We start from the raw sequence: 53,831 nt of genomic DNA, 5'->3' as shown, positions 1-53,831 counted from the left end.
TCAGCACGGTCGGCAAGCTGCCGAGGCGCAGGATCGAGACGCGGGTCGGCGCGTCTACCAGGGACACGAACCAATCGGGCACGCCGACGCTGTCGCGACGCTTGGGCGTCGGCTTGCCGAGTGAAGCCACATCCGCATTCGCGAGTATTTTGATGTCGACATGGCGAAGCGCGCCGAGACTTTCATAGAAACGGCGCATCGCCGGCGCTGGATCGGCGGTTTCCTGAAGGCTGACCAGAGCCGTCGCGAGCAATTCATGCGTCAAGCGCAGCATGGTCTCGTCTTCCGTCCGAATGCGCGGTCCGGCGTGCAGAACGAGAACCGCGACATTGACCAGAAGCGTCGCCGATAGAACGAGGCCGACGAGCCAGCTCAATCCCGCCCGGAGCGAGAGACGACCAATGGGGCGACGCAGCATGGCGGACTCCGTCCCGACGAACAGCGGCGACGAGAAGCGAGCCTTTCGTCGATCATGAGACGGTGGCACAGCGCTCTGCCGAAGGTCTACGGAAATCCCCCCGATAAATATTTCCGATTTTTCCCGATTTGGTCAGCGCCGCACGCCGCACATTCGCACAGGATCGCTCGTGAGCCGATCGCGATCACAAATCGACATCCGCCCAGATCGCCGCATGGTCGGAGGCCGCCTCCGAGGCTTTGGTGATCTCGGGGTAATGCGGAAAGAGCGTGCCGTTCTTGCCGCCCCACACGCCCTCGCGGAAAATGCCGCCGCCTTTCGCCGCTGCGAAAAGCGCTGGCGAGAGAAGAATATAGTCGATCTTGTTGGACGCTGCGCCCGAGCCGAAAGTGCCTGGACGTCCGCCATCGTCGAAGCGCGCGTGCTCGCTTATGTCCTTCAAATCGGTCTGACGCAGCAGCGGGGCCAGCGGCGCGCTGTCCGGCGTGTCGTTGAAATCGCCGATGACCGCGACATGATCCTCGCTCTCGCGCAGCGCGTCGTAAATCTCCTTCACCCGCGCCGCCTGCCGCTCGCGCTTGGCGTTGGAGGTCGTCTGCGAGCCGAAGCCTTTGCTCTTGAAGTGATTGATCAAGAGATGCAGCAAATTGCCCTTGGGCGTGCGGATTTCGTAATGCGCGCAGTCGCGGCTGAAGATGCGCCCGGTGTTGTCGGCGTCGTCGACATGGCTGTGAATGGCGACGATCTCATAGCCCGCGCGCGCATAGAGCCCGACGTCTATGCCGCGATCGTCATTGCCGTCGATGAGCATGGCGTGGGCGTAGGGCTTTCCGCCCTCCCCCTTGATCACATTGTCGTTGAAGCGCACCAGCGCCGGCCGGCTCTCCGCCTCGATGACGCCGAGCACATCGGCGTCGATATCATTGATGACGCGCGCCGTGTTGCGCGTCGCCTCCTCGTTCACCTCCTCGCGCTTCAGCTCGACCCAGCCGATCCAATCATTGCGGCCGCCGGCGACGACCTCGATTCCAGTCTTGGCGCGCTTGACGAGATGGCCGCGATTTTGGCGCAGGATCGCGAAAGGCCCGCCGTCGTCGGATTTCTCGAGCTTCAATTCGCCGAGCAGCTTGACGATCTTCTTCTTGTCGGCGGCGGTGTAGACCGGCTTGCCGAGAATGGCGGAGAGCTCTGCCTGCGTCTCCAGCGCCTTCTTGCCCTCGGACCAGCTTTCGCCATTGAGCGCATGGACGCGCAGAAAGAGGTTTTCGAGATTATAAGATGCGAGCTTCATGGGAGCGCCCGGAAGGTAGCGAAAAGCCGTTTCACACAATGGCCGGCAGCGCCGGCGTCATGAAGTATAATCACTGCGCGGCGTTTGTTTCAATAATGCGTCGGCGCTTCATAGAGACAAGTCGGAGGCGACATGCCCGCTGAGCGAATTTTGATCGTCGGGACCATTCGCATTTCGCCCGGCTCGCTGGAGCGCGCGCGGCCGGCGATGGCGGCGATGATCCATGCGAGCCGTAAAGAGCCGGGCTGCCTCGCCTATTCCTATGCTGAAGACGTGATCGAGCCGGGCCTCGTCCGCGTGACGGAAATATGGGAGAGCCGCGCGGCGTTGAGCGCGCATTTCGCATCCGACCATCTGCGCCAATGGCGCGAGTCGTGGGAGACGATCGGCGTTCGCGACCGCCGCCTGCACGCTTATGCGATCGGCGAAGCGGAGGAGACGTGAATGAGCGAGCAGAGGACGTCCCGCCCCGACGCGTCGGAGAAGCCTGCGAGCATGTCGCTCGGCGAGGCGATCGTTTGGACGGCCATCGTGGCCTATCTGGGCCTAGTGGCGATTTTCGCCTGGAATCCGACGCCGCTCGCGCAAGGGCTGGCGGCAATCGGATTTGCGAGCGCTTTCGTCCATTGCGCGCTGACCTATGGCGTGAGAAACGCTCTGGCCCTGCTCGCGATCTGCTTCGCCGTGAGCTTTGCGACCGAAAATTTCGGCGTCGCGACCGGCCTTCTGTTCGGGCGCTATCACTTCGAGGTCGGCGCGGCGCTTCCCCGGGTCGGCGAGGTTTCGGCCATCGTCGGCGGCGTCTGGTTCGGAATGGGCTATTTCGCCTGGATCGTCGCGAGCACGATTTTGGACCGCGCGGATCGCCGGCTGAAAGAGGATGGAAACATCGTCCTTCTGCCCATCGTCGCCGCTTTCGTCATGACGCAATGGGATTACGTCATGGACGCGCCTTCCGCCACGATCTCGAAAGCCTGGATATGGCATGACGGCGGCGCCGTTTTCGGCGTGCCGCTGAGCAATTATCTGGGCTGGCTGCTCACCTCGTGGCTCTTCTATCACGGCTTCGCGCTCTATCTCGCGACGCGGGAGGCGTCGCCCGCGCATCCTCGCGAGCGGAGCTTTCGCCTCGTCGCCATTCTCTTCTACGCCGTCTCCGGCCTCGCCCATGTGACGCCATGGCTCGGCGGCGAAGCGGGCGAGATCGCCGACGCCGCCGGACATGTCTGGCGCATAGAAGATATAAGGGAAGCGACCGTCGGGGCGATGCTGTTCACAATGTTCTTCACATCGCTGCTCGCGGCGATGCGGCTGGCGCTGCGGCGCTGAAACCGCGCCTCTCTCGCTCAGGCGGCGACAGGCGCCGGATCGCGGCGCATGACCCGCGAGAGGATCGCAGTCGAAGTCGAGACGAGACGTCGACGGATCAGCCGCAGACCGGCGCGTCGCATTTGCGGCTGGCGGCGACCATGCGCGCCATCGATTTGGGCCCGGGATAGCCGAGCACGCCGATCGAGCTCAGCGCAAAGGACGGCGAGGCGGCGAAGCCGAGATCGGCCGCGAGCTGGACATGGCGTTTCACCACGCCGCCGATCAGCTCCGAATTCGCCGATTCCTCGATCTTGGCGGCGTCGAGTCCCATCGCTTTGGCGAGCGCGAGAGCGGAGATCCCGTCGATAGCGCCGCGATGCGCGAATAATTGCTTGTGGAACTGATAGGCCTTCTCCGGGCCGTAGAGGCGCAGCGCCGCCTGCTTCACCCGCGCCGCCAGAAAGGAGCCGAGGCCGAGCACGGCGTTGTCGGCGAGGCCGAGCCGCAGATCCTTGTCCTTGGCGACGAGCGCGTCGAGATCGCCCGCGGCCTTGCGACAATAGGGGCAATTATAATCGAAGAATTCGAACATCACTACATCCGCCGTCGCCGGTCCATGCCAGAGCAGGCCGGGCAGATCGGCGGGCGAGAGTTCCGAGGGCAGACGATAATTGGCGATCGGCGCGCCGTCGTCGGCCATGATCGGAAAGAGATTGTTCTCCTGCGCCCGCGCGGGGCGCGCCGCGCTCGCCGCCGTCATCGCGGCGAGCGAGCCGAGCAAGGCGCGGCGGCTGAAAAGGCGGGCGAGCGGCGAAAGCACTTCATATTCGGCCATGAGAATGCGCTCCTGAATCGAGATCGCATCCCGGCTAGCACAGAAAGAAGCGTTTTTGCGGAGCCCTGCGCGGCGATGCTCAGCCGCACCAGCCGCCGCCGCAGATCACCGAATGGACCGCCCCGGCGCCAATGGGCGCAGAGGCGACGGCGGCCTCGGCGTCGAAGAGCGAGAAAGCGGCGCCGATAATGATCGCGGCCAGGAGAGCGGCGAAGAGCTGGGCGAATTCGGTCATGGCGGCTTCTTTCGAGGACGGCCGCGACGGCCGCGGCGACTGCTGCGATATTTAGCGCCGGCAGCCGCCCGAAGAGGTGTGGATGCGCACAATCCGCGCCTCCCCCAGTCTCGCGCCGAGACATGCGTCGGGGCGAGATTGCAATGGGCTCGAACGTAGCTATCCTCACGCTGTCCGCGAAGCGGCGAGAGGAGGGAATGGTGCGCAGACCCGTGATTTTCGCGGCTTTTGTCGGCCAGCTTCTGACGGCGGCGGCGCCTTCGGCCGCGTCGGCGCAGGAAGCGGCGAATATCCGCTCCGCCTATGCCGGCAAGACCCGCATGACCTATAGCTCCGGGCATGGAACGCAGGTCGAATATGTGGCGCCCGACGGCCGCAGCTTCCTCTGGTATCCCGGCAATAGGACTGTGCTTCCCGGGCGCTGGAAGCTCGATATCGACGCCGACGATCCAGACGATATATCGCTCTGCCAGCTCTATCCGTCGTCGAGCTACAATCCGGTGACCCACACATACGGCGGATCATGGGAGTGCGAGGACGCGCGGCGCTCGCTGTCGCGCACGAAGGAGACGCTGAACGGCGATCCTTTCGGCCTCGCGCGCCGGCGGGAGCCGCCTTTCGTCCTCTCCCGCGAGCAGACGAGCTTCGCCGAGCTGTTGCGCCGCGCTGGAAAATAGCGGCGCAGGCGCGTCAAAAATGACTGTCCGGCTCCTCGCCCCCCTCTTCCTTCTGCTCGTGACGCATCATCAGCGGGATTTGCGCGAAGGCGAACAGCAAGGTCAGCGGCAATATGCCGAAGACCTTGAAATTCACCCAGACGTCTGTCGCCACGCTGCGCCGCACCAATTCATTGAGCAGGGCCAGAAAGAAGAAGAAGAACGCCCAGCGCCAGGTGAGCTTGCGCCAGCCGGCGTCGTCCAGTCGAAACGCGGATTCGAACACCGCCGGCAGCAAGAGCTTGTCGAACCACAGCGCGCCGAGCAGCGCCGAGCCGAACAGCGCATAGAGGATCGTCACCTTCAGCTTGATGAAATTCTCGTCCTGCAAGAAGAAGGTGAGCGAGCCGAAGACGAGCACGAAGATCGCCGTGACCATGGGCATGGTCGGCAGATGGCGGGTGATGGAATAGGAGACGGCGAGCGTCGCCAGCACGGCGACCATCAGCGCCGCCGTCGCCTGGAAGATGCCGAACTTCTGATTGACGATGAAGAACAGGACCAGCGGCCCCATCTCCAGCGCGAATTTCAATCCCGGGTGAAGGCGCCTCTTGGCGGGCGCTGCGGTCTCTTGGGTCATGCGTTTTGTTCGTCCGCTTCGGCGTCGGAGTCGAGCCCGGCGATGGCGCGGGCGAAATCGCGCGCGGTGAAGGGCTCGAGATCGTCCGAGCCTTCGCCGACGCCGATGAAGTGAATGGGCAGGCCGTATTTCTCGGCGATAGCCACGAGAATGCCGCCGCGCGCGGTGCCGTCGAGCTTGGTCATGACGAGGCCGGTGACGCCCGCGGTCCGCTCGAAGGCGTCGACCTGGGCGATGGCGTTCTGGCCGACGGTCGCGTCCAGCACCAGAAGGACGGCGTGCGGCGCATCCGGCTCGGCCTTTTTCATTACGCGCACGATCTTGGCGAGTTCGGCCATCAGCTCCGTGCGATTTTGCAGGCGGCCGGCCGTATCCATCAGCAGAATGTCGGAGCCGCGCTTGCGCGCGGATTTGATGGCGTCGAAGGCGAGGCCTGCGGCGTCGGCGCCCTCCGGCGCATAACATACGGGCGCGTCGAGCCTTTCGCCCCAGATGCGGAGCTGTTCCACAGCGGCGGCGCGGAAAGTGTCGCCGGCGGCGAGCATCACCTTCTTGCCCTCGCCGGTCCATTTGGCGGCGAGCTTGGCGATGGTCGTCGTCTTGCCGGAGCCATTGACGCCGACGACGAGCACGATGAACGGCTTTTTCGTCTCGTCGATCTCGAAGGGGCGCGCGACCGGCTCCAGCACGCTTTCCACTTCCTCGGCGAGAATGGCGCGCACCTCGTCCGGGCCGATGGTCTTCTCATAGCGCGCGGCGCCGACCTTGCCGGCGATGCGCTGCGCCGCGGCGACGCCGAGATCGGCGCGGATCAGCACATCCTCGAGCTCCTCGAGGGTCAGCGCGTCGAGCTTGCGCTTGCTGAAGAGATCGGAAATGCCCTGGACAATGGCCTGCGAGGAGCGCGAAAGGCCCCCGGTCAGCCGCTCCCACCAGGAGCGCTTTTTCGGACGATCTGCGCCGGCTTCTGCGGCGGGCGTTCCTCCACGGCCGAACAGCCGCGCGAAGAGTCCCTTTTTTTCTTCGGCTTCGCTCATGATCCCTCACGGTCGCGGCCGATTGCTACACCAGCCGGCCGCGAAGGGCCAGCGGCGCGTTTCGCCGCCGCAGGGTTGAATCGCGCCGCCCGCGGCTCGATATGACCGCTAGGGGGCTGGCTTGCTCGTGAGTCTCGCAAGTGACAGCCGGCGCAGCCTGGATCGATGTCGCCGAGAAGCGATCCGGGCAACTTTTCCTCGGAGACAGCGAAACCGCTGCGGCCATCGCCGCCGCCAATTGGGCGAGATCGCCGCTCGGCCCGCCGCTGACCTGGCCGAAGCGCTTGCGCATCGCGCTGGAAATCTGTCTCAACAGCGCCTTCCCCATCGCCATCTTCTGGGGAAGCGAGCTCTGCCTTCTCTATAATGACGCCTATCACAGCCTGCTGGCCGACAAGCATCCGCGCGCGCTCGGCCGGCCGGCGCGCGAGGTGTGGCCGGAAATCTGGGACGTGATCGGCCCCATGCTGCAGGGCGCGCTCGTCGACGGACTACCGACCCGCTCGGAAGATCTGCAGCTGCACATGATGCGCAACGGCCGCCGCGACGAGGGCTATTTCACCTTCTCCTACAGTCCGATCCACGACGACGACGGCGGCATGGGCGGCGTCTTCTGCCCGGTGGTGGAGACAACCGACCGGGTGATCGGCGAGCGCCGGCTGCGCACTTTGCGCGATCTCGCCGCGCTGAGCCGCGCCGAGGACGAGGGCGAGGCCTGCCGCCTCGCCGCCAGCGTGCTCGCCATGAATGGCTATGACCTGCCCTTCTCGGCCATTTATCGCTTCGACCACGACCGCGGCGAGGCGGAGCTGATGGCGGCGACAGGCGTGCGTCCTGGCGGGCGCGTCGCGCCGCTGCGCATCGGACTCGGCGATCCCGATCCTGTCCGCGGCGATATTTGGGGCCTCGCCGAGGTCGCGCGACTCACGCCCGGCCGCGTCGCCATTCGCGCGGTCGATGGGCGCTTCGGCGAGGAAACGCCCTACGGCCCCTGGTCCGCCGCTGCGGACGAGGCCGTGCTGTTTCCCATCGTGCTGCTCGGCCAGGACCGCGCCGCGGCGGCGCTGATCGCCGCCGTCAATCCGTTCAAGCGGCTCGACGCAGCCTATGCCTATTTCCTCGATCGCGTCGCCGCGAAAATCGCCTCCTCGATGACCGACGCCCGCGCCTATGCGGCCGAGCGGGAGCGCGCCGAGGAAATCCGCGTGCGCGAGCTGGCGCTGCAGCGAACCGAGGCCGAGCTGCGCGAGGCGCAGAGGCTCGGCCGCATCGGCAGCTGGCGCTGGAGCGGACGCCATGACGATCGCGGCGGCGCCTCGCCTTATATCGCGCGCATCTTCGGCCTCGACCCCGATGCGCCGCCGCCGAGCTTTGCAGAGCAGAAGGGCCTGCTCTACGCCCCCGCTGATTGGGAGCGGCTCGACGCCGCGACCAGCGAGACCTTGCGCACCGGCGAAGGCTTCGAGCTCGACCTGCCCGCGCATCGCGCCGACGGCGTCGCCATTCATGTCACCATTCGCGGCGAGGCGGTGCGCGACGAGCGCGACGCCATCGTCGGATTGCGCAGCACGATTCAGGACATCACCGAGCGCAAGCACGCGCAGGAGCGCGTCGAGCTGCTGCTGCGCGAGGTCACGCATCGCGCCAAGAATCTCCTCACCGTCGTGCGCGCCGTGGCGCGGCAGACCGCGCGGCGCGATTCTCCGCACGCCTTCGCGCAGCATTTCGACCAGCGCATAGCGGCGCTCGGCGCGAGCCATGATCTTCTGGTGCAGAACGAATGGCGCGGCGTCGAGCTGCGCGCGCTGACGCGTTCGCAGCTCGCGCATTTCCGCGATCTGTTCGGCTCGCGCATTCGCATCGAAGGGCCGGATACGGTGGTGAAGCCGGCGGCGAGCCAGGCGATCGGCATGGCGCTGCACGAGCTCGCCACCAACGCCGGCAAATATGGCGCGCTCTCCAACGACAAAGGCGTGGTCGGCATCGCCTTCGGCGTGAGCAGCGAGGGCGGCGCGCCGCATTTCGAGATGGAATGGCGCGAGAGCGGCGGGCCGACGGTCGTCGCGCCCAAGCGCCACGGCTTCGGCCATATGGTGATTCTGCAAATGGCCAAACATGCGCTCGGCGGCCGGGTGACGCTCGATTATGCGCCGAGCGGCGTCGTCTGGAAGGTGAGCGCGCCGCTCGACAATGTGATCGAGCCCGCGCAAGGAGAGGATTAGATGAGCGGCAACGAACCCATCCGCATTCTCGTCGTCGAAGACGAGCCGGCGATCGCGGCCGATCTCTGCTTCGTCGTCGAGGAGGTCGGTTATGAGATCGGCGGCACCGCGAGCTCGGTCGACGAAGCGTTGAAGCTGATCGAGCACGAGGAGATAGACGGCGTGATCCTCGACGCCAATCTGCGCGGCTCCAGCAGCGCCAGCGTCGCCGACGCGCTGCGCGCCAAAAAGCTGCCCTTCTTCGTTTTGTCGGGCTATCTGCAACGGCAATTGCCGGAGCCGCTCTGCGGCGCGCCCTTCCTCGCCAAGCCCTATGACCAGGACGAGCTGACCTCGCGCATATTGGCGCTGGCGCGGCAGTAGCGAAGCGTGATGAACGCCGACGCCGAGCGGCGCGAAAATGCGCGCGGCCCGGCGTCGCCCATCGTCAACGGTGGTGATGATGGTGGTGATGGTGGTGGTGGTGATGATGATGGTGGTGCCGATGGGGCCGCGGATGGGCCGAGGCGGCCAGCGGAGCCAGGGCGACGGCGAGGCCGAGAGCCAAAGTCGCGATCAACTTTTTGGTCATGATCTATCCTCTACATGCGAGGCGTCGGGGCGACGCGCTCGAACAATGCCGCGGCCAAGATGAATAAATGCCGAATGAGCCGCCGCGGCGCCCAACATAGCGGCGCCGAAGCCCGAAACCAAAGCTTGTCGTCATGCCGGCCCCCGGCCCAAAATACGCAGGCCGAGCCCCTATCGCGCGGATTTGCGAGCCTCTATGAATTGGCCGACGCTCTACGCCGCGCGCCCGAAGGACAAGTCGATGCCGATCTGGAAGCCAGATTTCGATCGCCAGAATAACGCCATTCTCACCCGCTTCGCGCGATCCACCGAAGCGACGAAGCCCTTCGCCGAAAGCTTCGACTATGACGGACTCTACCGCTGGAGCCTCGCGAGCGCGCCGCAATTCTGGTCGACGATCTGGGACTTCTGCGGCGTTATCGGCGAGAAGGGCGAGCGCATTCTCATCGACGCCGACAAAATGCCCGGCGCGCGCTGGTTTCCCGACGCCCGGCTGAATTTCGCCGAAAATCTGCTGCGCCCGCGCCCGGCCGAGACCGAGGCCATCGTCTTCCGGGGCGAGGACAAGGTCGAGCGCCGGCTCTCCTTCGGCGAGATCGTCGCTGAGGCCGGCGCGCTCGCCGCTTATTTCCGCGCGCAGGGCGTCGCGCCCGGCGACCGCATCGCCGCCTATATCCACAATGGGCCGGAGGCGATCATCGGCATGTTGGCGGCCGCATCGCTCGGCGCCGTCTGGTCCTCCTGCGCGCCGGAATTCGGCGTGCAGAGCGTGCTCGATCGCTTCGGCCAGATCGCGCCGCGCATTCTCATCGCGGTGGACGGCTATTTCTACAAGGGCAAGACGCTCGACCGCGCCGATAATATTCGCGAGATCGCCGGCAAGCTGCCGAGCGTGCAGAAGATCCTCGTCGTTCCCTATACGAGCGCGTCGCCGTCGCTCGACGGCCTCGTCGATGCGCAGCTCTGGCCGCAGGCGATCGCCGCGCATGAGGGCGCGGCGCTGCGCTATGAGCGCCTGCCTTTCGACCATCCGCTCTACATCATGTTCTCCTCCGGCACGACGGGCGCGCCCAAATGCATCGTGCATGGCGCCGGCGGCACGCTGCTGCAGCATTTGAAGGAGCATCGCCTGCAAAGCGACATCAAGCCGGGCGACCGCTTCTTCTATGCGACCTCCACCGGCTGGATGATGTGGAACTGGCTGGCGAGCGGCCTCGCCAGCGAGGCGACGCTGCTGCTCTATGACGGCTTCTTCAACGCCGGCGAGAATGGCGCGATCCTTCTCGACTTCGCCGCCGAGGAGAAGGCGACCTTCTTCGGCACCTCGGCCGGCTATCTGAAGCAGATCGAGAAGCAAGGGCTGAAGCCGCGCGAGAGCCATGATCTCTCCGCCGTGCGCAGCATCGCCTCCACCGGCTCGCCGCTGCTGCCCGACAGCTTCGATTATGTCTATCGCGACTTCAAGGAAGATGTGCAGCTCGCCTCGATCAGCGGCGGCACCGACATCGTCTCCTGCTTCGTCGGCGGCAATCCGTGGAGCCCGGTCTATCGCGGCGAGATTCAATGCGCGGGCCTCGGCATGGCCGTGCAAGTGTGGGACGAGGAGGGCAAGCGCGTCACCGGCCATGAGGGCGAGCTCGTCTGCACGCAGCCCTTCCCCTCCATGCCGATCTATTTCTGGAACGACGCCGACGGCGAGAAATATCGCAAGGCTTATTTCTCGGAACATCCGGACATCTGGCGCCATGGCGATTTCGCCACAGAGACGGAGCACAAGGGATTCCTCATCCATGGCCGCTCGGACGCGACGCTCAATCCGCAAGGCGTGCGCATCGGCACGGCGGATATCTACAATATCGTCGAGCGCCTGCCGGAGATTCTCGAATCGCTCGCCATCGATCAAGAGTGGGAAGGCACGACGCGCATCGTGCTGTTCGTGAAGACGCGCGAAAGCGCCGAGCTGGACGACGCGCTCGCCGCGCGGATCAAGCGCGAATTGTTCGAGAAGGCGTCGCCGCGCCATGTGCCGTCGGTCATCATCGCGGCGCCCGATCTGCCGCATACGCGCTCCGGCAAGCTCGTCGAGCTCGCGGTGAAGGAGATCGTGCATGGGCGGCCGGTGAAGAATATCGGCGCGCTCTCCAATCCCGAATCGCTCGACTTTTTCGCAAATCTTCCGCAGCTCGCGGACAAAGGCCGATAGGACCATGATGCAGACTTTGGGGCGCATCGTCATTCTGGTGAACGACTATGACGAGGCCGCCGATTTCTATCGGGAGAAGCTCGGCCTCGTCACGCTCTTCGACGCCGGCGAAGGCGCTCGGCGTTTCTTGCATCTCGGTTTCGGTCAGGGCGGCGTCTGGCTGCTTCTCGCCGACAGCGCCGAAGCGCGCGCGCGAGTCGGAAACCAGACCGGAGGTCAGCCCGTCGGGGTGGTCTATACCGACGACATTCATGGCGATTTCGCACGTCTTGCCGACAAGGGCGTGAAGGTCGCGGAAACGGTCCAGAGCGACGAAGGATCGTTCCATTTTCGTTTCCAAGACCTCTACGGCAACCAATGGGTGCTCGTGCAATTGAATGCTTCGGCGCGCTGATCGACGGCGCGCGAGCGTCGGATCGTCACGAAAGCGCGCTATCTATTCGCCTCGTTGCCTGACTATGTTCGATAGGGAGCCGCGAAGATGAAGATCGACGAGGTGCGCAAGACGGCATTTGCGATGCCGCTGACCAACCCCGCCTATCCGCGCGGACCCTATCGTTTCTATGATCGCGAATTCATCGTCATCGCCTATCGCACCGACATCGACGCGCTGCGCGCGGTCGTGCCGGAGCCGCTCGAGGTGGACGAGCCAATCGTCAAATATGAGTTCATCCGAATGCCGGATTCGACCGGCTTCGGCGACTATACCGAGAGCGGCCAAGTGATCCCGGTGCGTTTCGACGGGCTGAAGGGCGCTTATGTCCACGCCATGTATCTCGACGATGACGCGCCCATCGCCGGCGGCCGCGAGCTGTGGGGCTTTCCCAAAAAGCTGGCTTCGCCCAAGATCGAGCATGACGGCGACGTCATTCTCTGCACGCTGAAATATGGCCCGGCGCTCTGCGTCGAAGCGTCGATCGGCTACAAGCATCGCATATTGGAGACGGCGCCCGTCGCCGAGGCGCTCCAGCAGCCGAATTTTCTTTTGAAGATCATTCCCCATGTCGACGGCTCGCCGCGCGTCTTGGAGCTGGTGCGCTACCATATGACGGATGTCGTCGTGAAAGGCGCCTGGGCTTCGCCGGCGGCGCTCGCGCTGCATCCGCATGTCGCCTGCGACGTCGCCCGCCTTCCGGTGCGGGAAATCATCTCGGCGACGCATTTCACCGCCGATCTCACGCTCGCTCTCGGCGAGGTCGTGTTCGATTATCTGGATCAGAAATAGCGCCGCTCACGCATCCTTCCGCTTCGGCGCGCGCGCCAGCAGAATTTTGTACCGAATGTCGAAATAATCGGGGACCGCGCAGCGGACCGCTTTGTCGCCGCGCATGAGGATCGCCGGAATGAAGGCGGCGCCGAGGCCGGCCTCCACCTGCGCCAGCAGAGCTTCGGCCGAGGCGCTCTCGCAGACGGGCGGATCGCGCAGGCGAACGCCATGCGCGGCGAGCATGGCTCCGATGCGCGCCCCATAATGCGTGCCCGGCGCATAGACCATGAGGCGCCCGATCAGCATATCGTCCTCGAGCGCGGCGAGACGCGCGCCGCGACGCTGCGCGAGGATCAGCCGATCCTCGCCGATCGTCTCGAGCTCGAGCCCGGCGAGATGTTCGGCGTCGCCGAAATCGGGAATCATGGCGAGATCGGCGTGGCCGCGCTTGACCGCCTCTATGCAGCCGGAGACGGAGGCGACGACGACCGAGTAATTGCGCAATTCACGCTTCGTCAACCATGGCGACAGAAAGGTCGCGGCGAGCGTGTTGGTCGCATAGATGCGCAGCGCCTTTTCCAAATGGCTCGACACGGAGAGAACCGCGCGGCGCGCATCATAGATGTCGTCGCGCAGCCGATGCGCGCGCGAGAGGAACTCTTCGCCGGCGGGCGTCAAAGTCACCGGGCGCCGCTCGCGATCGAACAGCGACGCGCCGAGCCATTCCTCCAGCCGCTGCATTCGGCGGCTATAGGCGGATTGCGTCGTGCAGCGCGCCTGCGCCGCGCGCGTGAAATTGCGCGTCTGGCAGAGCGCCAGGAAATCGTCGATCCATTGCAGTTCCATGATGCGAGAAATGCATCGTCCTATCGCAAATGACAATTGGATCGAGCCGCAACGCCGCGCCATATGCGTCGCTGTGACGATTTCTCGGAGTTGAGCGAATGGATCCGCTGACGATATTCGAGAAGGACGATGGCGCGGGCTTCGCGCTTCTGCCGCGCTGCGTGCGGCTGCTGACCGCGCCGGCCGAGCCGCTCGCTTTCTGCGAATTCGAGGTGGTGAGCGGAAACGCGGCCTATCGGGCGGGCGAGCGCTTTTATCTGACACAGGCGAAAGCCCGCCGCGCCTATCCTGCGGCGCAGCTTCTGCCGGCGACGGCTGGGGACGCGCCCCGCGACAATTAGCGCCCGCGATAGCGCCCGGCGCAACTGGAAAGTCGCCATTCAAATTACAATTATCTTGGTCGATGAGACATTTTCACCGTCCCCGGCGCGCTCCATGACGAGCTTTCGCTTCACGCTGCAAGCCCAATTGGCGCTGTTCATCGGCGCTTTTCTGGCGATCGTCCTCGGCTTGGCGCTGCTCTCGACGCAGAGCCTGCGCGTCGTCGAGGGCAAGACCGAAGCGCTCGCGTCGAAATGGATCGACGGAACGCGCATTCTCGGCGAATTGACCGATCGTATTTCCGAATTCCGAATCGCGGAGACCTATCGCGTTCTGGCGGAAACGGACGAAGAGCGGATCACTGCGGAACAGCGCGCAGCCGAACATCGCGTCGTCATCGAAGAGCTGCGACACGACTATGAGCTGCTGTTCGACGCCGAGCGGCGCCTGGACCTCGCCGAATTTCGCGATGCGCTCGCCGCCTATTTCGCCGCCCATGACGCCTGGATCGCGCGGGAGCCGGACGTCGCGGCGATCCGGGCCGGCCATGGGGTGAACGCTCTGCACGGGCTCTACCGGGCGACGGATGAGGCTGCGGACGCCGCGATAGATCGGCTCGAGTGGTCGGCGCGCGCCGAGGCCGAAACGGCGGCGCGCGTCACCGAAGGCGCGCTGAAAACCACTCTGCTCGCATCGGCGCTGGCGGTCGCATTGGCGATCTGGCTGCTCTTTCGCGCCCGGGACCGGATCACGCGGCCGCTCGCCGCGATCACCGCCGCGCTCGCCGAGCTCGCGGCCGGCAACCGCTATGTCGAGGTTCCCGAGATGGAGCGCGACGACGAGATCGGCGCTATGGCGAAAGCTCTCGACGTCTTCCGCGCCAATGCGCAGGCGCTGGAGCGCGCGCATGAGGCGACGCGCGCGGCGCAGGAACATGCGCAGATTCTCGCGCGTCAGGATTCGCTCACCGGCCTCCCCAATCGGCGTATGCTGGTCGCCGATCTGCACGCGGCGATCGAGCGTGTCGAGGACGGCGCCGCCGCCTGCGCTCTACTGATCGTCGACCTCGACCGTTTCAAGCCGATCAATGATCTCGAAGGGCATCGCTTCGGCGACGCCGTGCTCTGCGAAGTGGCGCGCCGCTTGCGCGAGGTCTCGCGCAAGAGCGATATCGTCGCACGCCTCGGCGGCGACGAATTCGCGATTTTGATCGAGATGACTCCCGGCGCCCATATGGATCAGGCGACCAGCGTCGCCGGCCGGGCGCTCGCCGCCATCGCCGAGCCGATCGAGATCGGCGATCGGCGCGTCGAGCTCAGCGCCAGCGTCGGCGTGTCGCTCTGCCCCGAGGATGGTCTCGACGTCAGCACACTGCTGCGCGCGGCGGATATAGCGATGTATCACGCCAAGCGCGACGGCCGCGGCTTGTTCCGCTTCTTCGAGCAGAGCATGGACGAAGAGCTGCGTCGACGCGCCGAGCTCGAATCTGCGTTGAAAAAGGCCGTGGCCGTTGGCGACATTCGCCCCTTCTATCAGCCGCTCGTCGATCTGCGCGACAATCGCATCTATGGCTTCGAAGTGCTGTCGCGCTGGACGCATGAGAAGCTCGGCGCCATTCCGCCGGACGTCTTCATTCCACTCGCGGAACAGATCGGCGTCATCGCCGATCTCACCTGGTCGGTGGTGCGACGCGCCTGTCGCGAGACGCTGCAATGGGGCGCGCAAGTGCGCCTGTCCGTCAATGTGTCGCCGATGCAGCTCAAGGATCCGCTGCTCGCCTCACGCCTGCTGTCGACGCTGGAGGAGGAGAAATTCCCGCCCGCGCGTCTCGACGTCGAGATCACGGAGAGCGCGCTCGTCGACGATGTCGACACCGCCCGCGCGACGCTCGCGGCGTTGCAGGCCGAAGGCGTGTGCATTTCACTCGACGATTTCGGCGCGGGCTATTCGAGCCTCTATCATTTGCGCGCCTTCCATTTCGACAAGGTGAAAATCGACCGCTCCTTCGTGCTCGCCATGCAGCACGATGAGGAGAGCGGCAGAATCGTCGACGCCATTTTGAGCCTGCTGAAGCATCTCGGCGTGACGACGGTCGCCGAAGGGATCGAGACGGCGCAGGCGCTGCGTCGGCTCGCCGAAAATGGCTGCGAGATCGGCCAGGGCTTTTATTTCGGCAAGGCGATGCCCATCGCCGAAGCCTCCAAGCTGCTGCGCCGCCGACGCGCCGATCGCCGCGTGGCCTAGAGTCTTGCCGGGTTTCATTGAAACAAAGCCACGCGGCCTGTTCGTCCGACATCAGGGAATGACGCCCGTCGCCATGCGGCCGAGATCGCCGACCGCGCCGGTGACGGAATCGACCGCGCGCTGCATGAAGCCCGGCTGCTCGGCGGGAGCGGGCGGCGGCGGCGGCGCGGCCGGAGCCACGGCGACAGGAGCGGGCGGCGGCGCGACAGGAGCGGCGGCCGTCGGCGCCGGAACGGGCTTGGGCTTGGCCGGCTTCGCCTGCTGCGCCGTCGGCTTGGCGGGCGCGGTCTGGGCGGGCGCCACCGGCTTGACCGGCTGCGGCTTCTCGGCGGCGGTCGTCGTCTTGGGCTTGGCGGCGTGCGGCGCCTTGGCCGCGGGCGGAGGCGCGGCGACGACCGGCTCGGGCGCCGGGGCGATCTCGACCGGCGGAGGCGCGGCGGCGACGGGTTCGGCCGGCGGCGCCTTGGGCGTCGGAATAATGCGGATGGGCGCGGCCGTGGGCGTGGTCAACGGCGCGGCCTCGGCGTCGGGCGGACTCAACGCGCCCGCCGGCAGCGGGGATGGCGTTTCGACGGCGACAGGAGCCTCCTTGGCGACAGCGGCGGGCGCTTCGCCTTCGGGCGCGGCGGCGGCGACCGGCTCCTCGGCGGCAGGGGCGGACTCGGCGGCCATTGCGTCACGGCCGACGGCCTCCGCATTCTCCGCGGCTGCGGCGTTGGCGGCGGGATCGATGGTCTCGCGCTGCAGCGCCGAGGCGACGGGCTCCTCCTCCTCGGCAGGCAGGAACATGGTCGCCATGGCGCCTGCGCCGACGGCCAGAACGACCACGGCCGCGACGATCAGCCATCCGCGCCCACGCCGGCGGCGAGGCTCGACGCGCGCGGACCGCGATTCGTCCGGCTTCGGCTTGCGCCGCGCGCGCAGCTGCCGGTCGACCTCGCTCGGCGCGCGCACGGCCTCGGCGGCCCGCCGCGGCTCGGCGAAGGCTTCGCGCTGCGCGTCGCCATGGGCCGGCCGGGCGAGAGACTCGTCGCTTTCCTGCGGCGGGTCGGCGTGACGCAACAGCTCCTTGAACTCCTCGAACTCGGCGATGAGCTTCTTGTCGGCGGGGGCGTTCATCTTCCAGTCCTCCGATTGCGTCGGCGCGCCGGCCGAAACTCCGACGCCCGCCGCCATCATTCGCGATTTTCGCCGATCCCGGCCTCCGCGAATATTCGCGAAACACCTCTGTCGGCGGGCCATTTCTCGGGCGGCCTCCGCCACTCTCTGCAGCAATAGAGAGAAATGTGGCCGATCTTTGCTGCGGCGCCTTCCCTTTGGAGCCTCATCCGATCCAATCGGATCAGAAAGCGCCGCGCGCCCGGCTCGCTCAGACCAGCTGCTCCTTCAATTGCAGCGTTCCCGCGACGCCGATCGCGTCATAATGCTCGTCGAGAAAAGCCTTGCCCGCCTCGTGGCCGATGTCGAACAGAGAGCGCAGGAAACCATAATCGGCGTCGAGCTTGGTGTCCGCGCCGAAGCGCTGCATCGCCGCGCCGCCTTCGACGAGATGCAGCAGCACCTTCTTATAATGCGTGCCTTTCAACCGTCCGGCGTCGATGAGGCGCGCGACGAAGTCGATGGCGCGAAACTCGTGCAGGAGGGAGGCGTTGAAGGTGATCTCGTTCAGCCGATCCATTATGTCCTGCGCGGTGCGCGGGATTTCGTCGCGCTCGACGGGATTGATCTGCACCAGAATAATGTCGCGGCAATCGGTCTCGGTATAGAGCGGGAACAGCGCCGGATTGCCCATATAGCCGCCGTCCCAATAGGCCTCGCCCTCGACCTCGACGGCCTGGAACAGAGTCGGCAGGCAGGCGGAAGCCATCAGCATGTCGATCGTCATCTCCGGCCGGCGGAAGATGCGCACCTTGCCGGTGCGCACATTGGTGGCCGAGACGAACAGCTTCAGATCATCGGTGGCGCGCAGCGCCCGAAAGTCGATGAGGCTGTCGATGAGATCGCGCAGCGGGTTGATGTCGAGCGGATTGAACTCATAGGGCGAGAAATAACTGGCCGCATTATGGGTGAAGGATTTGCGTAGCTTCAACGGGTCCCAGAAGCCGAACACCATGTCGCAGAGATCGCGCTGCGCCTTGCTGAGATCGCCGTCGACGCTCACCGTGCGCCAGAACTCCTGAAGTTGCGCACGGGCGCGCGCCGGGCCGCCCTCGCGCAATCCATCCGCATAGACGACAGCGTTCATCGCGCCGGCGCTGGCGCCGCTGACGCCGACGACATCGAGCCGCCCATCCTCGAGAAAAGCGTCGAGCACGCCCCAGGTGAAGGCGCCGTGTGCGCCCCCGCCCTGCAAGGCCAGAGTGACCTTCTTCTTTTGGTCCGTCATCCCGCGGTCCAGCCGCCGTCGATGGAAATATTCGAGCCGGTGATCTGCGCCGCGGCGTCCGAGCACAGGAACAGGACCAGCGCTGCGATCTGATCGACGGTCACGAATTCCTTGGTCGGCTGCGCCTGCAGCAGCACGTCGTCGATGACCTGCTCGCGGGTGAGATTGCGGGCCTTCATCGTGTCGGGAATCTGCTTCTCGACCAGCGGCGTCCACACATAGCCGGGCGAGATGCAATTCGCCGTGACGCCGAAAGTGGCGAGCTCCAGCGCCACCACCTTGTTGAGCCCGGCTATGCCGTGCTTGGCGGCGACATAGGCGGCCTTGAAGGGCGAGGCGACCAGCGAATGGGCCGAGGCGGTGTTGACGATGCGGCCCCAGCGCCGCTTCTTCATGCCCGGAGTCGCCGCGCGAATGGTGTGAAAGGCCGAGGAGAGATCGATCGCAATGATCTGATTCCATTTTTCGATCGGGAAATCCTCGATCGGCGAGACGAATTGGATCCCGGCATTGTTGACGAGAATGTCGACCGAGCCGAGCTTCGCCTCGGCATTGTGGATCATGGCCTCGATTTCTTCCGGCCTAGTCATGTCGGCGCCGTCGTAAATGGCGGTGACGCCGAACTCGGTCTCTATGGCGGCGCGCTCCTTCTCGATTTCGGCGGCGTCGCCGAAACCGTTGAGGACAACATTGGCTCCCTCCTTGGCGAGAGCGCGGACGACGGCGAGCCCGATGCCGCTGGTCGAGCCGGTGACGACGGCGTTGCGTTTGGCGAGAGACATTCGCGCTCCTCTGATGCTGGAGGATGAGCGCCAGCGGCTCATCCTGTCGAATGGCAATCTAGCGTATCTCGACCGCGTGAAAATAACGACGGGATATTCCGCGTCGCTCGGCTCCGCGGCGAAGGAGCCTAGTCGTTCATCATGACAAAACCCACGCCATGCGCCGACATGAATAACGCGAGCATCGACACGGAAACGCGAATGTCGACATCGAATTTCCGATAGAGCGACACGGCGACGATCGCGGCGGGCAAGATCGCGTTGCCGACGCCACATGCCAAATATGTCGGCATATCCGCGTAGCATACTCCCCATTCGACACGACGCCGATCTGCGATCGATCGCTCGATCTCTCGGTAGTCATAAACCTCGCCGATAATGAGCGAGAGGAGATATACGGCCATCAGCATGAATATTGTGGCGCACACATATTTATTCATGAAGTTCGCCTTTCGAGGAGTCACGCTGGCGTTTCCAGCCGAAGTGGGACACCGGTTCGGTTGGAAACGCGTGAATGACTCCAGGCGTGCGCAAATTTCGCTACTGGCTCGCCCAGAGGATGCGGGCGATCCAGCTCACCTCCTCCTTGGGCAGCACGCGGTCGGGATAAGCGGGATTGAAGGATTTCAACTCCACCGTGCGCGCCGTCTGGCGCTTCAGCTCCTTGGCGAGAACCTCGCCGGCGGTGGTTTTCACGACCACCCGGTCGCCGCGCCGCACCGGGGCGGCCGGCGAGACGATCACGATGTCGCCGTCGCGATAGAGCGGGGCCATGGAGTCGCCGGAAATCTCGAGCGCGTAAGAGTGCTCGTCGGCGTCGGCGAAGACGTCGATCTCGTCCCAGCCCGTGCCGGTGGCGAAGCCGGCGTCGTCGAAAAAGCCGCCGACCCCGGCCTGGGCGAGGCCGATGAGCGGACGTCCGCCGCGCGGCGGCCGCTGCCCCTTGGCCATGACCAGGGTCATGAAATCATCGAGGCTCGCCCCCGTCGCCTGCAGAACCTTGGCGATCGATTCGGTCGAGGGCCAGCGCAGCCGCCCATCGGCGGTCTGCCGCTTGGAACGGTTGAACGTGGTCGGATCCAGCCCGGCCTTGCGGGCGAGGCCGGACGCGGTGAGCCCATAGCGCTCGCCGAGCGCGTCCAGCGCCGCCCAGATTTGCGAATGCGTCAGGATATCAGCCATTGGCGGACCTCATTCCTAGCGCTAGGAATAGAACAGTCGCCTCCGCTTCGCAATTCGAGATTTGCCCGCCGCCCGAATTGCGGGCGCGCCCCGCCATTGGTCTTTTTTTGGACCGAAAACGGCGTATTTTCAGCAAATTCCGAAAATCGGCCCAGGAGGCTCCATTGACCATGTCGGCCGGGCCGCCTATCTTCGACCGATCGTGACCCAGCAGAATGAAAAATCCTGGCAGTATGGACAGACGGCGGCGACGATGCTCGTCGCCTATCTGCTCGTCCTGCAGGGTCTCGCCGCGGGGATCGTCGTCGGCGCGCGCGCTGGACAGACCGTCCTCGGCAGCACGATCTGCGTCACCGCTAGACCGGCCTCTGTCGACGACGGCTCGCAAGGGCCGCGCGCCCCCGCCCATGGCATGGACGCCTGCTGCGTCCAGCATTGCACGGGGCTCGATGGCGGAGTCCTCGGCGGATTCGCCGAGCTCGACGCGCCGCCTTCGCCGAAGGCGAGCGTTCTCCAGCCGCTGCATGAATCCGGCGGCCATAAACGTCTCGCGCAACTTCCCGTCGGAGCGCGCGCTCCGCCCGTCCTCGTCGTCTGACCGCAGCCCGAAGGCTGCGCCGCTGGCGCGCTTTTCCGCTCCGTCCCGGCGGAGGAAAGGCGCATCTCCCAGAAGACAAAGCGAATTCGCAAATCGATTCCGCAAGCAGCAGCGCTCGGGGATCGATTCGAAAATCGCCCGAGAGGCCGAGTCGAGACAATGGATTATGATATTCCCCCCCGAGAAGGGCGGCGTTCCGCGCGAAGCGCGGCTGCGCCGGCTCGCGATCAGTCGATCATGCCGACGCGCCGGCGCGTCGAGGTGCTGGAGACCTATTTCGGGGCCGACGGCCGTCCGGTGAAGCGCAAGAGCATTGGCGCGGCGCGCGTCGCCCGTCACTATGACGAGCGCGGCAACAAGGTCGAAGAGGCCTATTTCAACGCCGACGGCAAGCCGACCCTGCGCAAGGGCCTCGGCGTCGCCAAAATCGCTTGGCGCTATGACGAGAGGGGTCGGCAGATCGACGCCTCCTTCTTCGACGCAGCCGGCGAGCCGGTCCAGAAAGGCGCCGCAGCCCGCGTCCGGGCGCTCGCCGACGCCTGACAGCCCCTTTTGCGACGCCGGGCGGCCGCGAGCCGCCCGGGCTCTCAGAGCGCTATCTGATCGAATCGGATAGCGCTCTCGCTTTTTTCGAGGACGATTTCCAATTTCCGATCGCGGAGACGGAGAGCCATAGAGCGAGCGTTGACAGCCGCAACCCCGCAATTTAGCGTTGAAATAATAATTTTATTTCGCTGCGGATTGTGGACATGACGACATATACGCTCTCCTTCGCCAATCTGGCTGTTCCGGGGACCGGCTCCAACGCCGGCAATACCGACACTGTTTCCGGTCAATTCACGATCGACTTCACAAACAATAAGCTATTGGCGTCGTCGCTGACGATCGACGGCGTGGACGCTCTGAGCGCTGTCGGCGGCAGCGGCGGGAACATCGGCACTTTCAGCGACAATGAAGACGGCGCCTACAATGTCGGCATGACGAACCTTGGTTCCGACTATAATTTCGTCATGTATTTCACGGGCCAGAACCCCACCGCCCTCGGCCGCATCATCTACCAGTCGGCCAATGGCCGCAGTTTCGACACCGGAACGACCTCCAGCAATTATTACGCTCCGAACAATGACTTGCCGGCCGCTTCTGCGGTCGCCTGCTTTTGCTCCGGCACGCATATCCTCACGACGCGCGGCAATATCCCTGTCGAGGCGCTCGTCGTCGGCGATCTCGTCGTCACCGCATCCGGCGCGACCAAGCCCATCCGCTGGCTCCGCCATCGCGAGATCGACTGCCGGAACGCTTCCGCCAAGATTCGCCCTGTGCGCATTTCCGCCTACGCCCTCGGCCCTGACCGGCCGGCGCGAGACCTCCTCGTCTCCCCCGACCACGCGCTCTGCTTCGATATTCTGGGCGACGCGCTCGTCCCGGCCGGCGCTCTCGTCAATGGCGCGACGATCACCCAGCCCGAGAGGGACCGCGTCTCCTACTGGCATGTGGAGCTCGAGGGGCACGACATTCTCCTCGCGGAGAACCAGCCGGCCGAAAGCTATATCGACACGGGCAACCGCGCTTTCTTCGTCGAGAGCGACGTCGTGTCGTTCGACGCAGAGGCCGTCGCACGCGCCCATGCCGGCTTCTGCCGCCCGTTCCACGCCAGCGGCCCCCTCGTCGAGGCGCTGCGGGCGCAGCTCCGCGCGCGCGCGGAAGCGCTCGGCTGGACGCTGGACGAGACGCCGGCGCTCGACCTGCATCTCCTCGTCGACGGCGTGCGGATCGAGCCGATCGTGCGCGGCCCGGCCTGCCGCTTCCAGATTCCGGCGGGAGCGCGGGAGGCTCGCCTCTCCTCCTCCATCGCGCGGCCGGTGGACGTGGGCCAGAGCGACGCCCGCGAGCTCGGCGTCTGCGTCTCCAGCCTGACGCTCTGCGACGGCTTCGGCGCGGATCGACAGATCGATCTCTCCGATCCGCGGCTCGATCACTGCGGCTTTCATGCGCTCGAGGAGGGAGCCCGGCGCTGGACGTCGGCGCAGACGATCCTGCCGGCCGAATATCTGAGGGATTGTCCCGACGGGACCTTCCTCCGCGTGGAACTGTGCGGTCCGCCCGTGGCGCGATGGATCGCCCCGGCGAGCCGAGAAACGCTCCCGCGTCAGCCGTTCACGATCGCGATGGCGAAGCCGTCCCAGCCTTTGGAGCCGACCGTCTGAATGGCGGTCGCCGTCACCCGAGGCTCGGCGGCGATCGCCTCGAATAAAGCGCGCGCGCCGGCGGCGTGGGCGTCCGTCCCCGCTAGCACCGAGCCCTCCCTCACCACATTATCGACAATGATGAGGCTCCCCGGCCGCGCGAGCATCAGCGCCCAGGCGAAGTAATTGGCGTTATTGGGCTTGTCGGCGTCGATGAAGGCGAGGTCGAAGGGACCGGCCGCCTCCGCCGCGAGCTTGGGCAGAGTGTCCAGCGCCGCGCCGACGCGAATCTCGACACGGCTCGCGAGACCGGCGCGGGCGAGATTGGCGGCTGCGACATCGGCGTGCTTCTGCTCGAGCTCCAACGTGACCAGCCGGCCGCCCTCGGGCAGAGCGCGCGCCAGCCATATGGTGCTATAGCCGCCGAGCGCGCCCACCTCGAGAATCCGCTTCGCCCCAATGGAGCGCGCCAGCAGATGCAGCAGCTTGCCCTGCGGCGGCGAGACGTCGATCGCCGGCAGGCCGGCCGCCGCGTTGGCGGCGAGGGCCGCATCGAGATCGGCGTCGGCGCCGATCAGCCGATCGGCGATATAGGCGTCGACCTCGCCCCAGGCGCTCGAAGCTTCCGATGACATGGGCCCACTCCTCTCGCGCGCCGACCAGTGCGAGAGGCTCGGCGATCAGACGCCGAGCTTCTTCTGCAGATTGGTCGAGGACGTCGTGTATTGGAACAGCAGCTTCTTGTCCGGGAAGATGTAGCGATGCGCCTTCTGCGCGGCCAGCGCCGCCTCGTGGAAGCCGCACAGAATGAGCTTCAGCTTGCCCGGATAGGTGTTGATGTCGCCGATGGCGAAAATGCCGGGGTGATTGGTCTCGAACTTCTCCGTGTCCACGGGAACGAGATTCTCGTGCAGGTTGAGTCCCCAATCCGCCACCGGGCCGAGCTTCATCGTCAGGCCGAAGAAGGGCATCATGCGATGCGCCGACACCACCGTGTCGACATTGTCATTGCCGCGGATCGTCACCGAGGAGAGTTCGCCGTCCACGCCCTCGATCGCCGTGACCTGGCCGAGACGGAAGTCGACCCGCTTGGCGGCGATATGCTCCTGCAGCGCATTGACCGAATGCGGCGCGGCGCGGAACTGGTCGCGGCGATGGACGAGCGTCAGGCTCTTGGCGATGGGCTGCAGATTGAGCGTCCAGTCCAGCGCCGAATCGCCGCCGCCGACGATGACGACGTCGCGGTCGCGGAAATCCTCCATGCGGCGCACCGCATAGAAGACGGATTTGTTCTCATAAGCCTCTATGCCGGCGATCGGCGGCTTTTTCGGCTGGAAGGAGCCGCCGCCCGCCGCGACGAAGACCACCTTCGCCTTGAACTTCGTTCCGGCGTCGGTCGTCACCTCGAAAGAGGGCTGCTCGGGCGTGCCGGTGGGCGTCAGCGTCTCGACCATCTCATTGAAATGGAAGGTCGGATTGAAGGGCTTGATCTGCTCCAGCAGATTGTCGGTGAGGCCCTGGCCGGTGACGAGCGGATGGCCGGGAATGTCGTAGATCGGCTTCTCCGGATAGAGCTCGGAGCATTGGCCGCCGGCGCGCGGCAGAATATCGATGACATGAGCCCGAATATCGAGAAGGCCCAATTCGAAAACCGCGAACAGACCGGCCGGGCCGGCCCCGACGATCAGCGCGTCGGTCTCGATTGTCTCACTCATTGTCCATCCTTCGCCGCGTTCGAAACGAAATTTCGCGAGGGCGGGGCGACTCGCGTCGGACCGAAATGCGCCGAGCGCGCTTCGATCGACCATGGCCGCCGCCGTCGAAACGGGCCGGCCGGCGCGGCCAGCCCCGGTCGAAACCCGATCCCTTCACGGCCATGGTCTATAGCATCCGCGCCGTCATGCAAATGTCTTCGGGACATCGAAACGGACGCGAAAAAAAACGCCGCGCGGGGCGGCGTTTTGTCCGTCGAATATCGGCGGCTTCGGAGCCCTCAGCCCTGCTGGGAGGGCGTCGTCACCACGAGGCCGTCGAGCTCCGGCCGCACAGTGATCTGGCAGCTGAGGCGCGAATTGGGCTTCACGTCGAAGGCGAAGTCGAGCATGTCCTCTTCCATCTGCGAGGGCTTGCCGACCTTCTCGACCCAAGCCTCGTCGACATAGACATGGCAGGTGGCGCAGGCGCAGGCGCCGCCGCATTCGGCCGGAATCTCGGGGATATCGTTGCGGCGCGCCGTCTCCATGACCGTGGAGCCCGTCTCGCCCTCGACCGTGCGGGCCTGACCGTGCGAATCGACGAAAGTGATCTTCGCCTTGGTCGGAGCGCCGCCGCCGGGCTCGGCGCCATAGCGGTTCGCTTGGTCGTAGAGGCTGGTCTTCACCATGGTGCTCTGTCTCTTCCGTTGACGTGTCGGCGCGCCTGCCGCTGGCGCAAAATTCGGCGGGCCGCCGAAGTCCCTCGCCCGAAGCTTCGGCCCGACGCTCGTCCTATCGCGCGATCAGTTATCATCGGCCGGGCGGACGCGCTAGTCTTTCCTCGAGCCTGCGACGGCGTCATGTCGCGGGCGCCTGCTCAGACTTGCGCCGCGGTCCAACGCACGATCTGGCCGACGGTCGCGGTCAGCGCCTCGTCCAGCGCCTGCGTCGCCGCCGCGCCGGTGGAATGGGGCGCCGGCGCGCGGCTCGAGAAGACGCGTCCCTGCCCCACCGGCGCGCCACGCGAATCGAGCATTCTGGCGGCGATCTCGACCACCGCTTCGGAGGTCGTCACATCGATCTCGAAGCGGCGAATCTCGGTCGAGAGCACATGGTCCGCGATCATTCCGGCGCGCACGACGGAGCCGGCGCGGCGGCCGATGTCGAAGCCGGCGATGAGCCGCGCCTGCACGAGCCGCGGCAGCCGGTCCACCCATTGCGCCTCGGCGAGATTGGCGACCTCGTTCGGCCCGGTGCGCACGACGATGCGGTCGGAGTCGATGGGTTGCACGGCCTGCGGCTCGGCGACGGCGAGCGTGCCGCGCAAGGGCCGCGCCAGCGCGCGCCCTGCCTCGCCGGGGCCGCCGAGATCGAAGCTCTCGCGCTGCGGCGCGCCGCCGCAAGCCGCGAGCGCCAGAGCGGCGAGCAGAATGAGGGAGAGCGACGCTCTCGACGGCGTCATGGACCGATCCTTCCCGCTGATCGCGCGCGACGCCGCGGCGCTTTCCCTGGTATCTTTTTCGACGCGTTCCAACGCCGAACCGGCGTCCACTTCAGCTGGAACGCTGTAGTGATTCCAAGCTTACTCGAACGTCGCCGGCCATCAAAGCCGCGCGAGAACGGCTGAACGAAGCTTTCCTCATCCTGAGGAGCCGGCGAAGCCGGCGTCTCGAAGGACGAGGAAAGCGTCACGCGCCGCCTTCTGGAGCTCGCCCTCGTGCTTCGAGACGGCTCCTGCGGAGCCTCCTCGGCATGAGGGCGAGGATCGCGGCGTCTCACGCGAGCGGCCCGGTCACTTGCCGCGATATTCGGGCAGAGACGGGCTCGCGCCGAAGATCACCTGTTGCGGATTCTTCTCCAGCGAGCGCACGGCGCGCTCCACCGTCTCCAGCGTCTTGCGGGCGTCGACGGCGAGCTGCTCATATTGCTTCAAGCCGCCCCCGGAAAAGCTCCGCAGATTGGCCGAGGCGCCGGCGATGTCGGTCGCGATGCTGTTCAGCTTCTTGGGATCGATCGCCGCGAGAAGCTTGTCGATGCGCGCCGGCAGCGGCTTCATCGAAGCGCTGATCTGCGACATGTCGTGAATGAAAGAATCGATCCCGCCCGAATTATCGGCCAGCGCCTTGGTGAATTTCTCGGTGTTCCGCAGCGTGTCCGAAATGGTCTGCGAATTATCGTCGAGCAATTTGCCCACTTTCTCGAGAACGTCTGTGGCGGTCGACGACAGCTTCTGCACATTCTCGAGAATATTCTGAAACTCGGAGCGCTCGCCCTCTATGATCGGATAGGCGTCGCCCTGCTTGGCGCGCAGCTCCTCCGCGCCCGGCGTGCCGCCGGTGAGCGAGACATAGCCGACGCCGGTGAAGCCGGTCTGCTCGAGGCGCGCGCGCGTGTTGGTCTTGACCGGCGTCTTGCGGTCTATGCTGATGAGCACGTCCACCCGGCTCGGGTCCTGATCGGAGATGGCGAGCTGCGTCACCTCGCCGACTTTCAGGCCGTTGAAGCGCACGTCATTGCCGCGCAGCAGCCCGCTGACCGAGCCGGAGAAATGCACCTCGAATGTCTTGTATTGCGCTGTCTGGCTCGCCCCGGAGAACCAGAAGACGAAGCCGAAGGCCGCGAACACCACGGCGAGGGCGAAAGCGCCGATGAGGGCGAAATTGGCGCGGGTTTCCATGGGCTCTACTCTCGTCCTCGCATATCGTTCGGTTTGCGCGCGCCGGCGAGGCGCGCGCCCCGCACGCCATGGAAATAGGCCTGCAGCCAGGGATGCTCGCAAGCGAGCATTTCCTCCATCGTCCCCGTGGCGATCACCTTGCCCTCGGCGAGGGCGGCGATGCGGTCGCAGATGGAATAGAGGCTGTCGAGATCATGCGTGACCATGAAGACGGTCAATCCGAGCGTGTGTTGCAGCGTCGCGATCAGCTCGTCGAATTCCGCCGCGCCGATAGGATCGAGGCCGGAGGTCGGCTCGTCGAGGAAGACGAGCTCCGGGTCGAGCGCGAGCGCGCGGGCGAGCGCCGCGCGCTTGATCATGCCGCCCGATAATTCAGCCGGAAATTTGTCCGCCGCGCTCGCGGGCAGGCCGACCAGCTCGAGCTTCAGCATCGCCAGCTCGTCCATCAGCCGCGCCGAAATATGCCGGGCCTCGCGCATCGGCATTTGAATATTCTGCCGCACGGTGAGACTGGAAAACAGCGCGCCATTCTGAAACAGCACGCCCCAACGCCGCTCGACGCGCCGGCGCTCGGCCGAAGAGAGCCTGTCGCGATCCTGCCCGAACAGCTCGATGAGGCCGGAGCGCTTCTCGACGAGGCCGAGAATCGTGCGCATCAGCACCGATTTGCCTTGCCCGGAGCCGCCGACGAAGCCCAGCACCTCGCCGCGATAGACATCGAGATCGAGGCCGCGCATCACCAGCGTCTGCCCGAAGGCGACGACGAGATCGCGCACGCGAATGACCGTCTCGCGCGCCGCGCTCGGCTGTGGCTTTTCGATCGTCTGCGAGGCGAGATCTGTCATTGCGCTAATATTTGATCGCGGCGAAGAAGATGGCGAAGAAGCCGTCGACGACGATGACCATGAAGATCGCCTTCACCACGGAAGCCGTGACATGCCGACCGAGCGATTCGGCCGAGCCCCGGGTCGCCATTCCCTCCATGGCGGCGACGAGGCCGATGATGAGCGCCATGAAAGGGGCCTTGATGAGGCCGACGAAGAATGTGTTGCGGCCGATCGCCGCCTGCAGCAGCGAGAGATAGCCAGCCGGGCTGATGCCCTCATAGACCCAGCAGACGAGAAGCCCGCCGAACAGCGCCGACATATCGGCGACGAAGGTGAGCAGCGGCAGCGACAGAACCAGCGCCAATATGCGCGGCGTCACCAGCACCTCGATCGGCGAGAGGCCCATGACGCGCAGCGCGTCGACCTCCTCGCGCATCTTCATCGAGCCGAGCTCCGCGGTGATGGCCGAGCCCGAGCGGCCGGCGATCATGATGGAGGTGAGCAGCACGCCGAGCTCGCGCAGCACGAGAATTCCGATGAGATCGACGGCATAAGAGCCGGCGCCGAAGCGGCGTAGCTGGAAAATGCCCTGCTGCGCCACGATCGCGCCGACGAGAAGATTGATCAGCGCGATGATCGGCAGGCTGCGAAAGCCGAAGCTCTCCATATGATAGACGAGCGAGGTGAGGCGGAAGCGTCCCGCCGCCAGGAGAGCCGCGCCCGCGGCGGCGACGAACTCGCCGAGAAAGCCGATTCCATTATAGGCGTCCCGCGCCGCTGAGACGACGGAGCCGCCGAGATCGGCGAGGATATCGATGACGAGCAGGCGACGGCAGCGCGACGGCGCCTCGAAGGGACGAAACTTCGTCTCCCGCAGCAAGATGACATGCTCCGGCCGCGCGCCCTCCAGCGAGACGGAGACCCCGGCATGGGCGAGCTCGTCCATGGCGCGGCCGATGATCCAGGCGCCGGCGGTGTCCAGCCGGACGATTTGCGCGAGATCGACAATGGCGCGAGCGGAGCCGCGGGCGGCGGCGGCCATGCCGGCGGCGTCCTTCTCCAGGGCGGCCGAATCGGCGAGCACCCATTCGCCGCCGAGCGCGAAACGCGCGGTCTCGCCCTCTCGTCGCGACGAGAGGCGGGCCGTATGGTCGAGGTCAGTGGCCATGCCTATTTTCGGCCCTATGGGCCGGCGGCTCCCTTTCTCCGCGCCCCGCAGCGTCTTAACTTCCGCCGCAGCCAGAGTCGAGCGCGAGCCTGGCCGCGGCGCCCGCAGGCATTACTGTTTCAACTGGAAAAATCGCTATGGGCGTCCAACTGACCATTTCCGTCGAGCGCTTTCCCATCGCGGGGCGATTCGTCATCTCGCGCGGCGCCAAGACCGAGGCCGTCGTGGTCGCAGCGCGGCTCGCCGACGACGACGCCATCGGCCGCGGCGAATGCGTGCCCTACGCCCGCTATGGCGAGAGCGTGGAGAGCGTCGTCGATCAGCTGGAGAGCGTGCGCGATCTCCTCGAGGCCGGCGCCGATCGCAACGCGCTCGCCGCTCTGCTGCCGCCCGGCGCGGCCCGCAACGCCGCCGATTGCGCGCTCTGGGATTTGGAGGCCAAGCGCACCGGCGTTTCCGCCTATCGGCTCGCCGGGCTCGAGCGAATGGAGCCGCTCGTCACCGCCTATACGATCTCGGTCGGAACGCCGGAGGAAATGCGCGAGGCTGCGGCCAAGGCCGCGCATCGCCCGCTGCTGAAGGTGAAGCTCGCCGGCGATGGCGACGCCGAGCGCATTGCGGCGGTGCGCGCCGGCGCGAGCGATTCGGCGCTGATCGTGGACGCCAACGAGGCGTGGCGCGAAGAAAATTTCGTCGCCAATAGTGAAGCTTGCGCAAAGGCGGGGGTAAAGCTGATCGAGCAGCCGCTGCCGGCGGGCGCCGATGAAGCGCTCACGCGCCTCCCCCGCCCCGTGCCGATCTGCGCCGATGAGAGCGTGCACGACCGCATCGGCCTCGCCGCTCTCGTCGGGCGCTATGACGCCGTGAACATAAAGCTGGACAAGACCGGCGGCCTCACCGAGGCGCTGGCGCTCGCCGCCGAGGCGCGGCGGCTCGGCTTCTCGATCATGGCCGGCTGCATGGTCGGCACCTCGCTGGCCATGGCCCCGGCGCTGATCGTCGCGCAGGGGGCGGAGTTCGTCGATCTCGACGGGCCGCTGCTGCTGGCGAAGGACCGCGAGCCGGGGCTGCGGTATGAGGGGTCTCTGGTGTATCCTCCCGAACCGGAACTTTGGGGATGAATCGATGGACTTTCATATTTTCAGAGGCCCTGGGCGCGTTTTCGGCGTCACAAGCGACGCCGACGGCTCCAATCTGCCCGAGCGCTTCGCTCCTTGGAGCGCTGTCAAAACGGTCCCGCTGACCCGCGGCGCGCCGACCCCTGGTCTGAACGTCGATGAATGTCTCGACGACATAGAGCGATATGGATTTCACATCACCGATGCGCATGTCCGCATCACCGAGACGGTGATCTAGCTCACGCCACCTTCGGCGCGAGTCGAGCAATGGAAACGCTCGCCCGCGCCCGCGCCCGCGCGAGATCATAGGCGATCTGCATCCGCATCCAGGCGTCGGCCGATCCGCCGAAAGCCTGCTCGAGCCGCAGCGCCATTTCCGGCGTGAGCCCGTGATGACCGTTGATCAGTCGATAGAGCTGCTGCCGCGTCACGCCGAGCCCCTTCGCCGCCTCGGCGACGCTCAGGCCCAGCGCCTCGATATTGTCTCGGATGAGCCCACCGGGATGGGCAGGATTTTTCATCATCGCCCGCGCCTTCATCAGTGATAGTCGATGAAATCGACATCTTCGGCTGCGCCGTCCCGGAAACGGAAGACGATCCGCCAGTTCGCCCGCACCGTCCCCGCCCAAAAACCTTTCAGCTCTCCTTTGAAAGTGTGGAGACGGAAGGTCGGCTGATCCATGTCCTCCGCCCGATCCGCGGCGTCCAGAAAGGACAGAATGCGACGAATGCGCTCGATCAAATCGGGTGGCAATCTGCTCCCGTCGTCACTTTCGAACAACCGCCGCAATCCCTTGTGCCGAAAGCTCGCGATCATGACGATTTGTAACTTGTAACGCGACAGGTGTCAAACTCGAGCAGGCCGCACCTTCGACCCGATCCTCGAAACATGCTATTGGAAACCGCCTCCGCCCGAGGCGAGCCCCCACCCTTCGAAAAAACCCGAGGCCATCCCCATGCCCACCAAGGCCTATGCGGTCCAATCCGCCACGGCGCCTTTTGCGCCCTTCTCCATCGAGCGCCGCGCGCCGGGACCGAAGGATGTCGCGATCGACATTCTCTTTTGCGGCGTCTGCCATTCCGATCTGCACACCGCGCGCAGCGAATGGCCGGGCACGCGCTACCCTTGCGTGCCGGGCCATGAGATCGTCGGCCGCGTGACCGCCGTCGGCGCGGAGGCAACACGGTTCAAAGTGGGAGACATCGCCGCCGTCGGCTGCATGGTCGACAGCTGCCGCCGCTGCTTCTCCTGCGACGACGGGCTCGAGCAATATTGCGAGCATGGCTTTGTCGCCACCTACAATGGCGCGCTCGACGGCTCCGGCGAGAACACTTACGGCGGCTATTCGTCGGCCATCGTCGTCGATGAGCATTTCGTGCTCGCCATTCGCCATGACGAGGCGCAGCTCGCCGCTGTGGCGCCGCTACTTTGCGCCGGAATCACCACCTGGTCGCCGCTGAAACATTGGGGCGCCGGGCCGGGCAAGAAAGTGGGCGTCGTCGGCATTGGCGGGCTCGGCCATATGGGCGTCAAGCTCGCCCATGCGCTGGGCGCGCATGTCGTCGCCTTCACCACCTCGCCGTCAAAGCGCGAGGCCGCTCTCGCGCTCGGCGCCGATGAGGTCGTCGTCTCCAAGGATGCGGAGGCCATGGCGGCGCGCGCGGGCAGCCTCGATTTCATCCTCGACACGGTCGCCGTCTCTCACGATCTCGACGCCTATGTGAATCTGCTGAAGCGCGACGGCGTGCTGACTCTGGTGGGCGTGCCGGAGACGCCGCATCCCTCGCCATCGGCGGGCGGGCTGATCTTCAAGCGGCGGCAGATCGCCGGCTCGCTGATCGGTGGCATAAAGGAAACGCAGGAAATGCTCGATTTCTGCGCCGAGAAGGGCATTGTCGCCGATATTGAGACGATCGCCATGCAGGAGATCGAGACCGCCTATGCGCGCATGGTGAAGAGCGATGTGAAATATCGCTTCGTCATCGACATGGCGTCGCTGAAAGCCGCGTGAGCGCAGGCTCGCATCGGCACGAGGGCTCGCCTGCTCAACGAAAATCGAGCAGCGAGCCCTTGTCGATCTTGAACAGATTGGCGTCCGGCGCGCTGCTGCGGTCGATATTGAACAGCGACACCAAGGTCTCATAGCCCTGCGGGTCGGAGACCTGCCACTGCTTCAAGTCGAAGGTCTTGGAATCGAAGATCAGCTTGATTTTCGAAGTGCCGCCGAAGGTCGCCTTGTCCTCGATGGAGATGGAGGCGCCCGCGTCGTCGATCACGACATCGACGAGCTTCACGTCCTTTTGCAGATCGACTTTTTCGTTGAGCAGGAATTTGAGCGGCGTCTGATTGATGAAATAGAGATCCTGCGTGTTGAGCTTGCGATCGCGCACGGCGACCTGCACGCCGTCGGAGACGACCTCCATCGTGGCCGGCTGCGCATATTCGAAGCGCATGCGCCCGACCTTATGCACATAGAGCTTGCCCTCGGCCCTGCGGCCGTCGCCGCCGATCTGCACGAAATCGGCGATCATGACGGGAGAGGAATTGAGCGAAGCCTCGGCGCGCTTGATCGCCTCGTCACGGGTGAGCGGGACCGGCGGCTGGGCCGCGACCGCGACGGCGGCCGCCGCTCCGCCCACGGCGGCGGCGCCTACGGCCGCTTTGGCGGGGTCCGGAACCGCAGGCGCGGCGGCCGCGGCCGGCGGCTTGGCGGCGGGCGAGACGGCTTTCGGATCGGCCGGCTTGACCTGCGCAGTTTTGGGGTCGGCGGGCTTCGGCTTCGCTTTGGCGTCGGCGGCCGGCTTGCCCTTGGCCGCCGGCTTTCCCGCCTGAGCCTTGGCGGCCGGCGCCGGATGCGGCTTTTTCTTCGGCTCCACGGACTGAGCGCCGGAGGCGGCGAGAAGGGCGAGAACCAGCGCGGCGGCGAGAGGCGATTTCACGGGAATTGGTGCTCCGGACGATTTCGGCGCGGCTGATCGGGAGCCGTCCGCCGTCCTCACTAGGACGGCGATATGGCTAATGTTGGATCATATTCGACGAGAACGATTGCGTCGCCCTGACGTCTGGCGACATCCCGGCCGAGGGCGGTTCATGACCGAATTAGACGGTCAGTCGGCGAGATCGGAAGGAAGGATGGTTCTCTCGTCGACGATCGCCCGAGCGATCTGCGCCTTGGTGAGATTGCGTGCGCCCGTGAGATCCGCTCCCTTCAGAACGGTTCCGTCCAAAATCGCGTCCTTCATATTCGCGCCACGGAAAATTGCATTGGCGCAATCGGCCCGGCTCAGATCGGCGCCCTCCAAATTGGCGTTGCTGAGGTCCGTTCGGCGAATGAACGCGCCGGCGAGGTCGATTTTAAATTGGCCCTTTCCGTATCTGGCCGCCTGCGTCATGTCTCGCGTCCTCCCCGATCCCGCACCAGTCGGATGATCTCGCGGACATCCGCCGGGGGCTCGGCGTCTCCATAATCTACCCGGTTCTCCTTCAAATATATAGTCAGCAACTGAAGGACGGGGCCGGAGAGGTCGATGAAATCCCGGCAAATCTGCTCGAGAGTGAAAATCGCGCCGAGCCGAACCTCGAGCTTCTCGTCCTGCAATTGACCCACGGCTCTGTTGAAGAGTTCAGCGACATGATCGCGGCGCGTCAACTCGGTCTGACGCATTTGAGCTTCGGCCTGCCGGTTAGCGACCGTCACTCGGTTCCAGCCCAGATAGACGCCAATGGCTCCCCCGACGAGCAACCCCAGATTGCGGATGATCTCGGATAACGTCAGCCACCACTGCATCGAGGTCTCCAGCCGGGGACGGCCGCTCACGCCGCGTCTATATCGAACGCCCCGCGGTCTATCCCGCCGCCCACCAGAATCTCGCGCTTGCCGGCGTGATTGGCCTGGCCCACCACGCCCTCGCGCTCCATCTGCTCCACCAGCGACGCGGCTTTGTTGTAGCCGATCGACAAACGCCGCTGAATATAGCTCGTCGAGCATTTGCGGTCGCGCAGCACGATCGCCACGGCGCGGTCGTAGAGATCGGCGCCTTCTTCCGCATCCATGGAGCCGGGCGCGGCGCTCTCCGCGGCCTCCTCGGAGGGCTCGTCCTCCGTGGTGATAGCGTCGAGATATTGCGGCTGGCCTTGCGTCTTCAAGTGCGCGACGATCTTCTCGACCTCATTGTCCGAGACGAAAGGCCCGTGCACGCGCGAGATGCGGCCGCCGCCGGCCATATAGAGCATGTCGCCCTGACCCAAGAGCTGCTCGGCGCCCTGCTCGCCCAAAATCGTGCGGCTGTCGATTTTCGACGTCACCTGGAAGGAGATGCGCGTCGGGAAATTGGCCTTGATCGTGCCGGTGATGACATCCACCGAGGGACGCTGCGTCGCCATGATGAGATGAATGCCCGCGGCGCGCGCCATTTGCGCGAGGCGCTGAATCGCGCCTTCGATATCCTTGCCGGCGACGAGCATCAGATCCGCCATCTCATCGACGATGACGACGATGAAGGGCAGCGGATGCAGCTCCATCTCCTCGCGCTCGAAAATCGCCTCGCCGGTCTCACGATCGAAGCCGGTCTGCACCGTGCGGGTGATGATCTCGCCCTTGGCCTGGGCCTCGACGACGCGCTGATTGAAGCCTTCGATATTGCGCACGCCGAGCTTGGACATTTTCTTGTAGCGGTCCTCCATCTCGCGCACCGCCCATTTGAGGGCCACCACCGCCTTTTTGGGATCGGTGACGACGGGCGTCAGCAGATGGGGAATGTTGTCGTAGACCGAAAGCTCCAGCATTTTCGGATCGACCATGATGAGGCGGCACTCTTCCGGCTTCATCCGGTAGAGCAGCGACAGGATCATGGTGTTGATAGCGACCGATTTGCCGGAGCCGGTGGTGCCGGCGACGAGAAGATGCGGCATGCGCGCGAGATCGACGATGACCGGCTCGCCGCCGATCGTCTTGCCGAGCGCGATGGCGAGACGATGCTTGGTCTTCTCGAAATCCTCGCAGGCGAGCAATTCGCGCAGGAAGACGGTCTCGCGGCGATGGTTGGGCAGCTCTATGCCGATGGCGTTGCGGCCGGAGACCACGGCGACGCGCGCCGAGACCGCCGACATGGAGCGCGCGATATCGTCGGCGAGGCCTATCACGCGAGACGATTTGATCCCCGGCGCGGGCTCCAGCTCATAGAGCGTGACCACTGGGCCGGGACGCACATTGATGATCTCGCCCTTGACGCCGAAATCCTCGAGCACGCCTTCCAGCAGGCGCGCGTTCTGCTCCAGCGCATCCTGCGAGATTTTGGCGGCCGCGGCCTGCTTCTTGGGCTCGCTCAGCAGCAGCAGCGGCGGCAGCTCGTAGCGATGCTGCTCATTGCGGCTCTCGAACAGAGTGGGCTGGCGCTCGCGCATCACGCGCTTGCCCTGCTTCAGCGGACCGACGGGCTCCATCACGCGGGCGGAGGCCGGCGGCGGCTCGTCGTAATCCTCCTCGCGCGGCGCAGCGGCGGCCGAGGCGGCGCGCGCGGGCGCCGGCGGCGGGACGAAGGAGAAAGCGTCGAAGACCGGCTCGCGGCGGGCCGAGAGCAAAGGCGGCCCGGACGGCTCCTCGATCTCGACCGGCTTACTACGGCGCGCCAGCAGCGCGGCGAAACGACGCGTGACCAGCGTCTTTATCGTGAGGCCGGCGTGAATGAGCGCGCCCAGCGAGACGATGGCGACGCCGGGCTCGTCATCCTCCTCTTCGTCGATTCGATGGTCGGCGGGCTCGTCCTCGGCATGGGCGGATGCGGCGGCCTCGAAGCCGAAGCCGGCGGCGCCGGTGAGGGCGAGAATGGCGGTTCCGGCGCCGACCAGCGCCACCAGCGCCATGGCCGCCGCCGATTCGCCGAAGAAGCGGCGCGGCAACGCCAGCACGGCGTCGCCGAGCACGCCGCCGAGCCCGGTGGGCAGCGGCCAACGATCGGTGACGGGCAGGAGCGAGACCACCGCCGCCGCCGCGAGCGCGCCGATGATCCACAAGCCGAAGCGCAGCAGCGGCCGATGCAGCGCGCGCTGGGTGACGAGCCGCAGGCCCTGCGCGGCGATCGGCAATATCGCCGCGATCGCCGCGAGGCCGAGCAGCTGCATCAATATATCGGCGGCGACCGCGCCGCCGGAGCCGAGCAGATTGCGCACCCGCCCGGCGGTCGCATGATTGAAGGAGGGATCGCGCGCCGACCAGGAGACCAGCGCCAGAGCCGCCGCGACAGAGGCCGCTATCAGCGCCGCGCCGGCGAGCTCCGCGGCTCGGCGCGCCGTGAATTCGCGCACCGGCTCGGAAACGTGACGGAATGCGTTGCTGCGCATCATGACGAATGAGCCCACTCGCGACGATCGAAAAAACAGCGAAGCGCCCTCAGGGGCTCATCGGCTGACGTGACGGCCGAGGGTAGGCAGGCGGGGTTAAGGGGCGATTAACCCTGACGCCTCCCGCGCTGCGGCGCGCCATTCGCGCGACAGGCTCGCGCAAGGCGCGAGGCTAGACTGCGTGAGTGGCGCGCCCCGATTCGCCGAGGAGCGCCCTCGCATTCTCGAGGAGACCGCGCGTGAAGGCCGTAATATTCGCAGGCGGTCTCGGCACGCGCCTCAGCGAGGAGACCGACAATCGCCCCAAGCCCATGATCGAGATCGGCGGCAAGCCGATCCTGTGGCACATAATGAAGATCTACTCGCAGCATGGGGTCAACGAGTTCATCGTCTGCCTCGGCTATAAAGGCTATTTCATCAAGGACTATTTCACCAACTACTTCCTGCATATGAGCGACGTCACCTTCGACCTCGCCGAGAACAAGACCATCGTCCACAACAAAATGGCCGAGCCCTGGCGGATCACGCTGGTCGACACCGGCATAGAGACGATGACCGGCGGGCGCCTGAAGCGCATCGCCGATTATCTCCCCGATAACGAGCCCTTCTGCCTCACCTATGGCGATGGCGTCGCCGATGTCGATATAGCCGGCGAGATCGACTATCACCTCGCCCATGGCCGGCTCGCGACCATGACGGTGGTGCGTCCGCCCGGCCGCTTCGGCGCCGTCACCATGGATGGCGACGACATTCGCTCTTTCGATGAAAAGCCGCGCGGCGACGGCGGCTGGATCAACGGCGGCTTCTTCGTGATGTGGAAGAAGGCGCTCGATTATATCGACGGCGATTCGACCGCGCTCGAGCAGCAGCCGTTGACCCGCATCGCCGCCGATGGGCAGCTGCGCGCCTATCGCCACGACGGCTTCTGGCAATGCATGGACACGCTGCGCGACAAGCGTTTCCTCGAGCAATTGTGGAGCGGCGGCGAGGCGCCCTGGAAGGTCTGGGCGTGAACGCCTCCTTCTGGGCCGGCAAGCGCGTCCTCGTCACCGGACACACCGGCTTCAAGGGCGGCTGGCTCTCCTTATGGCTCACGCGCCTCGGCGCGAATGTGGCGGGCTATGCGCTGGCGCCGCCGACCGAGCCCAGCCTTTTCGCGCTCGCGCGCCTCGACCAGAAGATGACGAGCGTCATCGGCGATATTCGCGACGCCGAGCGGCTGGCGCGCGCCGTGCGGGAGTTCGCGCCGCAGATCGTCTTCCATCTCGCGGCGCAGCCGCTCGTGCGCTACTCCTACGCCAATCCGATCGAGACCTTCGAGGTCAACGCGCTCGGCACGGCGCATCTGCTCGAGGCGCTGCGCTGGGCGCCCTCGGCGCGCGCCATCGTCATCGTCACCAGCGACAAATGCTATGAGAATCGCGAATGGCCCTGGGCCTATCGCGAGAACGAGGCGATGGGCGGCTTCGATCCCTATAGCGCCAGCAAAGGCTGCGCGGAGCTCGTCGCCGCCTCCTTCCGCAATTCCTATTTCGCAATAGCCGATCACCCCATGCGCGGCGCCGCATTGGCCACGGCCCGCGCCGGAAATGTCATCGGCGGCGGCGATTGGGCGGCGGATCGCCTCGTGCCCGATATTTTGCGCGCGTTGGAGCGCGGCGAGACGGCGCAAATACGTTTTCCGCGCGCAGTGCGTCCCTGGCAGCATGTGCTGGAGCCGCTCGCCGGCTATCTGACGCTCGCCGAGCGTCTGTGGAGCGATGGCGCGCCCTTCGCGGAAGCCTGGAATTTCGGCCCCGATCCCTCCGGCGAGCGCACGGTCGCGGAGATCGCCGACGCGCTCTGCCGCGCCTATGGCGAGGGCGCCGGCTGGACGAAAAGCGGCGGCGACGAGCCGCATGAGGCGCATTTGCTGAAGCTCGATTCCGCCAAGGCGCGCAGCCGGCTCGGCTGGCGCCCGCAATGGTCGATCTTCGAGGCGCTGGAGGCGATCGTCGATTGGGAATCGCGCCGCCGCCGCGGCGAGGATGTGGCGACCACATCGCTCGCCCAGATCGACGCCTATGAGAGACGCATGGACGCCGCGCAGCGCGGCGCGCGCACGCCCGGAGCAATGATATGACCCCGCCCGCAGCCGCCGCCCTGCACGCCCCCGCCGACACAGCGGATGAGAAAGAAGCGCTGCGCGCAGAGATTTTGGCGCTCGTCGGCCGCTACGCCGAGATCGCCCATGCGACGCCGGAGTTTCGTCCCGGCGCCTCCGCCGTTCCGGTCTCCGGCAAGGTCTATGGCGCAAGCGAGATGCAGACGCTCGTCGATTCGGCGCTGGATTTCTGGCTCACCACCGGGCGCTTCAATGCGGCTTTCGAAAAGGCTCTGGAGGAGTTCATCGGCGTCCGACATGCGTTGACCGCCAATTCCGGCTCCTCGGCCAATCTTCTGGCGCTCACCGCGCTGACCTCGTCGCTGCTCAAAGAGCGCGCGCTTCAGCCCGGCGACGAGGTCATCACCGTAGCCGCCGGCTTTCCGACGACGCTCAATCCCATTTTGCAGAATGGGATGACGCCGGTCTTCGTCGATGTCGAGCTTCCGACCTACAATATCCGCGCCGATCTCATAGAGGCGGCGATCTCGCCGCGCACGCGCGCCATAATGATCGCCCATACGCTCGGCAATCCGTTCGATCTCGCCGAGGTCACGCGCATCGCCGAAAAATATGGCCTGTGGCTGGTCGAGGATTGCTGCGACGCACTCGGCTCGCTCTATGACGGGCGCCAGGTCGGCACATTCGGCGACATAGGCACACTGAGCTTCTACCCGGCGCATCACATCACCATGGGCGAAGGCGGCGCGGTGTTCACCTCGCGCTCCGTGCTGCGCCGCAGCGTCGAATCCTTCCGCGACTGGGGCCGCGACTGCTGGTGCGCGCCTGGCAAAGACGACACCTGCAAGAAGCGCTATGAATGGCAATCGGGCGATCTGCCCTTCGGCTATGATCACAAATATGTCTATCAGCATCTGGGCTATAATCTGAAGATCACCGATATGCAGGCCGCCGTGGCGCTGGCGCAGATGGAACGCCTGCCGGGCTTCATCGAGGCCCGCAAGCGCAACTTCGCGCTGCTGAAAGAGGCGCTGCGCCCGCATGAGGATATCTTCCTGCTGCCCGACGCGACGCCGCGCAGCGATCCGTCCTGGTTCGGATTCGCGATGACCTTGCGCGAGGATGCGCCTTTTGGGCGCGAGTCGCTGCTGCAGCATCTCGCCGAGAAGCGCATCGGATCGCGGCTGCTGTTCGGCGGCAATCTCTTGCGCCAGCCTTATATGAAGGACCGCCCGCATCGCGTCGCCGGCGCGCTTTCCGCCACCGATGTCATCATGCGCCGCACTTTCTGGGTCGGCGTCTATCCGGGCCTCAGCGAGGCGCATATCGCCTATATCGCCGAGTCGATCGGCGAGTTCGTCGCCGATTCCGGACGCTGGCGCGCCGCCTGACGCACGTCGCGTTGCGCATTTTCATCGAGCCGGCGCCAGCTTCGGCGGGATTGTCGCAGCGGCGACGCAATTCGATTGTAGTTTGTAAATATCATAACACGCGTATTGATTGCGTACGGGTGGCGCCGATGTTATATCCTCTTTTCATGCAGTGGATGTTCGGCCGATCATTCGTGACTCGCCGCATTTCGGGAAGCCTCGCGCTCCTGCTCTGCGTCATCATCCTTCAATCCCTGCCCTATCTCGGCGCTTCGGCCTTCGCCGAACCCACTCTCTCCGTCGCTTCGCTCTGCCAATCGAGCGAGATGGGCGGCGGCTCGCCTCACGATCGACATTGCCGAACGCTCCAATGTTGCGCGCTCGGCTGCTCGGCTCATAGCTCCGCATATCTCGAGGCAGCCTCCTCACACATCCTTTCCTACCCGCATTCGAGGCGCTCCTCCTCGCGCCGGCCCGGCGAAACGAGGATACGCCCGCGCGTAACGGGCCTCGGCTTTGTCGCGCGCGGTCCGCCCGCCGCGCTCTGATCTTCCCGCAAGACATTCTCATCTCCCCTCGCGAGCCGCAGCCTGCCGAGACGTGACGCCGTCCGCGTCGCGTCCAGCGGACGCCGACGCGCGTTCCGAGATTTTTTCGCGCGCGACGCCTTTCGCGCGCAGCGCCGAACTTCGCCTTTTTTCAAGAAACGACGGGAGCTCCGAGGAGCTCGAAAAAGGGGTTGCAAATGCCGAAACCGGAGCCTCGCGCGGGCGTCGCCGCCCTGCTTTCTCGCATCGAGACGAAGGAGGGCGCAAAATGACCTCCTCGACGAAAGAGCTGGACGCGCTCTATCAGGATTACGCCCCCGCTCTGCGCCGCTTCGCGCGCCGGCGCGTCGGCGCGCAAGAGTCGGAAGACATTGTGCAGGACATTTATCTCCACGCGCTGGAGCGCGTCGATATCGCCAATCTCGAAAGTCCGCGCGCGTATCTCTTCCGCATCGCCGCCAATCTCTCGGTCGACGCCATACGCCGGGACCGCATTCGTTCGCGCTTTGTGGAAGTGACCGCGCACGCCGCGCCTCCTCCCGAGCAATCCCCGTCCGGCGACGCCATCGCCACGCTGATGGAACATCAGAAGCTGCGCGCCGCGCTCGCGCGCCTGCAGCCGCTGCATCGAGAGATTTTTCTGCTGAAGCGCCTCGAGCATTTGACCAGCGCCGAGATTTCAGCGCGCGTCGGCGTATCGGTACGAACGGTGGAGCGTCATCTCGCAAGGGCGATCGACGAGATAAGGCGCGATTTCGGTCTTTGAACGAAAAAGCCGCCGCCGATCGTGATCCGATCGTGCGGCGGCGAATTGTCATGATCGATCAGACGGCCACCATGCCGCCGTCGACATAGAGGTCGACGCCAGCGACATAGCTGCTCGCGCTGGAGGCGAGGAACAGAACGGCCTCGGCCACCTCCTCCGATTTGCCGAAGCGGCCGAGGGGAACTCGAGATTTCACATGCTCGTCGAATTCGTCGAGCTGGCTCGCCGAAAAACCGAGCGTGCCGAAGATCGGCGTCTCGACGGGGCCGGGACTGACGACGTTGACCCGGATGTTGCGGTCCTTCAGCTCGTTCGTCCAGGTGCGGGCGAAGGAGCGCACCGCCGCTTTGGTCGCCCCATAGACTCCGAAGCCGGGCGCTCCCGACGTATTGGCGACAGACGAGTTGAGCACGATCGCACCGCCGTCAGAAAACAGCGGCAAGGCCTTCTGCACCGAGAAAAGCAAGCCTTTTACATTGACGCCGAACAGCTCGTCGAAAAAGGCCTCGTCCACCGCCTCGAACGGCGCCACCCGCGCAACGCCCGCATTGGCGAAGAGAATGTCGATGCGCCCGAATCGTTCCTTCACCTCGGCATAGAGGCGGTCGAGATCCGCAAGCTTCGAAACATCCCCCTGCACGCCGACGGCGCTCGCGCCGATGCGAGCGACCGCCGCGTCGAGCTCCGCCTTCCGCCGGCCGGTGACGACGACCTGCGCGCCCTCCTTTGCGAAGAGTTCCGCCGTGGCGAGGCCTATGCCGCTGTTGCCGCCGGTGACGACCGCGATTTTTCCTGAAAGACGACCCATGCTCGCGCTCCTTTCGCACTAAATTCATTAGTTCAGTAATGCGGAACTACTGAATGAATGTCAATCGTGCTAGCGTGGCGCATGAGAAAGCTCCACCATCCGCGGCCGGAAGAGATCACAGTCGAGGGGATTCTCTACGCCCTGGCCGACCCTGTGCGGGTGCAGATATTCACCCGGCTGGCGGCGTCGGAATGCGCGCAGAACTGCTCGAAATTCCTCAACGTCCTCGAGCAGGCGCCGCTCGCCAAATCGACGCTCTCGCAGCATTTCCGCATATTGCGGGAGGCCGGGCTCATCCGCAGCGAGCGCCGCGGCGTGGAGCTCATCAACTCGACGCGCTGCGCCGAGCTCGCCGAGCGCTTCGGCCCCATGGTGCAGTCGATCATCTCCGCCTATGAGCGGCAGAAGATCGAGGCGGCCGAATCGACGCCCAGGACAGCGATTGACAAAGACGCCGCGCCCGTCTAGGGCTTTCCCGCTTCGTCGCGGCGGTTTCGCCGCGATTTTCTTTTTGCGTCGACACTTCGGCGCGAGGAGCGGAGCGAAAACCGGTCAACTGCCAAAAAGCCGGCCGGCGCATCGTCGCCAGAGCCGGGACGAACACAGGAAAAAGAGATGTTCGCAGTCATCAAGACCGGCGGGAAGCAATATAGCGTCACCGCCGGAGACACGATAACCGTCATGGCCCTCGAGGGCGCGGCGGGCGACAAGATCAGCTTCGACGAGGTTCTGTTCGTCGGCGCCGAGGGCTCCGCCAAGATCGGCGCGCCGCTGGTCGAGGGCGCGAGCGTCACCGGCGAGATCGCCGAGCAGGCCCGCAGCCCCAAGACGCTGGCCTTCAAGAAGCGCCGCCGCCAGAACTCCAAGCGCAAGCGCGGCCATCGTCAGGACCTGACGATCGTGCGCATCACCGGCATCGAAGCCGGCGCCTGAGAATTGGCGTGACGCCGCCCGGCGGCGTATAGAAGAACCAAGCGCGCCGCGCGTTCGGCGCGCGCGACAATTCAGCGGCCGCCCTGCGCGGTCCCCCCGAGCGGCGGGCGCCGGCTCGGCGTGAAAATTTAAGGAGCGAGAACAATGGCTCACAAGAAAGCGGGCGGCTCATCGCGCAACGGTCGCGACTCCGACGGTCGCCGTCTCGGCGTGAAGAAGTTCGGCGGCGAGGCCGTGATCGGCGGCAACATCATCGTGCGCCAGCGCGGCACGAAATGGCATCCCGGCCGCAATGTCGGCATCGGCAAAGATCACACGCTGTTCGCGCTCGTCGACGGCGTGGTCCTGTTCAAATCCAGCGGCGGCCGCGCCTCGGTATCGGTCGTCGAGCCGGCGGCCGCAGCCGCCGAATAGGCGGAGGATCTGCGAGGACCTTCCGCCGGCGTTTCGATCCCCGGCGGATTTGGTCCTCGAGCACTCGCGATAAAGGCGACGCTCCAGGCGCAAAATCCGGAAAAAGGCCTCAAAGGGTCGATAGGGGAAGCGGAACGCCGCTTCCCCTTCGTCATTTTTCGGCCTCTTTTCGCACTCGGCCGCCATGGAGCCTCGGATGTTTCCGGAAATTGCCCGCGACGATATTTTCAGATTGGAGACCCCGAGACTGTGGCTGCGCTGGCCGCGCGCCGCCGATCAGGGCTCGATCTGCCGTCTGGCCGGCGATCCCGAGGTCGCCGTGAAGACGGCGCGCATTCCGCACCCATACGAGTCCTATCACGCGGAAAGCTTCATTCTCGCCGCGCGCGCCGAGAACGCCAGCGGCGCCGGCCTCACCCTCGCCTTGACGCACAAGCGCCAGGCGGACGAGGCGATCGGCGTGATCGGCGTGCATGGGGCGAATGGACGCGGGACGGGCATGATCGGCTTCTGGCTGGGACGGCCCTATTGGGGACGCGGTTTGATGAGCGAAGCGGCGGGCGCCTTCATCGATATGGTGTTCGGCATGACCGGGCTGGAGCGAATCGTCTCCAGCGCGCTGCCGAGCAACGCCGCCTCGCTGCGGGTGCATGAGAAGCTGGGCTTCACCCGCGCGGGACAGGGCAAATTCCCGGCGCCGGCGCGCGGCGGCGAGGTCGATGTGGAGCTTTTCGACCTGCGCCGCGGCGCCATTCCGACGAGCTTCGGCGCCAAGCGCCCGAAGCTGCAAGCGACATGAGCTCGAAACAGTCATGAAATTCCTGGATCAGGCGAAAATCTACGTGCGCTCGGGCGATGGCGGAGCCGGCTGCGTCTCCTTCCGTCGCGAGAAATTCATCGAGTTCGGCGGGCCGGACGGCGGCGACGGCGGCCGCGGCGGCGATGTGGTGGCGATCTGCGTCGATGGGCTCAACACACTCATCGACTACCGCTATCAGCAGCATTTCAAGGCCAAGACCGGCGTCCATGGCATGGGCAAGAACCGCCATGGCGCCAAGGGCGCCGACGCCGTGCTGAAAGTGCCCGCCGGCACGCAGATTCTCGAGGAGGATGGCGAGACGCTGATCGCCGATCTGACCGAAGTCGGACAGACCGCCATCATCGCGCGCGGCGGCAATGGCGGCTTCGGCAATCTGCATTTCACCACCTCGACGAACAGAGCCCCGCGCCGCGCCAATCCCGGCCTGGAAGGGATAGAGCGCACGCTCATCCTGCGGCTGAAGCTGATCGCCGACGCCGGGCTGATCGGCCTGCCCAACGCCGGCAAATCGACATTTCTGGCCACGGTCAGCGCCGCCAAGCCCAAGATCGCCGATTATCCTTTCACCACTCTGCATCCGGGCCTCGGCGTGGTGCGGGTGGACGATCGCGAATTCGTGCTCGCCGACATTCCCGGCCTCATAGAGGGCGCGCATGACGGCCATGGGCTCGGCGACCGCTTCCTCGGCCATGTGGAGCGCTGCCGCGCGCTGCTGCATCTCGTCGACGCAACCGGCGAGCACGCTGGCAAGGATTACAAGATCGTCCGCCGCGAGCTCGCCGCCTATGGCGCCGAGCTCGACGAGAAGCGCGAGATCGTCGCACTGTCGAAGATCGACGCCGCCGAGCCCGAGCATTTGAAGAAGCAGAAAGAGCGCCTCAAACGCGCAATGGCCTCCGCCGGCCCTGCGGGGGCCGCCGAGCGCCCTACCCTGCTGCTGCTGTCCTCTGCCACCAGCGAAGGCGTGACGGCGGCTCTGCGCGCCCTGGCGGCCGCCAAGGAGACAGCCGCGCATGAGGAAGCGACGGCGGCCGAGCCCGCGCCGGAGTGGCGCCCATGAGGCGAAGAGAGATCGAAACAGAAATGTGACGAATTTTTCTTTTCTGCGCTGGACATGAGCGACGTCATTGGGTATTTGCCACCTCGTTCCGCTCATTCGGCGCCAGCCGAAGCGACGGACGGGCGCATAGCTCAGTTGGTAGAGCAGCTGACTCTTAATCAGCGGGTCCAAGGTTCGAGCCCTTGTGCGCCCACCAATAAATTAAAGCCGATATCGGCCTGGCGAAAGACTCGTAAGAGCGTGATCTTCGCATTATCAGCGCACAGCCGCCTCGGCCGCGCTTCACCCTGGCCGACCACGGCAGAACTCGCGCGCACGACAATCACAGAACTGCCGCGCTCTTGTCATTGTCTGGTCATGGCGCAGCGCTAGCTATGTCGAAGAGCAAACGATGGCTACATGCCGTCGCGGGCTCTAACGCCGGGCCGGAGGTACGTCCGGCGTTTTTCTTTTCTGGGACCCGTTACGGCTTGACCGCGGTCAGCAGCGTGTCCACGCCTTCGCGATATTCGACACGAACATCGGCGAAGCCTGCCGCCGTCATGCGCTCCAGCGCCGGCGCCAGATACATCACATGCTCGGGCGATTCGTCGCTGAAGAGATGCGCGATCCAATCCTCGAGCAGATCATAGCGGCCGAGCGTCCCGAGCTTTTGGAACCAGCTGCGCACCTCCGCCTGCGTCGCGGCGAGATGCGCGACGCGGTCGTCCATCGCATAGCGGTCGCCATTGACGAAAATGCCGCCCGGCTTCAGCACGCGGAAAATCTCGGCGAGAAACTCCCGACGATAATCGTCGAGGAAATTATGCACGGCGTAATTGGAGGAGACGACGTCGACGCTCGCCTCGGGAAGGCCGCGGAGAAAGCCGAGCGCGTCGGCTTCCACGAATCGCACGCGGCCGTCGGCGACGAAATCGGCGAGGTGAGAGCGCGCCTGATCCAGCATTTTGGAGGCGCTGTCGATTGCGGTGACATGGAGATCGTCGCGTCCCGCGATCAAAGGAAGCGTGCTCACGCCCGTGCCGCAGCCGATCTCCAATACCTCTAGCGCGACGCCCTCGCGCCAATGCGCGACGCGCTCCGCCACGCGGCGGGCGAGCAGCGCCGCATTGGGGCAGATGAGCTCGAGCATCCGATATTCGGCGCCGATCGGCCCGGTGAAGAGATTTTCATCGATGCGCTGTGACATTGGTCGTCACCCGAAATTCGCGAGACCCGGGAAGGTCTCGAGCAGCCAGAAGGAGAAGCTCTGCATTCCGCCGGTGAGGAAGGCGAGGCCCGTCAGCACCAGCAGCGCGCCGACGACCTTCTCCACCTTGCCGAAATGCTTCTTGAACTTCTGCATGAAGCCCATGAAGGGCCCCATCGCCGCCGCCGCGGCGAGGAAAGGAAGGCCGAGGCCCGCCGAATAGACTCCGAGCAGGACGGCGCCGCGGCCGACCGTCTCTTGCGAGCCGGCGACGGCGAGAATGGCGGCAAGGATCGGACCGATGCAAGGCGTCCAACCGAAGGCGAAGGCGAGGCCCATGACATAGGCGCCGAGGAGGCCGACCGGCTTTGCGACCTCGAGGCGCTTCTCGCGATAGAGCAGGCCGATCTGGAAGACGCCGAGGAAATGCAGGCCCATCAGGATAATGGCGAATCCAGAGGCTTTCTCCAATATCCATTGATAGGCGTGCAGCGCTCGTCCGAAGGCGCTCGCCGTCGCGCCGAGCGCCACGAATACGGTGGAAAAGCCGGCGACGAACAAGATCGCGGCCAGGAACACGTCACGCCGGGCGCGTTTCTTTCCCTCGACCGCGAGATCCTCGATCGTCGCGCCGGCGATGAAGGTGAGATAGGGCGGCACCAGCGGCAGCACGCAGGGGCTCAGGAACGAGAGTACGCCCGCCGCCGCAGCGGCGGGAAAAGTGACATCGGCCGCCATGAAGTTCCTCGCTTTGCGCCATCGCTTTTGCCACAGCCGGCGCGCCGAAGCAAAGCGAAGCTGCGCCAGACGATTGCGACCCTATTTCGACATTGGTGAGAGGAGAATTTTTCTCATGCGCACCATCATCGAGCCCTTCCGCATCAAAATGACCGAAGCGCTGCCGATCACCACGCGGGAAAACCGCGCGGAGCGATTGAAAGCGGCGCATTACAACGTGTTTCTGCTCGATGCGGAAGACATCACCATCGATCTTCTGACCGACAGCGGCACAGGCGCCATGTCGGATCGCCAATGGGCCGCGCTCATGATGGGCGACGAAAGCTATGCGGGAAGCAGGTCCTGGCGCCGCTTCGAGAAGACCATTCGCGACATCACGGGTTTCAAGCATATTTTTCCTACGCATCAAGGCCGCGCGGCGGAGCGCATTCTCGCCGCGACGCGGCTGAAGCCGGGCGATATCGTCCCCAACAACAGCCATTTCGACACCACGCGCGCCAATATCGAATATGTCGGCGCGACGGCGCTCGATCTGCCGAGCCCGAAAGCCGGCGATATTCATGCGGAGACGCGTTTCAAAGGCGACATAGACCTCGCGGCGCTGGAGCGCGTCATCGCGCGCGAGAGGAAGGCAATTCCCTTCTGCATGATCACCGCGACCAACAACACCGGCGGCGGACAGCCCGTCTCGCTCGGCAATATTCGAGCCGCAAAGGCCCTGCTCGCAAAGCGAGGAATACCGCTCGTGCTCGACGCCTGCCGCTTCGCCGAGAACGCCTATTTCATCAAGCTATGGGAAGAAGGTTACGCCGATCATTCGCTCATCGACATAGCGCGCGAAATGTTCTCGCTCTGCGACGGCGCGACGATGAGCGCCAAGAAGGACGGGCTCGCCAACATAGGCGGATTCTTCGCCTGCAATGACGATCGCTGGGCGGAGCATTTTCGCAATCTGCTGATATTGATGGAAGGATTTCCCACTTACGGCGGACTCGCGGGCCGCGATCTCGAGGCGATCGCCGTCGGGCTCGAGGAGGCGCTGGAGGAGGAATACCAGCGCTATCGCCATGCGACGGTGGACTATCTCGCCTCCCGCCTCATCGCGCGCGGCGTTCCGATCGTGCGGCCGGCCGGCGGACATGCGGTGTTCATCGACGCCGCGGGCTTTTGCCCGCATCTTTCGGCGAAGGATTTTCCGGGCGTCGGCCTCACCGCCACGCTCTATCTCGAGGGCGGCGTGCGCGGCGTCGAATTGGGTAGCGTGATGTTCGGCCGCCGCGCGGAAGACGGAACCGAGACGCCGGCGCCGCGCGAATTGGTGCGCCTCGCCTTTCCGCGCCGCGTCTACACGCAGAGCCATTTCGATTATGTGATCGAGGCGATCGAGAACGTATTCCGCGAGCGCGCCGCGATCCCGCCCTTCCGAATCGTGCGGCAGGCGCCCTTCCTGCGCCATTTCACCGCGCATTTCGCGCCGGGGTGAGCGGCTTTGCGGGCGGCCGGCGCGCGCCTATCTATTTCGAGAACCCGGCTTTCGCTAAAGGAGGGCCGCATGGAGAAGGGCAAGAACCGCTACGCCGACGCGCCCCGCCGCGCCGATTGGACGATCGAGCAGAATTGGCCCTCCTATAGCGCGGCCGAGCATGATCGCTGGAGCCGGCTCTACGCCCGTCAGGCCGCGCTTCTGCCGGGCCGCGCCTGCGACGAATATCTCGCCGCCATGGACGCGCTCGCGCTCGCGCCCGCTGGCGTTCCCGATTTCGATGTGCTGAGCGCGCGCCTTTCCGCGCTCACCGGCTGGCGGGTCGTTCCGGTCGCCGGCCTCGTTCCCGACGACGTCTTTTTCGAGCATCTCGCCAATCGACGCTTTCCAGCCGGCGCCTTCATTCGCCCGGAGGAGGAGCTCGATTATCTCGAAGAGCCGGACGTCTTTCACGACATCTTCGGCCATGTGCCGCTGCTGGCGAATCCCGTCTATGCGCGCTTTCTGCAGGCCTATGGCGAAGGCGGACGGCGGGCGCTGGCGCGCGGCCAGCTCGCCAATCTGGCGCGGCTCTATTGGTATACGGTGGAGTTCGGGCTGCTGGCGACGCCTGCAGGGCTGCGCATCTTCGGCGCCGGCATTCTCTCCTCGCCGGCGGAGACGGTTTTCTCGCTCGAGGATTCCTCGCCCAATCGCATCGGCTTCGATCTCGAGCGGGTGATGCGCACCAATTACATCATCGACGATTTTCAGCAGTGCTATTTCGTCGTCGATGGATTCGAGCGCCTGCTCGAGGCCTGCTATCGCGATTTCGGCCCCATCTACGACCGGCTGCGGTCAGAGGCCGATCTCGCGCCGCATGAGATCGCGCCCGGCGATGCGCTGATCACGCGCGGCGATTTCCATTATTTTCGCGGCGAGGCGCACGCCGCCTGACGGTCAGGCGCCCCTCGCCTCCTGCAGCGCGGCGATGCGGATCGGCGCCGGCGGATGCGAGTAATAGAATAGCGCATAGAGCCGGTCCGGCGTCAGCGTCGCGAGATTGTCGCGCGAGAGCTTGGTGAGCGCGCTCACCATCGGCTCCTTGCCATAAATGGATTTGGCGAAGCCGTCGGCCTCGAACTCCGCCCGGCGCGACAGGAAATTGGTGAGCGGCGACAAAAGATGCAGGATGGGCGCGGCCGCCGTCAGCGCGATGACGAGAATAATTCCCGGATCATTCGGCAGGCCGAAGGCGCCGCCGAGCCCGCGGGTAAAGGCGAGGTGCAGAGCCGCGAAGCCGATGAAGAGAAAGCCCGCCGCCTGGAAAATCCGCTGCCGCACATGGCCGAATTTATAATGGCCGAGCTCATGAGCGAGAATGGCCAGGATTTCATCGGCGCTGTGCTTGCGCAGCAGCGTGTCGAAGAACACGATGCGCTTCGCCTTGCCGAAGCCGGAAAAATAGGCGTTGCCATGGGTGGAGCGCGTCGAGGCGTCCATCACAAAGAGCCCGCCCGACTGAAATCCGCAGCGCGCCAGCAGTTCCTCCATGCGCGCCTTCAGCGCCGCATCCTCGAGCGGCGTGAACTGGTTGAACATTGGCGCGATGACGGAAGGGTAGATCACCGTCATGGCCAGCAGCAGCGCCATCGCAGCGACGAAGCCGACCAGCCACCAATAATCGGGCGAGAAACGCGCCGCGAAGAACAGCCCATAGAGCAAGGGAATGAAGAACAGCAGCCACAGCGCCGCGCCCTTCGCCTCGTCGAGGAGGAACATGGAAGGCGTCGTGCGATTGAAGCCGAAGCGCGCCTCGAGGCCGAAAGTCTCGACCAGCGACAGCGGCAGGCGCAGCAGATGATCGACGATCGCCACCGCGACGACGACGGCGACGCTGAGCGTCAGCCCCGGCGCGATGAATTGCGCGAGCAGCGCATAGAGCGGGCCGAGCAGAAGGGCGAGCCAGGCGACGGAGATCGCCGCGTCGATCAAAGTCTCGCCGACGGAGAGCCGCATCCGCGCGACCGTGTAATCGGCGGCGCGGCGATGCTCCTCCACGGTGACGGCGGCGGCGAATTCAGCGGGTGGCGTCTCGCGATCGGCGCTGGCGGCGCGGCTCTGGCGCGCTTTCAGATAGACGCCGAGGCCCGCCGAAGCGAGAAGGGCGAAATAGACGACCGCAGCGACGAAGCTCATGCACATCTCCCGACGCGCCGGCCGAGAGGTCCGCGCGCGCCGTCAATATAAGCGGCCGCGCGGCGGATTGCGACGTCGAACCGCCATCTCGATTCAGACGGAAGCGGGATCGGCCACGGCGGCGCTCACGGCGCTGCGCGCCACGAAAAGGCTCGCCGCGAGCAGCAGCGCCGCGACGAAATAGCCCGCCCCCGGAAAGCCGCCGGCGCCGATCGAGAGGGAGAGAATCTGCGTGAAGAACAACGGCCCGACCATGCCGGAGACGCCGCGCAGGCTCGACAGCGCGCCTTGCAGCCGCCCTTGCTCCGAGGCCGAGGCGAAGCGCGTGGCGAGGCCCTGAAAGGCCGGATTGGCCATGGCCCAGAGGGCGATGAGCGGCGGCGCCGCCATGAATATCCCTCCCGTGGGCGCGAAGGCGTAGGCCGCGAAGCCGAGCGCGCCCGCCGCCAGAGCGACGACTAGCGTCGCGCGCTCGCCGAAGCGCTTGACCGCCGGCCGCACCAGCCCGCCGGACACCACCGTCTGCGACACGCCGACGATGGCCAGCGCCCAGCCGGTCGTCTCGGCGTCCCAATGGTAGCGATATTCGGTGTAGAGCACGAAGAGGCTCGGCAGCGATTCATGCGCGAGATAGGAGAGGAAAATCGCGACGGCGAGCAGCGCCAGCGAGCGGTCGCGACGCAGGAAATCGAGCGAGCCCAGCACATTGGCGCTGCGCCAGAGGACGGCGCCGGCGCGCTTCTCCGGCGCGAGCGATTCCGGCAGGATGAAATAGCCATAGGCCGCATTGAGCAGGCTCAGCGCCGCCGCCGCCCAGAACGGATAGCGCAAATCGTGATTGCCGAGCACGCCGCCGAGCGCCGGGCCGAGGATGAAGCCGACGCCGAAAGCCGCGCCGATCATGCCGAATCGGCCGGCGCGCTTCTCCGGCTCGGTGATGTCGGCGATATAGGCCGTCGCCGTCGAGACGCTCGCCGCCGTCACGCCCGATATCAGCCGGCCGACGAAGAGGAAGGACAAGGATGGCGCGAGCGCCATGAACACGTAATCGAGTCCCATGCCGAGGTTGGACAAGAGCACCACCGGCCGACGGCCGAAACGATCGGACAGCGCGCCGAGCACGGGCTGAAACAGGAATTGCATGAAGGCCCAGGCGAAACCGAACACCCCCGTCGCCACGGCGGCGCTTTTGAGATCGCCGCCCTCGAACTCCACGATGAGCTTGGGAAGCACCGGAATCATCACGCCGAGCGCCAGCATGTCGAGCGCGACGGTGACGAGAATGAAGGCGAAGGCCGCCTTGCCGGGACGCTGAAACATCGATTACTCTTCTGTACGGCCGACGATCCGTCGCGGCCCGATTAATCGCGGGATAGCGCGAAACCGCCGTCCGGCGCAAGGAGTCTGGAACAACTCCAAACTCGACGGCCACAACCACCGGGCGTCCGGGAAAGGGCGCCGTCCGAACGAGAAAAGCCGCATAAAAGACATAATTCGCCGACTCTTCCCGGAACGCCGCGACGAGCCGGAGTTGACAGCGGCGTCGCGATCTTTCAATAGGCGCGGATTGAAAAGAAAGACCTTGCAGCGTCGACGGCCGGGCGACAAATCCTCGAGACCAGGAACAGGGTGCTTTTCGCGAATGCCTCGTCCCTCTCGCTCTCTCCCTCCCTCTCGCTTCCTCTCCCTGGCGACGAACGCCTCCGACCATGAACGGATCGGGCGATAGGATGCGCATCCTCGTCACCGGCGGGGCCGGCTTCATCGGCTCTGCGCTCTCGCGCCGCATCATCGAGACGACGCCGCATGAGCTGCTCGTCTTCGACAAGCTCACTTACGCCGGCAATCTCGATTCGCTCGCGCCGATCGCCGGCGATCCGCGCTATTCCTTCCGTCGCGCCGATATATGCGACCGCGCCGCCGTCGCCGCCGCCTTCGACGCCTTCCAGCCCGACGCAGTGATGCATCTGGCCGCCGAGAGCCATGTCGATCGCTCCATCGACGGGCCGGCCGCCTTCATCGAGACCAATGTCGTCGGCACTTTCACCCTGCTTTCCGCCGCGCTCGACTATTGGCGCCGCCTCGATGCGGCGAAGGCCGCGAATTTTCGCTTCCTGCATGTCTCGACCGATGAAGTGTTCGGCGCGCTCGGGGCCGAAGGACTGTTTCGCGAGGACACGCCTTATTCGCCCAACTCGCCCTATTCGGCCTCCAAGGCGGGCTCCGACCATCTCGCCCGCGCTTGGCGCGAGACCTATGGCCTGCCGACCATAATCACCAATTGCTCCAATAATTACGGCCCCTATCATTTCCCGGAAAAGCTCATTCCGCTCGTCATTCTCAATGCGCTGGAGGAGAAGCCCCTGCCCGTCTATGGGCGCGGCGAGAATGTGCGCGACTGGCTCTATGTCGAGGATCACGCCGAGGCG

General features: G+C 65.3%; 59 protein-coding genes and 1 tRNA gene (1 of these 60 running past the window's edge). 29 read left to right on the top strand and 31 right to left on the bottom strand.

Annotated features, from left to right (window positions below; genetic code table 11):
* Nucleotides 1-418 carry the beginning of an ATP-binding protein gene (locus FMZ75_RS06580; RefSeq protein WP_207783321.1) on the bottom strand. The gene continues 1,013 nt to the left of window position 1, outside the view, so the window shows 418 of its 1,431 coding nt (coding positions 1-418); its start codon is at nt 416-418; the stop codon falls past the left edge of the window.
* 184 nt (nt 419-602) lie between these two features.
* Nucleotides 603-1,709 (bottom strand): endonuclease/exonuclease/phosphatase family protein, encoded by a 1,107-nt coding sequence (locus tag FMZ75_RS06575; protein ID WP_142862215.1) that lies wholly within the window; start codon nt 1,707-1,709, stop codon nt 603-605.
* Between the two features lie 132 nt (nt 1,710-1,841).
* Between FMZ75_RS06575 and FMZ75_RS06570 the strand changes: the two genes are divergently transcribed.
* Complete coding sequence (locus FMZ75_RS06570) at nt 1,842-2,153, top strand: putative quinol monooxygenase (RefSeq protein WP_142862214.1); 312 nt, start codon at nt 1,842-1,844, stop codon at nt 2,151-2,153.
* Entirely contained in the window at nt 2,154-3,038 is an 885-nt protein-coding gene (locus FMZ75_RS06565) for a carotenoid biosynthesis protein (RefSeq protein WP_166141778.1), read from the top strand. It begins immediately after the preceding gene.
* A 97-nt stretch (nt 3,039-3,135) separates the two neighbouring features.
* Here the strand turns inward: FMZ75_RS06565 and FMZ75_RS06560 are convergent, their stop codons facing one another.
* Together FMZ75_RS06560 and FMZ75_RS06555 are read right to left on the bottom strand one after the other, a co-directional pair.
* A complete protein-coding gene (locus FMZ75_RS06560; protein WP_166141777.1) occupies nt 3,136-3,855 on the bottom strand; it encodes a DsbA family protein in 720 nt (239 codons plus the stop codon).
* A 79-nt stretch (nt 3,856-3,934) separates the two neighbouring features.
* Nucleotides 3,935-4,090: a hypothetical protein gene (locus FMZ75_RS06555; RefSeq protein ID WP_166141776.1), complete on the bottom strand. Its 156-nt coding sequence runs from the start codon at nt 4,088-4,090 to the stop codon at nt 3,935-3,937.
* A 197-nt stretch (nt 4,091-4,287) separates the two neighbouring features.
* Between FMZ75_RS06555 and FMZ75_RS06550 the strand changes: the two genes are divergently transcribed.
* Nucleotides 4,288-4,767, top strand: a complete 480-nt coding sequence (locus FMZ75_RS06550) for a hypothetical protein (RefSeq protein WP_166141775.1) — start codon at nt 4,288-4,290, stop codon at nt 4,765-4,767.
* Between the two features lie 13 nt (nt 4,768-4,780).
* Here FMZ75_RS06550 and FMZ75_RS06545 read toward each other — a convergent pair whose 3' ends face one another.
* Together FMZ75_RS06545 and ftsY are read right to left on the bottom strand one after the other, a co-directional pair.
* On the bottom strand, nt 4,781-5,386 hold the full coding sequence (locus FMZ75_RS06545) for a septation protein A (protein WP_142862210.1): 606 nt from the start codon (nt 5,384-5,386) through the stop codon (nt 4,781-4,783).
* The gene (gene ftsY / locus FMZ75_RS06540; protein WP_166141774.1) at nt 5,383-6,423 is read right to left on the bottom strand and encodes a signal recognition particle-docking protein FtsY; all 1,041 of its coding nucleotides are present in this window, start codon (nt 6,421-6,423) and stop codon (nt 5,383-5,385) included. Before ftsY ends, FMZ75_RS06545 begins: the two co-directional genes overlap by 4 nt.
* A 140-nt stretch (nt 6,424-6,563) precedes the next feature.
* Between ftsY and FMZ75_RS06535 the strand changes: the two genes are divergently transcribed.
* Complete coding sequence (locus FMZ75_RS06535; protein ID WP_166141773.1) at nt 6,564-8,645, top strand: HWE histidine kinase domain-containing protein; 2,082 nt, start codon at nt 6,564-6,566, stop codon at nt 8,643-8,645.
* Nucleotides 8,646-9,008, top strand: coding sequence for a response regulator (locus FMZ75_RS06530; protein ID WP_142862207.1), 363 nt, complete (start codon nt 8,646-8,648; stop codon nt 9,006-9,008).
* A gap of 64 nt (nt 9,009-9,072) precedes the next feature.
* Here FMZ75_RS06530 and FMZ75_RS06525 read toward each other — a convergent pair whose 3' ends face one another.
* The gene (locus FMZ75_RS06525; RefSeq protein WP_166141772.1) at nt 9,073-9,216 is read right to left on the bottom strand and encodes a hypothetical protein; all 144 of its coding nucleotides are present in this window, start codon (nt 9,214-9,216) and stop codon (nt 9,073-9,075) included.
* Nucleotides 9,217-9,411: 195 nt separating this feature from the next.
* Between FMZ75_RS06525 and FMZ75_RS06520 the strand changes: the two genes are divergently transcribed.
* From FMZ75_RS06520 to FMZ75_RS06510, 3 genes are all read left to right on the top strand, one after another.
* Entirely contained in the window at nt 9,412-11,418 is a 2,007-nt protein-coding gene (locus FMZ75_RS06520; protein WP_246728816.1) for an acetoacetate--CoA ligase, read from the top strand.
* A gap of 4 nt (nt 11,419-11,422) precedes the next feature.
* Entirely contained in the window at nt 11,423-11,812 is a 390-nt protein-coding gene (locus tag FMZ75_RS06515) for a VOC family protein (protein ID WP_207783320.1), read from the top strand.
* A gap of 87 nt (nt 11,813-11,899) precedes the next feature.
* Nucleotides 11,900-12,643: an acetoacetate decarboxylase gene (locus FMZ75_RS06510; protein ID WP_166141771.1), complete on the top strand. Its 744-nt coding sequence runs from the start codon at nt 11,900-11,902 to the stop codon at nt 12,641-12,643.
* A gap of 6 nt (nt 12,644-12,649) precedes the next feature.
* On the opposite strand, the gene FMZ75_RS06505 is transcribed toward FMZ75_RS06510, so the two are convergent.
* The gene (locus tag FMZ75_RS06505; protein WP_142862204.1) at nt 12,650-13,471 is read right to left on the bottom strand and encodes a LysR family transcriptional regulator; all 822 of its coding nucleotides are present in this window, start codon (nt 13,469-13,471) and stop codon (nt 12,650-12,652) included.
* Nucleotides 13,472-13,569: 98 nt separating this feature from the next.
* On the opposite strand from FMZ75_RS06505, the gene FMZ75_RS06500 reads away from it, so the two are divergent.
* Nucleotides 13,570-13,812, top strand: coding sequence for a hypothetical protein (locus FMZ75_RS06500; protein WP_142862203.1), 243 nt, complete (start codon nt 13,570-13,572; stop codon nt 13,810-13,812).
* 94 nt (nt 13,813-13,906) lie between these two features.
* Nucleotides 13,907-16,036 (top strand): bifunctional diguanylate cyclase/phosphodiesterase, encoded by a 2,130-nt coding sequence (locus tag FMZ75_RS06495; protein WP_142862202.1) that lies wholly within the window; start codon nt 13,907-13,909, stop codon nt 16,034-16,036.
* 51 nt (nt 16,037-16,087) lie between these two features.
* Here the strand turns inward: FMZ75_RS06495 and FMZ75_RS06490 are convergent, their stop codons facing one another.
* The 5 genes from FMZ75_RS06490 to FMZ75_RS06470 form a co-directional block, all read right to left on the bottom strand.
* Nucleotides 16,088-17,215, bottom strand: coding sequence for a hypothetical protein (locus FMZ75_RS06490; RefSeq protein WP_166141770.1), 1,128 nt, complete (start codon nt 17,213-17,215; stop codon nt 16,088-16,090).
* A gap of 190 nt (nt 17,216-17,405) precedes the next feature.
* Nucleotides 17,406-18,422, bottom strand: a complete 1,017-nt coding sequence (locus FMZ75_RS06485) for a patatin-like phospholipase family protein (protein WP_108916659.1) — start codon at nt 18,420-18,422, stop codon at nt 17,406-17,408.
* Nucleotides 18,419-19,204, bottom strand: a complete 786-nt coding sequence (locus FMZ75_RS06480) for a 3-hydroxybutyrate dehydrogenase (protein WP_166141769.1) — start codon at nt 19,202-19,204, stop codon at nt 18,419-18,421. Before FMZ75_RS06480 ends, FMZ75_RS06485 begins: the two co-directional genes overlap by 4 nt.
* 128 nt (nt 19,205-19,332) lie before the next feature.
* A complete protein-coding gene (locus FMZ75_RS06475) occupies nt 19,333-19,644 on the bottom strand; it encodes a hypothetical protein (protein ID WP_166141768.1) in 312 nt (103 codons plus the stop codon).
* Nucleotides 19,645-19,744: 100 nt separating this feature from the next.
* Nucleotides 19,745-20,386 carry a helix-turn-helix transcriptional regulator gene (locus FMZ75_RS06470; protein ID WP_166141767.1) on the bottom strand — a complete coding sequence of 214 codons (642 nt, stop codon included), beginning with the start codon at nt 20,384-20,386 and terminating at the stop codon, nt 19,745-19,747.
* Nucleotides 20,387-20,588: 202 nt separating this feature from the next.
* On the opposite strand from FMZ75_RS06470, the gene FMZ75_RS06465 reads away from it, so the two are divergent.
* The 3 genes from FMZ75_RS06465 (at nt 20,589) to FMZ75_RS06455 (ending at nt 23,188) form a co-directional block, all read left to right on the top strand.
* Nucleotides 20,589-20,984, top strand: coding sequence for a DUF2946 family protein (locus FMZ75_RS06465; protein ID WP_166141766.1), 396 nt, complete (start codon nt 20,589-20,591; stop codon nt 20,982-20,984).
* A gap of 237 nt (nt 20,985-21,221) precedes the next feature.
* Nucleotides 21,222-21,527, top strand: coding sequence for a hypothetical protein (locus FMZ75_RS06460; protein WP_246659714.1), 306 nt, complete (start codon nt 21,222-21,224; stop codon nt 21,525-21,527).
* Nucleotides 21,528-21,733: 206 nt separating this feature from the next.
* On the top strand, nt 21,734-23,188 hold the full coding sequence (locus tag FMZ75_RS06455) for a Hint domain-containing protein (RefSeq protein WP_166141764.1): 1,455 nt from the start codon (nt 21,734-21,736) through the stop codon (nt 23,186-23,188).
* Here the strand turns inward: FMZ75_RS06455 and FMZ75_RS06450 are convergent.
* The 7 genes from FMZ75_RS06450 to FMZ75_RS06420 form a co-directional block, all read right to left on the bottom strand.
* Nucleotides 23,131-23,802: an O-methyltransferase gene (locus FMZ75_RS06450; RefSeq protein ID WP_166141763.1), complete on the bottom strand. Its 672-nt coding sequence runs from the start codon at nt 23,800-23,802 to the stop codon at nt 23,131-23,133. The two genes, FMZ75_RS06455 and FMZ75_RS06450, sit on opposite strands and share 58 nt — an antisense overlap.
* A gap of 45 nt (nt 23,803-23,847) precedes the next feature.
* A complete protein-coding gene (locus tag FMZ75_RS06445; RefSeq protein WP_166141762.1) occupies nt 23,848-24,882 on the bottom strand; it encodes an NAD(P)/FAD-dependent oxidoreductase in 1,035 nt (344 codons plus the stop codon).
* Between the two features lie 278 nt (nt 24,883-25,160).
* Nucleotides 25,161-25,550, bottom strand: coding sequence for a 2Fe-2S iron-sulfur cluster-binding protein (locus FMZ75_RS06440; protein ID WP_207783319.1), 390 nt, complete (start codon nt 25,548-25,550; stop codon nt 25,161-25,163).
* A gap of 188 nt (nt 25,551-25,738) precedes the next feature.
* Nucleotides 25,739-26,323 (bottom strand): ABC-type transport auxiliary lipoprotein family protein, encoded by a 585-nt coding sequence (locus FMZ75_RS06435; RefSeq protein ID WP_024879017.1) that lies wholly within the window; start codon nt 26,321-26,323, stop codon nt 25,739-25,741.
* Between the two features lie 330 nt (nt 26,324-26,653).
* Nucleotides 26,654-27,538: an MlaD family protein gene (locus FMZ75_RS06430; RefSeq protein ID WP_142861745.1), complete on the bottom strand. Its 885-nt coding sequence runs from the start codon at nt 27,536-27,538 to the stop codon at nt 26,654-26,656.
* Nucleotides 27,539-27,543: 5 nt separating this feature from the next.
* Nucleotides 27,544-28,383 carry an ABC transporter ATP-binding protein gene (locus FMZ75_RS06425; protein WP_108916651.1) on the bottom strand — a complete coding sequence of 280 codons (840 nt, stop codon included), beginning with the start codon at nt 28,381-28,383 and terminating at the stop codon, nt 27,544-27,546.
* A 4-nt stretch (nt 28,384-28,387) separates the two neighbouring features.
* Complete coding sequence (locus tag FMZ75_RS06420; RefSeq protein WP_166141761.1) at nt 28,388-29,533, bottom strand: ABC transporter permease; 1,146 nt, start codon at nt 29,531-29,533, stop codon at nt 28,388-28,390.
* A gap of 137 nt (nt 29,534-29,670) precedes the next feature.
* Here FMZ75_RS06420 and dgcA point away from each other — a divergent pair, with 137 nt between their 5' ends.
* Nucleotides 29,671-30,654 carry an N-acetyl-D-Glu racemase DgcA gene (gene dgcA / locus FMZ75_RS06415; RefSeq protein ID WP_166141760.1) on the top strand — a complete coding sequence of 328 codons (984 nt, stop codon included), beginning with the start codon at nt 29,671-29,673 and terminating at the stop codon, nt 30,652-30,654.
* Nucleotides 30,655-30,658: 4 nt separating this feature from the next.
* Complete coding sequence (locus tag FMZ75_RS06410) at nt 30,659-30,889, top strand: hypothetical protein (protein WP_166141759.1); 231 nt, start codon at nt 30,659-30,661, stop codon at nt 30,887-30,889.
* Nucleotide 30,890: 1 nt separating this feature from the next.
* Here FMZ75_RS06410 and FMZ75_RS06405 read toward each other — a convergent pair whose 3' ends face one another.
* A complete protein-coding gene (locus tag FMZ75_RS06405; RefSeq protein ID WP_142861740.1) occupies nt 30,891-31,175 on the bottom strand; it encodes a HigA family addiction module antitoxin in 285 nt (94 codons plus the stop codon).
* A gap of 14 nt (nt 31,176-31,189) precedes the next feature.
* Nucleotides 31,190-31,468, bottom strand: coding sequence for a type II toxin-antitoxin system RelE/ParE family toxin (locus tag FMZ75_RS06400; protein WP_166141758.1), 279 nt, complete (start codon nt 31,466-31,468; stop codon nt 31,190-31,192).
* A gap of 139 nt (nt 31,469-31,607) precedes the next feature.
* On the opposite strand from FMZ75_RS06400, the gene FMZ75_RS06395 reads away from it, so the two are divergent.
* Nucleotides 31,608-32,663 (top strand): NAD(P)-dependent alcohol dehydrogenase, encoded by a 1,056-nt coding sequence (locus tag FMZ75_RS06395; RefSeq protein ID WP_166141757.1) that lies wholly within the window; start codon nt 31,608-31,610, stop codon nt 32,661-32,663.
* 34 nt (nt 32,664-32,697) lie between these two features.
* Here the strand turns inward: FMZ75_RS06395 and FMZ75_RS06390 are convergent, their stop codons facing one another.
* The 4 genes from FMZ75_RS06390 to FMZ75_RS06375 all read right to left on the bottom strand — a co-directional run bounded on the left by FMZ75_RS06390 (nt 32,698) and on the right by FMZ75_RS06375 (nt 36,994).
* Nucleotides 32,698-33,591: an outer-membrane lipoprotein carrier protein LolA gene (locus FMZ75_RS06390; RefSeq protein WP_166141756.1), complete on the bottom strand. Its 894-nt coding sequence runs from the start codon at nt 33,589-33,591 to the stop codon at nt 32,698-32,700.
* Between the two features lie 168 nt (nt 33,592-33,759).
* A complete protein-coding gene (locus FMZ75_RS06385) occupies nt 33,760-34,044 on the bottom strand; it encodes a pentapeptide repeat-containing protein (protein WP_142861736.1) in 285 nt (94 codons plus the stop codon).
* A complete protein-coding gene (locus tag FMZ75_RS06380; RefSeq protein ID WP_246659713.1) occupies nt 34,041-34,439 on the bottom strand; it encodes a hypothetical protein in 399 nt (132 codons plus the stop codon). Before FMZ75_RS06380 ends, FMZ75_RS06385 begins: the two co-directional genes overlap by 4 nt.
* A gap of 26 nt (nt 34,440-34,465) precedes the next feature.
* The gene (locus FMZ75_RS06375) at nt 34,466-36,994 is read right to left on the bottom strand and encodes a DNA translocase FtsK 4TM domain-containing protein (RefSeq protein WP_370464677.1); all 2,529 of its coding nucleotides are present in this window, start codon (nt 36,992-36,994) and stop codon (nt 34,466-34,468) included.
* A gap of 236 nt (nt 36,995-37,230) precedes the next feature.
* On the opposite strand from FMZ75_RS06375, the gene rfbF reads away from it, so the two are divergent.
* The 4 genes from rfbF to FMZ75_RS06355 all read left to right on the top strand — a co-directional run bounded on the left by rfbF (nt 37,231) and on the right by FMZ75_RS06355 (nt 41,779).
* Nucleotides 37,231-38,004 carry a glucose-1-phosphate cytidylyltransferase gene (gene rfbF, locus FMZ75_RS06370; RefSeq protein WP_166141755.1) on the top strand — a complete coding sequence of 258 codons (774 nt, stop codon included), beginning with the start codon at nt 37,231-37,233 and terminating at the stop codon, nt 38,002-38,004.
* Complete coding sequence (gene rfbG, locus FMZ75_RS06365; RefSeq protein WP_166141754.1) at nt 38,001-39,113, top strand: CDP-glucose 4,6-dehydratase; 1,113 nt, start codon at nt 38,001-38,003, stop codon at nt 39,111-39,113. Before rfbF ends, rfbG begins: the two co-directional genes overlap by 4 nt.
* Nucleotides 39,110-40,486: a lipopolysaccharide biosynthesis protein RfbH gene (gene rfbH, locus FMZ75_RS06360; RefSeq protein WP_166141753.1), complete on the top strand. Its 1,377-nt coding sequence runs from the start codon at nt 39,110-39,112 to the stop codon at nt 40,484-40,486. Before rfbG ends, rfbH begins: the two co-directional genes overlap by 4 nt.
* A gap of 795 nt (nt 40,487-41,281) precedes the next feature.
* Complete coding sequence (locus FMZ75_RS06355) at nt 41,282-41,779, top strand: RNA polymerase sigma factor (protein ID WP_166141752.1); 498 nt, start codon at nt 41,282-41,284, stop codon at nt 41,777-41,779.
* A gap of 58 nt (nt 41,780-41,837) precedes the next feature.
* On the opposite strand, the gene FMZ75_RS06350 is transcribed toward FMZ75_RS06355, so the two are convergent.
* Entirely contained in the window at nt 41,838-42,587 is a 750-nt protein-coding gene (locus FMZ75_RS06350) for a glucose 1-dehydrogenase (RefSeq protein ID WP_166141751.1), read from the bottom strand.
* A gap of 81 nt (nt 42,588-42,668) precedes the next feature.
* Between FMZ75_RS06350 and FMZ75_RS06345 the strand changes: the two genes are divergently transcribed.
* From FMZ75_RS06345 to FMZ75_RS06320, 6 genes are all read left to right on the top strand, one after another.
* A complete protein-coding gene (locus tag FMZ75_RS06345; protein ID WP_166141750.1) occupies nt 42,669-43,055 on the top strand; it encodes a helix-turn-helix transcriptional regulator in 387 nt (128 codons plus the stop codon).
* Between the two features lie 147 nt (nt 43,056-43,202).
* The gene (rplU, locus tag FMZ75_RS06340; RefSeq protein ID WP_166141749.1) at nt 43,203-43,520 is read left to right on the top strand and encodes a 50S ribosomal protein L21; all 318 of its coding nucleotides are present in this window, start codon (nt 43,203-43,205) and stop codon (nt 43,518-43,520) included.
* Nucleotides 43,521-43,664: 144 nt separating this feature from the next.
* Nucleotides 43,665-43,934: a 50S ribosomal protein L27 gene (gene rpmA, locus FMZ75_RS06335; RefSeq protein ID WP_024878997.1), complete on the top strand. Its 270-nt coding sequence runs from the start codon at nt 43,665-43,667 to the stop codon at nt 43,932-43,934.
* 196 nt (nt 43,935-44,130) lie between these two features.
* Nucleotides 44,131-44,733, top strand: a complete 603-nt coding sequence (locus FMZ75_RS06330) for a GNAT family N-acetyltransferase (RefSeq protein ID WP_166141748.1) — start codon at nt 44,131-44,133, stop codon at nt 44,731-44,733.
* Between the two features lie 13 nt (nt 44,734-44,746).
* Nucleotides 44,747-45,814 carry a GTPase ObgE gene (gene obgE, locus FMZ75_RS06325; protein WP_166141747.1) on the top strand — a complete coding sequence of 356 codons (1,068 nt, stop codon included), beginning with the start codon at nt 44,747-44,749 and terminating at the stop codon, nt 45,812-45,814.
* 120 nt (nt 45,815-45,934) lie between these two features.
* Nucleotides 45,935-46,010, top strand: a tRNA-Lys gene (locus FMZ75_RS06320).
* 267 nt (nt 46,011-46,277) lie between these two features.
* On the opposite strand, the gene FMZ75_RS06315 is transcribed toward FMZ75_RS06320, so the two are convergent.
* Both FMZ75_RS06315 and FMZ75_RS06310 read right to left on the bottom strand, forming a co-directional pair.
* Nucleotides 46,278-47,003, bottom strand: a complete 726-nt coding sequence (locus FMZ75_RS06315) for a class I SAM-dependent methyltransferase (RefSeq protein ID WP_166141746.1) — start codon at nt 47,001-47,003, stop codon at nt 46,278-46,280.
* 6 nt (nt 47,004-47,009) lie between these two features.
* Nucleotides 47,010-47,741, bottom strand: a complete 732-nt coding sequence (locus FMZ75_RS06310) for a cytochrome c biogenesis CcdA family protein (protein ID WP_166141745.1) — start codon at nt 47,739-47,741, stop codon at nt 47,010-47,012.
* 115 nt (nt 47,742-47,856) lie between these two features.
* On the opposite strand from FMZ75_RS06310, the gene FMZ75_RS06305 reads away from it, so the two are divergent.
* Together FMZ75_RS06305 and phhA are read left to right on the top strand one after the other, a co-directional pair.
* On the top strand, nt 47,857-49,224 hold the full coding sequence (locus FMZ75_RS06305) for a tryptophanase (RefSeq protein ID WP_166141744.1): 1,368 nt from the start codon (nt 47,857-47,859) through the stop codon (nt 49,222-49,224).
* 69 nt (nt 49,225-49,293) lie between these two features.
* Entirely contained in the window at nt 49,294-50,160 is an 867-nt protein-coding gene (phhA, locus tag FMZ75_RS06300; RefSeq protein WP_166141743.1) for a phenylalanine 4-monooxygenase, read from the top strand.
* A 3-nt stretch (nt 50,161-50,163) separates the two neighbouring features.
* Here the strand turns inward: phhA and FMZ75_RS06295 are convergent, their stop codons facing one another.
* Nucleotides 50,164-51,402 carry a M48 family metallopeptidase gene (locus tag FMZ75_RS06295; protein ID WP_166141742.1) on the bottom strand — a complete coding sequence of 413 codons (1,239 nt, stop codon included), beginning with the start codon at nt 51,400-51,402 and terminating at the stop codon, nt 50,164-50,166.
* A gap of 93 nt (nt 51,403-51,495) precedes the next feature.
* The gene (locus FMZ75_RS06290) at nt 51,496-52,722 is read right to left on the bottom strand and encodes a TCR/Tet family MFS transporter (RefSeq protein WP_166141741.1); all 1,227 of its coding nucleotides are present in this window, start codon (nt 52,720-52,722) and stop codon (nt 51,496-51,498) included.
* Nucleotides 52,723-53,132: 410 nt separating this feature from the next.
* Between FMZ75_RS06290 and FMZ75_RS06285 the strand changes: the two genes are divergently transcribed.
* Nucleotides 53,133-53,831, top strand: a 699-nt coding sequence (locus FMZ75_RS06285) for a dTDP-glucose 4,6-dehydratase (RefSeq protein ID WP_166141860.1), incomplete at its 3' end; no start/stop codon positions are given.

This window comes from Methylosinus sp. RM1 (genome assembly GCF_011378635.1).
Classification (GTDB): Bacteria; Pseudomonadota; Alphaproteobacteria; order Rhizobiales; family Beijerinckiaceae; genus Methylosinus; species Methylosinus sporium.
Note: the sequence above shows the minus strand (reverse complement) of the source record. Positions and strands in the feature narration are given on the sequence as shown.

Coding starts and splice junctions, on each gene's coding strand:
- FMZ75_RS06575 (WP_142862215.1), bottom strand. CDS start 1,709: ATGAAGCTCGCATCTTATAATCTCGAAAACCTCTTTCTGCGCGTCCAT.
- FMZ75_RS06570 (WP_142862214.1), top strand. CDS start 1,842: ATGCCCGCTGAGCGAATTTTGATCGTCGGGACCATTCGCATTTCGCCC.
- FMZ75_RS06565 (WP_166141778.1), top strand. CDS start 2,154: ATGAGCGAGCAGAGGACGTCCCGCCCCGACGCGTCGGAGAAGCCTGCG.
- FMZ75_RS06560 (WP_166141777.1), bottom strand. CDS start 3,855: ATGGCCGAATATGAAGTGCTTTCGCCGCTCGCCCGCCTTTTCAGCCGC.
- FMZ75_RS06555 (WP_166141776.1), bottom strand. CDS start 4,090: ATGACCGAATTCGCCCAGCTCTTCGCCGCTCTCCTGGCCGCGATCATT.
- FMZ75_RS06550 (WP_166141775.1), top strand. CDS start 4,288: ATGGTGCGCAGACCCGTGATTTTCGCGGCTTTTGTCGGCCAGCTTCTG.
- FMZ75_RS06545 (WP_142862210.1), bottom strand. CDS start 5,386: ATGACCCAAGAGACCGCAGCGCCCGCCAAGAGGCGCCTTCACCCGGGA.
- ftsY (WP_166141774.1), bottom strand. CDS start 6,423: ATGAGCGAAGCCGAAGAAAAAAAGGGACTCTTCGCGCGGCTGTTCGGC.
- FMZ75_RS06530 (WP_142862207.1), top strand. CDS start 8,646: ATGAGCGGCAACGAACCCATCCGCATTCTCGTCGTCGAAGACGAGCCG.
- FMZ75_RS06525 (WP_166141772.1), bottom strand. CDS start 9,216: ATGACCAAAAAGTTGATCGCGACTTTGGCTCTCGGCCTCGCCGTCGCC.
- FMZ75_RS06520 (WP_246728816.1), top strand. CDS start 9,412: ATGAATTGGCCGACGCTCTACGCCGCGCGCCCGAAGGACAAGTCGATG.
- FMZ75_RS06515 (WP_207783320.1), top strand. CDS start 11,423: ATGATGCAGACTTTGGGGCGCATCGTCATTCTGGTGAACGACTATGAC.
- FMZ75_RS06510 (WP_166141771.1), top strand. CDS start 11,900: ATGAAGATCGACGAGGTGCGCAAGACGGCATTTGCGATGCCGCTGACC.
- FMZ75_RS06505 (WP_142862204.1), bottom strand. CDS start 13,471: ATGGAACTGCAATGGATCGACGATTTCCTGGCGCTCTGCCAGACGCGC.
- FMZ75_RS06500 (WP_142862203.1), top strand. CDS start 13,570: ATGGATCCGCTGACGATATTCGAGAAGGACGATGGCGCGGGCTTCGCG.
- FMZ75_RS06495 (WP_142862202.1), top strand. CDS start 13,907: ATGACGAGCTTTCGCTTCACGCTGCAAGCCCAATTGGCGCTGTTCATC.
- FMZ75_RS06490 (WP_166141770.1), bottom strand. CDS start 17,215: ATGATGGCGGCGGGCGTCGGAGTTTCGGCCGGCGCGCCGACGCAATCG.
- FMZ75_RS06485 (WP_108916659.1), bottom strand. CDS start 18,422: ATGACGGACCAAAAGAAGAAGGTCACTCTGGCCTTGCAGGGCGGGGGC.
- FMZ75_RS06480 (WP_166141769.1), bottom strand. CDS start 19,204: ATGTCTCTCGCCAAACGCAACGCCGTCGTCACCGGCTCGACCAGCGGC.
- FMZ75_RS06475 (WP_166141768.1), bottom strand. CDS start 19,644: ATGAATAAATATGTGTGCGCCACAATATTCATGCTGATGGCCGTATAT.
- FMZ75_RS06470 (WP_166141767.1), bottom strand. CDS start 20,386: ATGGCTGATATCCTGACGCATTCGCAAATCTGGGCGGCGCTGGACGCG.
- FMZ75_RS06460 (WP_246659714.1), top strand. CDS start 21,222: ATGCCGACGCGCCGGCGCGTCGAGGTGCTGGAGACCTATTTCGGGGCC.
- FMZ75_RS06455 (WP_166141764.1), top strand. CDS start 21,734: ATGACGACATATACGCTCTCCTTCGCCAATCTGGCTGTTCCGGGGACC.
- FMZ75_RS06450 (WP_166141763.1), bottom strand. CDS start 23,802: ATGTCATCGGAAGCTTCGAGCGCCTGGGGCGAGGTCGACGCCTATATC.
- FMZ75_RS06445 (WP_166141762.1), bottom strand. CDS start 24,882: ATGAGTGAGACAATCGAGACCGACGCGCTGATCGTCGGGGCCGGCCCG.
- FMZ75_RS06440 (WP_207783319.1), bottom strand. CDS start 25,550: ATGGTGAAGACCAGCCTCTACGACCAAGCGAACCGCTATGGCGCCGAG.
- FMZ75_RS06435 (WP_024879017.1), bottom strand. CDS start 26,323: ATGACGCCGTCGAGAGCGTCGCTCTCCCTCATTCTGCTCGCCGCTCTG.
- FMZ75_RS06430 (WP_142861745.1), bottom strand. CDS start 27,538: ATGGAAACCCGCGCCAATTTCGCCCTCATCGGCGCTTTCGCCCTCGCC.
- FMZ75_RS06425 (WP_108916651.1), bottom strand. CDS start 28,383: ATGACAGATCTCGCCTCGCAGACGATCGAAAAGCCACAGCCGAGCGCG.
- FMZ75_RS06420 (WP_166141761.1), bottom strand. CDS start 29,533: ATGGCCACTGACCTCGACCATACGGCCCGCCTCTCGTCGCGACGAGAG.
- dgcA (WP_166141760.1), top strand. CDS start 29,671: ATGGGCGTCCAACTGACCATTTCCGTCGAGCGCTTTCCCATCGCGGGG.
- FMZ75_RS06410 (WP_166141759.1), top strand. CDS start 30,659: ATGGACTTTCATATTTTCAGAGGCCCTGGGCGCGTTTTCGGCGTCACA.
- FMZ75_RS06405 (WP_142861740.1), bottom strand. CDS start 31,175: ATGATGAAAAATCCTGCCCATCCCGGTGGGCTCATCCGAGACAATATC.
- FMZ75_RS06400 (WP_166141758.1), bottom strand. CDS start 31,468: ATGATCGCGAGCTTTCGGCACAAGGGATTGCGGCGGTTGTTCGAAAGT.
- FMZ75_RS06395 (WP_166141757.1), top strand. CDS start 31,608: ATGCCCACCAAGGCCTATGCGGTCCAATCCGCCACGGCGCCTTTTGCG.
- FMZ75_RS06385 (WP_142861736.1), bottom strand. CDS start 34,044: ATGACGCAGGCGGCCAGATACGGAAAGGGCCAATTTAAAATCGACCTC.
- FMZ75_RS06380 (WP_246659713.1), bottom strand. CDS start 34,439: ATGCAGTGGTGGCTGACGTTATCCGAGATCATCCGCAATCTGGGGTTG.
- FMZ75_RS06375 (WP_370464677.1), bottom strand. CDS start 36,994: ATGATGCGCAGCAACGCATTCCGTCACGTTTCCGAGCCGGTGCGCGAA.
- rfbH (WP_166141753.1), top strand. CDS start 39,110: ATGACCCCGCCCGCAGCCGCCGCCCTGCACGCCCCCGCCGACACAGCG.
- FMZ75_RS06355 (WP_166141752.1), top strand. CDS start 41,282: ATGACCTCCTCGACGAAAGAGCTGGACGCGCTCTATCAGGATTACGCC.
- FMZ75_RS06350 (WP_166141751.1), bottom strand. CDS start 42,587: ATGGGTCGTCTTTCAGGAAAAATCGCGGTCGTCACCGGCGGCAACAGC.
- FMZ75_RS06345 (WP_166141750.1), top strand. CDS start 42,669: ATGAGAAAGCTCCACCATCCGCGGCCGGAAGAGATCACAGTCGAGGGG.
- rplU (WP_166141749.1), top strand. CDS start 43,203: ATGTTCGCAGTCATCAAGACCGGCGGGAAGCAATATAGCGTCACCGCC.
- rpmA (WP_024878997.1), top strand. CDS start 43,665: ATGGCTCACAAGAAAGCGGGCGGCTCATCGCGCAACGGTCGCGACTCC.
- FMZ75_RS06330 (WP_166141748.1), top strand. CDS start 44,131: ATGTTTCCGGAAATTGCCCGCGACGATATTTTCAGATTGGAGACCCCG.
- obgE (WP_166141747.1), top strand. CDS start 44,747: ATGAAATTCCTGGATCAGGCGAAAATCTACGTGCGCTCGGGCGATGGC.
- FMZ75_RS06315 (WP_166141746.1), bottom strand. CDS start 47,003: ATGTCACAGCGCATCGATGAAAATCTCTTCACCGGGCCGATCGGCGCC.
- FMZ75_RS06310 (WP_166141745.1), bottom strand. CDS start 47,741: ATGGCGGCCGATGTCACTTTTCCCGCCGCTGCGGCGGCGGGCGTACTC.
- FMZ75_RS06305 (WP_166141744.1), top strand. CDS start 47,857: ATGCGCACCATCATCGAGCCCTTCCGCATCAAAATGACCGAAGCGCTG.
- phhA (WP_166141743.1), top strand. CDS start 49,294: ATGGAGAAGGGCAAGAACCGCTACGCCGACGCGCCCCGCCGCGCCGAT.
- FMZ75_RS06295 (WP_166141742.1), bottom strand. CDS start 51,402: ATGAGCTTCGTCGCTGCGGTCGTCTATTTCGCCCTTCTCGCTTCGGCG.
- FMZ75_RS06290 (WP_166141741.1), bottom strand. CDS start 52,722: ATGTTTCAGCGTCCCGGCAAGGCGGCCTTCGCCTTCATTCTCGTCACC.